This is a genomic window from Salmonella sp. GDC200615 (assembly GCF_050574145.1).
GTDB classification, from domain to species: domain Bacteria; phylum Pseudomonadota; class Gammaproteobacteria; order Enterobacterales; family Enterobacteriaceae; genus Salmonella; species Salmonella enterica.
This window is the reverse complement of sequence record NZ_CP192248.1, coordinates 110,915-166,593: the sequence shown is the minus strand read 5'-3', so window position 1 is coordinate 166,593 and position 55,679 is coordinate 110,915. Positions and strand designations below refer to the sequence as shown.

Genomic DNA, 55,679 nt, shown 5'->3' with positions numbered 1-55,679 from the left:
CCCGGGGCGAACCCACGCTGATGCTGTTCAGCGTAGTGGATGACCGGAGCGGTGTCGCATACCAGGAATACCGGTGTGTGTACGGTGAGGATGCGGAATCTGCGCTGCGTTTTCTCTTTAACGCCATGGCCCCAAAAACCAGGTCTGATTTTCCTTTTCAGGGCCGCCCGAAATTGCTGTACCTCGATAATGGACCGGTGGCCAAAAACCATGTATTCCAGAATGTGATGCAGTCCCTGAAGGTTGACTGGCTGACGCATACGCCGGCAGGCAAGGACGGCACCCGGACGACGGCACGGTCCAAAGGTAAAGTTGAACGTCCTTTCCGGACCGTCAAGGAGGCACATGAAACTCTGTACACCGGAAACGGAGCTGCAGGCCAACGAATAGCTCTGGAACTATCTGAGCCGTTATAACGCGCAGCGTCACCGCAGCGAGAAACACTCCCGACTGGAGGACTGGCTGGCAAATATCGGCCAGGAAGGTGTGAGGGATATGTGCAGCTGGGAACAATACTGTCGGTTCGCCCGGGAGCCGGAATCCCGCAAGGTGGGTGTTGATGCGCGGATAACGATAGACGGCACCGCATGGGAAGTTGAACCGGATATGGCGGGTGAAACCGTCATTCTGCTGTGGGGGCTGTTTGACGAAGAGATGTATGTGGAGTTTACCGGTGAAACATGGGGGCCTTATTATCCGGTGTCGGGGCCTGTGCCGCTGCACCGTTACCGGACGTTCAGACGCGGTAAAGCGGCTGAACGGGCCGATCGTATCCATGCTCTGGCCAGGCAGCTGAACATCCCCATCAGCGCATTGTCCGGCAGCGATCTCCGCGTGGTCAGTGATGACACTCAGCAGCGCATTGATGCGTTGCCACATCAGCCCTTTGATACCCGAAAATTTGAATACCACTTTCCCACCGTTATTGCGGCAAAACTGGCAATTGCCGACGATCTGGCCATACCGCTGGCCAGAATGTCGGATGAAGACCGGGCGTTTATCGACAGTATTCTGACTGAGACGCTTAACCGTAGTGAAGTACTCGCCCGCATCAGAGACTATTTTCGTAGCAGACAATCAGGAGAGGACCATGCGGGTTGAAGTGATGGAGCATTATGGACTGACGCAGTCTATTGAACAGGCCGGGTATTATGAAACTGCCCACCATAAGCAGCTGATGAAAGACATTAAGGGTGCGATACGCGAAGGACGACTGATAGCGGTCTGTGGCGTGGTGGGAAGCGGTAAAACCGTCACTCTGCGACGCCTGCAGCAGCAACTGCTGGATGAAAATAAAATCATTGTCGCCCGCTCCCTGTCGGTGGACAAACAGAGTGTCCGGCTCGCCACGCTGATTAATGCCCTGTTTTATGACCTGGCACAGGATAAACAGGTGCAGATCCACAAACAAGGTGAACGCCGCGAGCGTGAGCTGCAGGAACTGGTCAAAAAAGGCAAACGCCCGGTGGCGCTGTTTGTTGATGAAGCCCATGACCTGAACGGTAATACACTAACGGGGCTCAAACGGCTGATGGAAGTGGTTGAAGACGGCGGTGGTAGGCTGTCCGTCGTTCTGGCCGGTCACCCAAAACTGCGTAATGACCTGCGTCGTCCGACGATGGAGGAAATTGGCTATCGTACCGATATTTTTACACTGGACGGGATCACCGGCAGTCAGCGTGAATATATCCAGTGGCTGCTGAAGACCAGCACCGGTAAGGGTAAGCCGGAAGATATTCTAACGACCGAAGCCGTTGACCTGCTGGCGATGAAACTGCGAACACCGCTGCAGGTCCAGTTGCACCTGACGCTGGCGATGGAAGCAGGATACCAGACGGGCGAAAAACCGATTACTGCCACTCTGGTTGAATCCGTGCTGTCACGTCAGCTGGATGACCTGGAGCCGACGCTCACGCGACATGGTTACCGGCTGAAGGATATGGTGGAGCAGTTCGATGCAAAACCAGCTGAAATCAGGGCATTATTTAATAATCAGTTAGACCCTGCCCGCACGGCCGAACTACGCGACAGAATGCTGGCGGTCGGTCTGCCAATATGACGATGTTGATTTGCAGTTATTGTGAGCCCGGTGGAATGGATTGCGAGCCGGGCAGGATAAATGCGAGCCCATTATCACCTAATGTGAGCCGGTGGCGTTTTTCATTTGCAGTTAATGTGAGCCAAAATTGGCGCTGATTGCGAGTCGGGGGGATTTCGATTGCGAGCCGCTACAAATAGCTTCGCATATTACCGCTCCACTTTAGCCAGACCCTGTTGATTGCCGGGAAACAGTGAAGCGGCATTCATAAATTGTGCTACCTGTTTCAGTAACTGCCACATGTACCGACACTGATGATTTCTCGTTATGGTTTCGTGTAACGACAACCACAGTCGCTCTATCGGATTCAGCCACGGCGAATACATCGGCAGGAACAGCAACCGGAACTTCGGGTTTTCTTCCAGCCAGCGTTCCACTTTGCGGCTTTTATGGATGATGTAGTTATCCGCCACCAGTGTGATGGTTTTCGCCCGCCTGTATGTACGGCGTAACGTTTCTAACAGACTGATAAATAAATCAGAACTCTTGCTGCTGCCACTGACGTAGTGAACCCGTCCCGTACCTGAATGCAGTGCGCCTGCCAGATAATGCTTCTGGTTCTGTCCCGGCGTGGCGATGCGTTTCTGTTGCCCTTTGGGCATCCAGTCAGCGCCAATTTTTGGGTTCAGGTCGATGTCGACTTCATCCTGATAAAACACAGGATGTGCAGTCTGCTCCTGAGCCAGCGCCTGATCAATGACAAGCCGTTTTTCTTCATAGTGCGGATCTTTGATTTTCAGCGTTGGCGCTGCCCTGCGCCAGACCATATCTGCCTGCCTCAGATATCGGTGCAGGGTGGAGCGGTGCAGCGTCACATCAAAAAGTCGGTTGATGACGAGTGCCAGAAGCTCCGTGCTCCAGCGTGAGCGCAGCCAGCCAAAATCCTTCGGGGAACGCTGTACCAATAGTGGCAAGAGCTGAAGGATATCAGCGACCGGCCAGCGTGGAGCACGTCCGGGTCTGAGGCTTTTTAGTCCTTCAACACCATGTAAAGTAAACCAGTTTATCCATCGACCAACGGATGAACGGGCGGCACAGAGTAATCTGGCAACGTCAGTGACGGTCATTCCCTGATGCAGCATCAGCATGGCGATAAGCCGTCGCGCATGGTTTTTATCGTGGGTTTGTTGGGCCTCTTTGCGCATCAGTTGTCGTTCTTCATCAGGAATTGCTGCTATGATCGGCATCGCTCAGTCCGGTTGGTGATTTGTGATGTTTGGCGATTGATCAGATCGCACAATCCGGGCTGAGTTCCCTTTCAGTGATCTACTATTTTGCGAAGCTATTTAGTGCACACTAATCGATTTTTCAGACAACCTTTCTCGCCTGGCGTGAGTTTTCGTTCGACTGAACCTATAAAAAGGCTCTGCATTCTGTCCTGTAGTGCGCCAGGCCTAATAACGCCTCCCGTTTAATTCCGGCCCGGTCGTACATCGGTTCTGTTCATTTATGGGATCGCGACTTTTTCGTTGTAATGCTTCAAGAGCGATTTTTTGTTCTGCGGTCAACTCAACATTCATAGCCATCAGCATGATCCTGATTATTTTTGAAACCAAGCATCTTCATTGATCATGGGTATACATCGTTGTTATCCAGCTATACATCATAACAGGTCAATTAAATCCACTCAGAAATAAAGTCAGGGTATGCATAAAATCTATCGCCCATAATCCTATCCAGTAACACCATGATTAGTAAGAACTAATCAGTCTGTGCAAAAACAGGTCACCGCCATCCTGTTTTTGCACATCAAAACATTTTTTCAGGATTATTCTGAAAAAAAAAGGAGATATTATGGATTTCTTGATTAATAAAAAATTAAAAATTTTCATAACACTGATGGAAACAGGTTCCTTCAGTATCGCAACATCAGTACTGTATATCACCCGAACCCCGCTGAGCAGGGTTATTTCAGACCTGGAAAGAGAGCTGAAACAAAGACTCTTTATACGGAAGAATGGCACTCTTATCCCAACCGAATTTGCACAAACTATTTATCGAAAAGTAAAATCCCATTATATTTTCTTACATGCACTGGAGCAGGAAATCGGACCTACGGGTAAAACGAAACAACTAGAAATAATATTTGACGAAATTTATCCGGAAAGTTTAAAAAATCTGATCATTTCAGCACTGACCATTTCCGGCCAAAAAACAAATATAATGGGGAGAGCCGTTAACAGCCAAATAATAGAAGAACTGTGTCAGACAAACAACTGCATTGTTATTTCTGCCAGAAATTATTTTCATCGGGAATCGCTTGTCTGCCGGACATCAGTGGAGGGTGGGGTCATGTTATTTATTCCTAAAAAATTCTTTCTCTGCGGCAAACCTGATATCAACAGACTGGCCGGAACACCTGTACTTTTTCATGAGGGGGCTAAAAATTTTAATCTGGACACCATATACCATTTTTTTAAACAGACACTAGGTATTACCAACCCTGCATTCAGTTTTGATAACGTCGATTTGTTCAGTTCACTGTACCGGTTACAACAAGGGCTGGCGATGTTACTCATCCCCGTCAGAGTCTGTCGGGCTCTGGGATTATCAACAGATCACGCACTGCACATCAAAGGCGTAGCGCTCTGTACCTCCTTGTATTACCCGACCAAGAAACGGGAGACACCAGATTATCGTAAAGCTATAAAACTGATACAGCAGGAACTGAAACAGTCCACCTTCTGACCTTATGCAGCGTAAGGGCCGCAACACCTGTATTCACGGCATTTGCCAGATTCAGATTGTCAGCAATCCCCATCCTCCATAGCGGTAGTTCACCGCGGAGCATGGAGTAAACCGGCTGGTCGCCGTCAATCTGACACAGAATCAGTTTGATGCTCTGGTGGATTACCTAAAACATGGGCATTAACGCGCTGGCTCACGCCACTTTACTGAAGAAACTGAATAACGGTGACTATGACGGCGCAGCGAATGAATTCCTGAAATGGGACCACGCCAGCGGTCAGGTTGTTCCCGGCCTGACCCGACGCCGGAGCGCTGAACGTTGTTTATTCCTGAGTTAATTTGTTGTGCCATCTTTGCACACCGGGAACCGCGATTCCGCACAGCAGAAAAATAGCACATAAATAAACTCAATATAAGCTACTCATTTTCTGGCAATACAAAATAATTCCCCTGCAGACATTATCAGTCTTAAGGATTTCATTCTGTTTATTTTCAGGAGTCATCATTATTTATGAATATGAATCAGACCACCAGTCCGGCACTTTCACAGGTCGAAACCGCCATCCGGGTCCCGGCAGGGAATTTTGCAAAATATAATTATTATTCCGTGTTTGATATTGTCCGTCAGACCCGTAAACAGTTTATTAACGCCAATATGTCATGGCCGGGATCCCGCGGAGGTAAAGCCTGGGACCTGGCGATGGGCCAAGCGCAGTATATCCGCTGCATGTTCCGAGAAAATCAATTGACCCGCAGAGTTCGGGGGACCTTGCAGCAGACACCGGACAATGGCACGAACCTGAGCAGTTCCGCTGTCGGCGGTATTCAGGGACAGGCAGAGCGTCGGCCGGACCTGGCCACCCTGATGGTGGTTAATGATGCCATTAACCAGCAAATACCGACCCTGCTGCCGTATCATTTTCCACACGACCAGGTGGAGTTATCTCTGCTGAATACCGATGTGTCGCTGGAAGATATTATCAGCGAGAGCAGCATTGACTGGCCGTGGTTCCTGAGCAACTCGCTGACCGGCGATAACAGTAACTATGCCATGGAGCTCGCCAGCCGGCTGTCACCAGAGCAGCAGACACTGCCGACCGAGCCGGACAACAGTACCGCCACTGACCTGACCTCTTTTTACCAGACCAATCTGGGGCTGAAAACCGCCGACTATACGCCATTTGAAGCACTGAATACCTTTGCCCGACAGTTAGCGATTACCGTTCCCCCAGGTGGAACAGTTGATTGCGGGTACTCTGCGTGCCAGCCGGCAGTTTAGCTTCCCGCGCTACCAGAGTAGTGAGCAGCAGACCATTCTGCAGAATCTGAGCGACGTCATTGTTCAGGTGCATTCTACCGCGCTGTACGGCGGCAGCACTTTTGAACAGGCCGTAGAGCAGACGCTGTAAGCAGAAAATATACCTGTCCATCGTCAGACGGCCAGTTTCAGGAGATAGTGTATGTTGATACTAAATGGTTTTTCATCTGCCACTTTAGCGCTGATCACTCCCCCTTTCCTGCCAAAAGGGGGCAAGGCGCTGAGTCAGTCAGGCCCTGACGGCCTAGCCAGTATAACGCTGCCTCTGCCCATCAGCGCCGAACGCGGCTTTGCGCCTGCGCTGGCGCTGCACTACAGCAGCGGTGGCGGCAATGGCCCCTTCGGCGTGGGCTGGTCCTGCGCGACAATGAGCATTGCCCGCCGCACCAGCCATGGCGTGCCGCAGTATAACGACAGCGATGAGTTTCTGGGGCCGGACGGAGAAGTGCTGGTTCAAACGCTCAGCACCGGTGATGCCCCCAATCCCGTCACCTGCTTCTCGTACGGTGACGTATCGTTCCCGCAAAGCTACACGGTGACCCGCTATCAGCCCCGCACGGAGAGCAGTTTTTATCGCCTGGAGTACTGGGTGGGCAACAGCAACGGCGATGATTTCTGGTTACTGCATGACAGTAACGGCATCCTGCACCTGCTGGGGAAAACCGCCGCAGCACGCCTCAGCGATCCGCAGGCCGCCTCTCATACGGCGCAATGGCTGGTTGAGGAGTCGGTGACCCCTGCCGGCGAGCATATCTATTACTCCTACTTGGCGGAGAACGGTGACAATGTGGACCTCAATGGGGACGAGGCCGGACGCGATCGCAGCGCCATGCGCTATCTCAGCAAGGTACAGTATGGCAACGCGACCCCCGCCGCCGATCTGTACCTCTGGACTAGCGCCACACCCGCGGTACAGTGGCTGTTCACCCTAGTGTTTGACTACGGCGAACGTGGTGTAGATCCACAGGTACCGCCTGCATTCACTGCTCAGAACAGCTGGCTCGCCCGCCAGGATCCCTTCTCCCTGTATAACTACGGCTTTGAGATCCGCCTCCATCGCCTGTGCCGCCAAGTCCTGATGTTCCACCACTTTCCTGATGAACTGGGTGAAGCCGATACGCTGGTTTCCCGTCTGCTGCTGGAGTATGACGAAAATCCGATACTGACACAGCTTTGCGCTGCTCGGACGCTGGCCTATGAAGGCGACGGTTATAGAAGAGCTCCTGTCAACAATATGATGCCACCGCCACCGCCTCCTCCGATGATGGGAGGTAATTCATCTCGACCAAAATCAAAATGGGCGATTGTAGAGGAATCAAAGCAGATTCAAGCTCTGAGGTACTATTCAGCTCAAGGGTACAGTGTGATTAATAAATATTTACGTGGGGATGATTATCCTGAAACACAGGCAAAAGAAACTCTGCTCTCCAGAGACTATCTTTCCACAAATGAACCCAGTGATGAGGAGTTTAAAAATGCCATGTCAGTTTATATAAATGATATTGTGGAGGGATTAAGTTCACTTCCCGAAACAGATCACAGAGTCGTATACCGGGGCCTGAAGCTTGATAAGCCCGCATTATCGGATGTGCTGAAGGAATACACTACTATAGGTAATATAATAATAGAGAAAGCTTTTATGAGTACATCGCCAGATAAGGCATGGATAAATGACACTATTCTCAACATATACCTAGAAAAAGGACATAAAGGTAGAATACTCGGAGATGTTGCACATTTTAAGGGAGAGGCAGAGATGCTTTTCCCTCCAAATACTAAACTCAAAATCGAAAGCATTGTAAATTGTGGATCCCAAGACTTTGCAAGCCAGCTTAGTAAGCTGAGATTAAGTGATGATGCAACTGCTGACACAAACAGGATAAAAAGAATAATAAACATGAGGGTACTCAACTCATAGATACTAAGAATCTATTCCAGAAGTGGTATGAGCGGCCTAGCTCTATAAGGGGTTATACTCCGGAACCCCAGATTTTTCCGTCACCCTAGGCCCGCAAAGTAGTGCATCTAAACTTTTGCCATTACCCTTCTTTAACTTTCTGCTCGGAACGGACCGAAATATCATTTTTTCGCCTGATAAAAAATGAGGTTTTCTGGATAACTAATCGTTTTATTAAAAAAAACTGAGAATTTATATCTAATAATATGGCGATATATCCATATCGCAAAGGAGATTTCCCATGCCCATAAATAGGCCTAATCTAAATCTAAACATCCCTCCTTTGAATATTGTAGCTGCTTATGATGGGGCGGAAATACCATCTACAAGTAAGCACCTGAAAAATAATTTCAACTCCTTGCACAACCAAATGCGGAAGATGCCGGTACCCCACTTTAAAGAGGCGCTGGATGTGCCTGACTATTCAGGGATGCGCCAGAGTGGTTTCTTTGCTATGAGCCAAGGTTTTCAGCTGAATAACCATGGTTACGATGTTTTCATCCATGCTCGTCGAGAATCACCTCAGTCTCAGGGCAAATTTGCCGGTGACAAGTTCCACATCAGTGTGCTCAGGGATATGGTGCCACAAGCATTTCAAGCGCTGTCCGGATTGCTGTTTTCAGAGGACAGTCCGGTAGATAAGTGGAAAGTGACCGATATGGAGAAGGTCGTTCAACAAGACCGTGTTAGCCTGGGCGCTCAGTTCACGTTGTATATAAAACCAGACCAGGAAAATTCGCAGTACAGTGCGTCGTTTCTCCACAGGACACGGCAATTTATAGAGTGTCTGGAATCCAGACTATCCGAAAATGGGGTTATTTCAGGACAGTGTCCTGAGTCAGACGTTCATCCTGAAAATTGGAAATATCTCAGTTATCGTAATGAACTACGAAGTGGGCGTGATGGTGGCGAAATGCAGAGACAGGCTTTACGTGAGGAAGAGTTTTATCGTTTGATGACAGAGTAAGTATGGGTTTGAGGAGCAACGGAACAGTAAACGCCGTTAAACAGCTATTTTAAATGCTCATTAATTTATTAATCAATAAATTACAAATTTTCATTGAAGGCTCCCCCCTTACTGACGAATTCCGGCACCGTAAAGGAATAACGCTCATGCATATTGATATGTCCGCACTGTAATGGTGAAAATTACATAAGCAAGAGCGTTTTTTGAAAAATATTATATTTAATGTTTTGTAATATGCATTTTATTGAGGTAGTGTAACTATGAGAGTTTCTGGTAGTGCGTCATCCCAAAATATAATATCACGTATAAATTCAAAAAATATCAATAATAATGATTCAAATGAAGTCAAGAGAATTAAAGATGCGCTTTGTATTGAATCAAAAGAGAGAATTTTGTATCCACAAAATTTGAGTCGAGATAATTTAAAACAAATGGCTAGATATGTAAATAATACATACATCCATTACTCTGGGAACTGCGTTTTATTATCAGCGTGTTTACATTATAACATACATCACCGACAGGATATATTAAGTTCGAAGAACACTGCCTCTCCTACAGTGGGATTAGACAGCGCCATTGTTGATAAAATCATTTTTGGTCATGAGCTTAACCAATCATATTGTTTAAATTCCATCGATGAGGTGGAAAAAGAAATATTAAACCGTTATGACATTAAGAGGGAAAGTTCTTTTATCATTAGCGCAGAGAACTACATAGCTCCAATAATTGGCGAATGTAGACATGATTTCAACGCTGTGGTTATCTGTGAATATGATAAAAAACCATATGTACAATTCATTGATTCTTGGAAAACATCCAACATACTTCCTAGCTTACAAGAAATAAAAAAACACTTCTCATCATCAGGGGAATTTTATGTCAGGGCTTATGATGAAAAACACGATTGATAACTTTTTTAAATATTCATTTTATGAATGGTAAGTTAATAGAGAGCCTTAGCAAGATCCGCTGTAAACCCTCGCCCAATGCGGGCGGGGATATAAGGCGAAAAGCCCGAAGGGCTTTAGGGCAGGCTACTCCGGCGTATTCTGTCTGAGCACGTATGCTTTAAGCGTTTCTATCGTGGCACCACCGGCGCTACAGGCAAAGTAAGAACGAGACCACAGCAGCCCGGTTTTGCTCTGCATCCGCAAGTGGGTATTCTGCTGACGGAGAAGCCGCGACGATACCGACTTTAAATTATTTACCATCACGCTGACCCCCCCCAGTTTTAGCGGATACGCTATCAGCAGATGGACGTGATCTTGTTCACCATCCATCTCGATAATTTCGCACTCCAACTTTGCCGCAGCCGAACCAAAAGCATCACGTAACTGAGCGATAATCTGCCCGTCAAACAGCTTGCAGCGGTATTTTGTCGTAAAGATTAAATGCACAACCAGCTTACTTACACTATGCCGTTTACGAAGAAAGCCTTCCAGTGATTCGTGGTGATTACTCAATTGAATTTTTCACTTAACATGTTAAAATAAATACAATATATTAATGAGCGCTGAATGTGTTAAGAGCCACGAAAGTATGCATATATCCGACACCGGAACAGGCGGAGCACCTTAACGCCCAGTTCGGTGCAGTCCGTTTTGTGTACAGCAAATCTCTGCATATCAAGAAACACGCTTATCAACGACACGGCGTAAGTTTAACCCCGCGTAAAGACATTAAACCGCTTCTGGCTGTAGAGAAAAAATTCCGTAAATTCCGTAAATACGCATGGCTAAAGGAATATGACTCTATTGCGTTGCAACAGGCGGTGATCAATCTCGATGTTGCCTTTTCCAACTGCTTCAATCCGAAGCTAAAAGCCCGCTTCCCTATGTTCAAGCGCAAACACGGCAAGCTGTTGGGGTAAAAGTGCTGGATGGTGCGGTCAGAATCCCGAAAATCCCGGTGATTGAAGCACAATTGCATCGTGAAATTACTGGCACGTCACCTCCTGCTTACGGTACTCGAGGATAATGTCATTGTTACGGTCAGTCAGGTCGTAGCGGCTGCCCGCCAGGCTGCGCAGGGCGCCCACGGCATCCGGATCCAGCTGGCTGCGCAGGCTGTCACCAATGCGGTAACTCGCTTCTGCCCCGAAGCGGGTGTCATGCTCCCCGGCCTTGCCGGCGCGCTGCTCCGCGCTGAGCTTCAGCAGCGGCACCGGAGTCCAGCTGACCCCGGCGGTCAGGGCGTGCGGGTTCTTCTGCCGCTCATCCTTCCCGAACAGGCCCACTTCATTTCCGTAATACTGCTCATACACCATCTTCGCCCCGAGCTGCGGGTACGACGGCAGGTAGCCTTCAGCACGCAGGTCCCAGCCGCTGGCCGGACGCTCTTCGTAGTCCTCCACATCCGGGGAGGTTTTCCAGCCGGTCAGGCCGACATAGGCGTCGGCGGAAAGCTTAAGGAAGTCGCGCCAGTATTCTCCGCCGAAGCCGGCGCGGGCGTGGTCGCGGGAGAGGTCATAGTCGAGGAAGATGTTCGCCCCGAGCATGTCAGACGGCCGGAAGTGACGGTAACCATCCCGGCGGCGGCCTGACCGTCCGGATGGCTGGCGAGGAAGCTGCCGGCCTGTGAGGCCATGCCGGCCATCTGCTGCGCCTGCGCGTCCTCATTTTCCCGGTCAGCAGCAAACGGACCGCGGGCGTCATGGCGGTTATTGTCACCTTTCCCGCCGGTCAGCGGGACCGCCGGCACGTCAAGCTCGTCGCCGGCCTGCAGGTGGTCAAAGCCGCGGGCGAAAGTGCGGAGCCCGTTCAGTTTTTTCAGCTGTGGGACGGTCAGGCCGTGCGCCTGCGCCACCGTCTCCCCCTTTTTCAGGGTATAAGGCACGGTCCGGATCCCGGCGAGGGCGGCATCCCGGTCGGTAGAGAACGGGCTCTGCCCGATCCGGGACGCGATGTCCGCCCGGGCCGTCATGGCCGGCGTGAGCGTTAAAACCAGCGGTGTGGTGGCCTGCATCCACAATGTGGCCCAGGTACACCCCGTCCACGCCGGGGAGTACAGGAGGATAATTTCATAGTGTCATGTCCGTATAATGAGAACGGTGTGTTACCGGAAGGTGCACGGGGTGATGTGCAGAAACGTTGTGGCTACCGGCGCCGGTCGTCCGGCTGCTGAAAAAGGGCGGCGACCCCGGGTGGAGCATCATGCTGTAGTGCGCCGCAGGGTCAGGCAGGCCGATCACCGGATTGGCCAGCAGCTCCAGGCGGTTCAGCGCGCTGCGGCGATGGCCGTAAAAGGTTTTGGGGCTGATGCCGAGCCGGGCGCCGTGCGCGCGGAGAGGCCGGCGAGCGTGGCACACAGCGCCTGTCGCTCGCGCAGGGAGATACTCTCCGTCGTCGCCTGCCGCCAGCCCCGCGCACGGCGCAGCCAGCTGCTGACCGCGGCCTTCAGCTGAGTCGCGGAGGCGGTGCGCGGCAGCAGGCAGTCCGGCCTGAGACCGAGGGTGTTCAGGAAGACAGCCTGTCCTCCTGAGCCCAGCAGCGCCAGTTTCAGGGACAGTGATGTCCTGGCGTGATGGCAGGCCGGGACCAGCGATGCCAGCATGCCGGGAGAGGCCGCCAGCAGCACATGGCTGCCTGCCGGCGGCGCGGTCTGTAACCACCGGGCAACACTCATGTTCACGGGGTCCAGATGTGCGAGCAGGCGCGTCAGCGCCAGGCGGGTAAACTGACAGTCACTGACGATAATCAGCATGATGCCTCCCGGACCGGGCAGGCTGCCTGCCAGGCGGCTAGTTTTGCCGTATCACCGCCGGCCGGGCGGGACAGCAGCCAGTGCGCCATCTGGCGGTCATACTGCCGGTCACTCACCTTCCCGCCCGGCCGGTCTGTCCGCTGCCGGCGGATGGTGTCCGGGCGGGATTCCACTGCCCGGATACGCACCACGAGCTGGGCTCGGCCTCCCCGCACGGGGTGCAGGCGGGAATCAAAGCAAATGTCGTCGTCATTGTGACGGTTACAGATGTAATTGAGGATACCGCTGGCACGGCGGGGCTCAATGCTGAACGCCTCGCTGACGTCATCGCGGGTAAACTCCCGGCCCAGAAACAGCCCCCACCAGGCCACGGCCCGGTACAGGGACAGGGTGCCCAGATGGCGGATGCCCGGGGGCATGTAAAACCCTTCATGGTTGCTCTGCCTGCCGGCAACGGTCCGGAATAACAACGGCTGGTTCATAGAAATGACTCCTGTGCACATAACTTAACCAAAGGCCGGCTGGCTTTTTTGCGTCAGCCGGAAATGAAACAGCCCGAAGGGCATCGGGGCGCCGCAGTGCCAGCCCTGCAGGTAATCGCCCCCCGCGTCCCGCAGGCGCGCCGCCTGCGCCGGGGTCTCGATACCTTCGGCAATGACCCGGGCCCCCTAGCACCGGGCCAGACTGACGGTGCGCGCAATCATCCGATCAGCCACCGTGCTGGCGGGACCGGCATGACCGGTGCCGAAGTCGTCCACGGCGAACCGCAGCCCCCCGGCGGCAAGCTGGCGGAATACCGCCGCCTGAGGAAAGGCGCGGATATCTTCCCGCTCGGTGATTTCAAAGACGGGGGTCATGCCGGCCTGCTCCAGCCGGATGCTGAGGGCCAGCAGGTGCGGACGGAAAAGCGGCGTCATAACCAGGCTCAGGCTGAGATTCAGCGTCATCATCAGCCTGCGGCCGGCACTGCGGGCAAGGTCCTGCCCGTCCCCGCAGACCTCGTCGGCCAGTCCGCGCAGCAGCGCTCCGCCGAGGCCGGTGGCTTCAATGGCGGGAATAAAGTTCCCGGCGCTCAGCAGGCCCTTCTGCGGATGCAGCCAGCGGGCCAGCATTTCGCAGCCCACCACCTCCCCTCCTGTGGCGCAGACAATAGGCTGATAAAACGGCGTAAACTCCCGGTTCCAGATGGCCTGTTGCAGGCGAAAGGCTGAAAAATGCATACACGTCTCTATGAACCTCCTTTGAGCATAGCCACTGCATCAGCACCCGGCATCTGAAACTGCACCCGGTGTCGTGCGGCAACATCAAGCGCAAACACTTTCGTGTACACTTCCGTCGAGCTCACCGATTTGTGTCCCATCAGCGCCTGCAGCACCTTCAGCGGTATGCCGGCGTACAGCATGTGCATCGCATAGGAGTGGCGGAATGTATGGGGTGTCACCGGGACTGAGAACGTCACGTCGTCAGCCGCTGCGGCCTCAACCGCCTCCCCAATCCAGGTACGGACCGTCCGGTCGGTGATCTCCCAGAGGCGCGCCTTTTCCGTTCTGCCGGTACGTCTGTTACGACGCTCCAGCGGGATTTTCAGCGTGGCCACCATCATCTGCAGTTCGCTGACATACTGGTTATCAGAAAGCGGCACCAGGCGGTGGGGCTGGCTGCCGGACGGCATCCGTCCTGCCGTTCTGGCCGCCTTTTCCGCCCGCTGTTTCAGAGTGGCCAGCTGCACAAACGGATAAGGTGGTGCCAGCGAAAAGTCTCCCCGTGTCAGGGCCAGCGCCTCGTTAATCCGTGCGCCGGTATTCCATAGAGTGGCCAGCAGCATCCTGCGATGCAGATCAGGGACGTAGTGGAGCAGGGCACTTACCTCCGGTGCCAGCAGATATTTCGGGTAGTCGTCATGCTGCATTGCCATCTGGCGCAGTGCGAGGGCCGCCGGGTAATCAATGGCCACCGGCAGCAGGGCGGACGCTGCCTGCGTACAGACAGCAGGTAACGGTGGCTGACTCATGTCCTCTCTCCGTTAAGTGAAATATTCCGGGACATCATGTTTTTTCCCCGGAGTCATCTCTGGTTTCAGTCTGAACCCTGTATAAAGGATACCAGTCGCCGCTGTGACGGTTCTGCCGTTCGGCCACCGGTGTCATGGCCGCAATCGTGGCACGTGAGTAACCCGCTTTCAGCAGCGCCGTACGGGTCAGCAATTGTTTTCCCGGATCGGTCGCGGGCGTGGCGAGCCGTAGCGGATAGAGTGCGCGCAGCCGTTCCGCTTCTGAAGCGTGATACAGTGGCCAGCCCTGACGACGTCCGACATAGGCCGCGCAGGCGCGAAGTTCGTTACGAAACCAGGTGTCGGCCGGAAACCAGCTCGCCGGATGCAAATCCGCAGGTATATCCCGGGAGCCGGCGTACACCGTCGTGAACCGCTCTTCCGGCGTCAGCAGGGACACGGATTTTCCGAAAAAGACCTGTGCAAACTGTTCTGTCGTCTCCCTGACCGGCAGGGCATCCGATGCCGGACTGAGACCGGTGGATTCAGTATCCGGACAGATGCGTGACCGTGTCATGAGGTGGTGTTCTCCCTGTCAGTACGCAGTCGCCAGACCGTCCCGCCGAACTCCGTTCCCCCGAGGGTCTGTGTCCAGGTTTCCTCGCAGACCAGCCACTTCTGTACCACCGCAAAATCCACATGACAGAGTGGGGTATCCCCGCGTTCACCGGGGGTTTCCAGCACAAGCCCGTCCGGAACGATCGGAGAGGGCGTACCCGCCAGTCTGGCGGAGCGGCGCCAGAAACTCCGCACACAGCCGCCCTGACGTAGACTACTGAGCAGCACCTGTTCGCTGACACGCATATCAGATCCCCCGGAACATCAGGTTAATGGCGTTTTTGATATCGTTCTCCCGGAGGCTGAGATCGGCCACCTCTTCCCCGATGACGGTGGCCGGCACACTGGTCATATCCGTGGTCAGCAGGCGGTAAGGCTCATCCCCGATATGCATCACCGGGTAAAGATCGCGGGGAACCTTTTCCGACAGCAGACGGGCGCTGACCAGCGGGACAGCCATCCGCCGTCCGGGGGTGTCAATGATGTCGCTCTGCACGTCCACAAACAGCCGGTAGCGACTCTCCCTTTTACAGGTGTAAACCTTAAACTGCATATCACCAGTTCCTGTTGTCGTCAGCAAACGATCCGTTAGCCTCTATAAAGCTGGCCACCTCAGCCATACCTTCCCGATTTTCTTCCTGCCAGCGTTCGGCTCGCAGACGGCGGGCTTCGTTCTGCATGGTCGTACTGACCAGACCGGAGATATTCACGTCGTATGCCTTGAGCAGCTGATAGCTGTCGCTGTCCACTGTCACTGTAATTCGCTGCTTCATGATTCACCTCTTTTTTACATACTTCAGGTATGCAATTAAGTATACATTCCGATGAAGCAAAAATCTGCCACGCATTGTGAATACTGTTAACCAGCTTATAGTGACTGAGTTAACTGTTCGCCGCCATTATCTACATATCTCTTATATGTATTTTCTCGTGCATTTTACTGATGCATGTTTTCAATCCTTAAAACGCATACTGTTATCACACTATTAGTAAATCACTCATCTTTTTCATAATGAAACTTTAACCACATGCAATTACAATCCAACTTATAAAAACGTAACGGAATTACATGACGGCTATTTTCAGGTGATCCGATTTTTTGTCTATTCACGACTTTCCGGAAGTGTACCACGGTCAGGGAATAAGCAAAGCGGTCTTTTCTGCCCTGCGCGCCGGGTCACAGGGAAGGGGTATAACACAACATCTGGTAGCAACAGCAGATGACTGAGCCGCTACATCTTGTGTTACCGGGTCGCGGCGCACCGGTGAGGATAAAGAAGATCCGGGACCACCAGAAATCGGATCTGCGCGGGGAAAGAGAGAAAATAACATAGGCTGAACATATCCATATGCCTGACATCTGCATATCCGTGGCATACGCATATCCTAACCATCTGCATATGCTGAATCTATACATATGCCGAACATCTGCCTATACTGAACATATGCACACACCCGGTGCAATGAACATCATTCCGGATATGCATCACATATCCACACTTACCCGGGAGAGAATCATGAGAACCGTATCCATTTTTAAAAACGGCAACAACCGCGCCATCCGCCTTCCACGCGATCTGGATTTTGAGGGGGTGAGCGAGCTGGAAATCGTCCGGGAAGGGGACAGCATCATCCTGCGCCCTGTCCGGCCGACCTGGGGCTCGTTCGCGCAGCTCGAAAAAGCTGACCCGGACTTTATGGCGGAGCGCGAGGACGTTGTCAGCGACGAAGGACGCTTTGAGCTATGAAACAGCCACGTACGAAGACCTATATGCTCGATACCTGTATCTGTTCGTTCATCATGCGCGAGAAGTCGGAAGCGGTGCTGAAGCGCCTTGAGCAGGCGGTGCTGCGCGGCCACCGTATCGTGATCTCGGCCATCACCTACTCCGAGATGCGCTTCGGCGCCACCGGACCTAAGGCCTCGCCGCGTCTCGTCCAGCTGGTCGACGCGTTCTGCGCCCGCCTCGATGCCATCCTGCCCTGGGATCGCGCTGCGGTAGACGCCACCACGGAGATTAAGGTGGCACTGTGCCTCGCCGGGACGCCGATCGGTCCGAACGACACGGCGATTGCCGGGCATGCCATCGCCGCCGGTGCCGTGCTGGTGACGAATAATACGCGGGAATTTGAGCGGGTACCGGGCCTGGTACTGGAAGACTGGGTAAGTTAACGCTGTAAAACAAAATGTGCGGAGGCGTTTCCGCTCACGGCCTCCCGGTATGAGACTGACGTCGGCGACGCGCTGGACGCTCTGCTGGAACGCGCTAGATTCAGCGCCGCCCAGGCACAGGAGCTGCGGTGGCACCGCATACGCTGGCCGCTGACGGGTGATAAAGAATTTGAGCAGCGCTACGGGAAATTTTGATTAAACGCATCCGTGAAAAAAGGAATACTGAAAATGGCCAGAATTCAGTGCAACCGTGATCGGGGCAATAATTCATTCGACGGGGTGATTTGTCTGGCCCGGGGAAAATCGTTAACTGTGTACTACATGTTGCTTTTCGTTTTAAAAAACTTATATACAGCGAATGTTATTCAGAACGAAAGTACTTTCTCCAGCCGCAACCTGCTCATCTGGTATTCCTCATCTGTTACACTCCCCGCTTACAGTCTGTCCAGACCGTATCGAGTACTTCCGGGAGGAGCTCCTTCTCAGCCAAATTAAAGCCACACGGTCAGGATTATACCCAGAAGCCCGTTAATCGTGCTGCCCACAGGGGGGCGTATTTTTATCCGCACTCATGACGTCGTTGTCCGGCTGAAGCGGTAAAACCGGTCTGGCTCACTGACTATCCACAGCGAATTCCGGCCATCAGAAGCTATCCCTTCCGCCTGCGGAATGTCCCGCTCCAGACCACTGTGTCCCCGGCGCAGCGGCATCACCCACCAGCCGCCCTCGGGGTCTGACACCAGTACCAGGGCTGATTCATGGGAAAGCACATACAGCCGCCTGTTTTTCCTGTCGTAATGCAGGCCGGAGATATCCTTCAGGAACCACGGCAGGGACAACCGGTGCGTCAGTGAATCACTGACCGACAGAGAGTCATGGCTGTGGTCCGTTTCTAAAAAACGAAGCGGTTTCTTTTCCTGCGCCACTATCAGGGCATTCTCTCCCCGTCCACGGGCAAGGCCTTCAAAACCGGCATTGTCGCTTTTTCTGTCCACATCCAGGGTCAGGGTGTATGACGCCGGCGGCAGGACAGACGTATTCCTGTCAATGTGGTGGGTGGTGAGTATCCGCTCCCGTTCCCGGGACAGGACATAGCGGTTCCGGCCGAGATACTCAATGGCCTCAAAATCATGGTCGCCATCCGATGGTATCACCCGCAGCACGTTCCCGTCCGTGTCCAGCTCCACCACCGACGACGGATGGTCGGTCACGGCAAACAGCGTTCCGCTGTCCGGGTTCCACGTCAGGCCGGAGAGACCGCCCTGTATACCGGGAATGTATTTTTCTGTCGCAAGCTGCCACTGCGTTTCCTCCGGGTACCAGGTTTCCGGAAAATACAGTGTGGCCGCACCGGCCACCATCAGAAGAGCGCCAGCCAGCAGTGCCGGTTTTTGTTTAAGTAAACGTCTCAGAGTCATGGTTCCGGATGTTCAGTTCATCGCATTACATGCAGTCAATGACAAACCAGAGCATGGCCAGGGCTCCGGTCAGGAAGCCGGAGATGAAAGCGCTGGTCAGCAGCAGTAAAATCAGCGCCCGGAGCGAAAAGCGTCCCCCGCCATACCCGGCGCGTCTTTCGTCATCCGGCATGTTGTCCTTCTGCAAAAAAATTCTCCGGGGAATTACCGGTATGGAGATGTCCGGATAAAAAGAGCTTTATTCCCGTAAGGCCTGTCATGCAGCCCCGGATTATATTCATTCAATATTCAGTAACAGAAATACCGATACAAAAAACACCAGTGATATTATGACGACAAAAGAAATACAGATGTAATAAATCATCTTCAGAAAGTTCATCAGTCAGTTACCGCAATATCTGTTCCGGCCACTTGTTCTCTCCATGCCCCTGTTTTACCGGATATCCGTCAGACCAGCCGCCATCGGCCGGACACGCCTTTACCTGCATTCATTTTCTCCACCACGCCCGCTCCCTCAATCGTAACCAGATAAGCCCTGGCCTGGTATATTGTCAGCCCGGCCGCATCCGCAATACTCCGGGTTCTGACAGGTATATTTATCCTGCCGTTTGCCTGTGACTGCATAAAAGACAGAATTTTGTCGCAAGCGTCATTACTCATTTTGTTCTCCTGTGACTACGGGGAAGCAATGGTGTCCCGGAAGCTGAAATACCTGCCCCGGGTCTTCACATATCAGAACCGTTGTCCGGTTTCATCTGTAATCACCCCGGGTAACAGGCCGCTCGTGCACAGTACATGCAGGTTCTCCACCCCTGCATACTCCACCAGGCAGGCCCGGAGGTAATAATCCTTGCGTGATGCCGCCTTCAGTGAGGCATTCCTGTTTATGGCCGTACACAGGGATATCAGAGTCCGCTTTCGCAACTCAGTCAGTTCACCTGAGCTTTCCGGCCCGGCTCTTCCCTCAAGCGCCTGACGCAGCATGTCACGCAGCCGGAGGAGGCTGTCCCGGCCACTGATAACCTGCGCAGTTCCTCTCAGGAGCCGCATTTCCTGCAGCCGCGAAGGTACCAGAACAACCATGGGAACCGGACTGGCCGCGTGCAGCATTCTGATACCCTGCAGATGCCGCCCCCAGCCGGCCGGCGGCTCCGCACTCAGTGCCACCAGGGCCAGGTCATATGCCCCGGGAGGTGACATCTCCGGTCGCACCACGGCATACCCCATACCGGCAAGCAGATGTGACAGCCCCAGCAGTTCATATTCACAGTTCCCCGTCAGCAGTATGCGTTTCCGGCGGGACATGGCATTTTCCATTTATCTGCCCCCGCTAACTTAACGCCGGGCTTATCAGCTCTGCCAGCATGGCTGCCAGTCCCACAAGAACCAGCAGATAAACCGTGACCAGTACACGTACAGATATTTTCATTACGATCCCTGCTCAGAAATAGTTCACCACCGGCGTCAGGCTCCCCTGCCACCGGCTCACCGGCTCCTCTGCACCGGGAAAACGGACCCGGATACCCTCCAGGGACGTCAACCAAGCCCCGGCAATTTGATTTTTTGTGCCGTTATCCGGCAGGAAACTGCCGGGCATTACCGTAAAGGCGTCCGGCCGGGTCTTCAGACCCGAGTAAGACGGGTTCCACCGGTAATCTCTTACCTGCCACAGCAGGCGTTTTATCTCCTGTGCCGCATCCGGCGTGACGTTGCCGCTGACCACGCTCCAGCCCTTCTCTGCGGTGGTACTGTCCTGCCAGGCCAGTACATGGCTGGCAGTAAAGGTAATTTCGCCATACCGCACCTGCCCCTTCGCCAGTTTGCCCCGGGCCTCAAGGCGGACGACGCCATGTCCGGCATGCAGCAGGCTTACCGACGGCTGCAGCCCGGGACGGGCTGATGTCAGGGTCGTGGTATACCCTTTAAGAATGTAATAACGTCTCCCCGGACGGCTTTCACTCACCATGCCCTCCTGCCGGCTCATCTCCAGCGGGACGGGCTGCCACTTCCAGGCCGTATCCCGGATATACAGTGTGCCGCTGAGTTCAGTCACGCCCACGGCCATGCCTTCCTGCCAGTGGGCCTGTACGACTGTCAGCGGCTGGCTGCTCACGGATGCGGATGCCAGCATCAGCAACAGATAATAGTTTTTCATTACACTTCTCCCCCGGTTACCTTTCCTGCGGAACTGTCAAAAAAAGAGCGGCCACCGGCCTCATATAAAGCAGCAGAAAACTCAGAAAGCGACATTCTGGTCATGAATGTCGTGCCTTCCCCGAATACCAGCCTGACCCGGCCGTTATGTTCCTGCACCTGCCGGATATCCCGGACACTCACAAAGAAAAACACGCCGTCAGCCCGCTCCAGCCCCACAAAAACGGCGGGGCCCGGAACGGGTGACCGGGGGCCTGCAGCCTTACCGATATTCAATGCTCACCGCCAGGGAGGTATGCCAGCGGGACGGTACCGCCCCCTTAAAACGCAGCTCACCGCTGTCCGCCACCGTCTGTGCGCCGTATACCCCGTCAACCTGGCGCAGGGCGGCGTCACTGAACCGGCTCAGTCCGGACACGCTGCTGACCGTCATCTCCCGGAGCCAGACCGGGCCTTCACTGTCAAACAGGGTCTGCAGCACACCCGGCGTCTGCCCTGCCGGCATCACCTGCGTCTGTGGCGGCAAGCCGTTGCCCTGCAGGTCGCCATACAGCCCGGCATACTCCGCCCGGTCCCCCAGGACATGGCGCAGCACACCCGCCGCCTGCATCCGGAAGGTGAATGTCCCGGTACGGACATTTCCCTCCCCCGTCACCGGCAGTGTCACCGATGCCATACCCGGTGCCGTCCACGTCAGTGCAAAACCCTCTGTGTCCTTACCGTACGTCACCTGCGGCGCAAGCCCCTCCCGGCCGGCCGGGGTGGTCAGGATAGTTTTTCCCAGCAGGACCGTCATGGCCGGCAGGGGAACCGGTATTACCTGCTCCCCACTGCGCAGGACAGAGACAGCTTTCGTGTTTATCTGTGTGTTCCCTTCCCCGACCTTCCAGACCCAGGGATTACGGGTGCTGGTCACCGGCCCGCCCAGCTTCAGCTCTCCGCTGAAGTCTTCCCCCGGCGTGTTCCACGCCAGCACACAGGACGGCAGCAGACTGGCGGCCAGCAGTAAAATCGTCATTCGTTTCATTGTGTTCTTCCTCTCCCTGCCCGTTCTTTACTGGACCGTCACCGTCACACTTAGCCCGGCCTGCCACTGCGCCGGCGTGTTTTCTGCCGGCAGGCGCAGCTCAAAATCCGAGACGGCGGACGCATAGGCCGCCGCCAGCCGGGTCACCCGGCCGTCAGCCAGCACGCCCTGACTGATAACCTGACCGTTATCTGCCGTGCTCATTCCGTTACCGAAGCCCCGGTTCAGCATCAGCAGGGAAGGCAGACGGCTTTTGAGCCACTGCGGCAGGGTGCCGGCCTGCACACCGCTCACGCTCTGCCCGTTTACGAGCGACATGCCTGCCGGCAGAACCGCCCCGTCTTCCTGGTGTCCGGCGCTGACGGCCATTCCCTGGTCAAGGGTGAAAGAAAGCTGTCCCGCCACGTGACCGTTCTCCGGGTTACGTACCGGGACAGAGGCGCGGAAGTGTTGCGCCGTCGTGCTGCCGCCATCCGTCACGGAAAACGGCTGCCCGTTACTGCTGGAGGAGATAAAAGGGGTGAAGCCGGGACCACCGCGCTCTGCCACCTCATACAGATGGCCTTCCAGAAACGGCAGGGAGCCCTTGCCGCGTAAATCAAAAACCAGTTGTCCGTTCGCTGTACGGGCATCAGCGGTATCCACCGCCCATGTCTGGTCAGGGGAGCCCACCTGCCAGGTCCATTTCGGAGCCTCGTCAGTGACCAGACCGTGAAACTGTATTTCCCCGCCGTCAAGAATTCCGGCCCGGGGTGCTGCGGAATAAAACAGGGCCAGCGCGGCCAGGGCGGAAATAATAGATTTATAATGATGCGTTATTTTCATCGTTATTCACTCTGTTTTATCCGTTGGTCATAATTAATAAACAACGAGCATTCAGATAAGCCGAAAAGAATAAACCCGGCACCGGCGTACGCGGACATTTCCTGACTGACAGAGAAGCAGGAAATAACTATGCCGGAATACCGGGTTTATTACCGGTGAATGGCCGTAAAACGGCTCACCGGATTTTAGAGTCAGGCAAAAATCACATCCTGTTTATGCCTAGCTGCCTGCTGCATTACTGATAAGAAACAGTAACGCTCATCTGAGCATTCCAGTCACTTGGTACGCCGTCTTTAGGGAAAGATAGTTGGCCTGATTTAGCCACAATCTCAGAACCATATACCCCCTGAATAGTTTTAGCATCAGCGCGATTAAATACATTTGGACCAGTGTAAGAGCTTTCAACGGCATCCTGGGCAATGGTGATCATATCTGCACCCAAAATACGGGGTAGATGATCTTTGACTTGTGTAGAAGTCATTGATTTAACATAGGCAGCATTCTGCATGTAACCATTACCATTTGCTTTTGAAGTATCAGCTACCGTCTGATATATCACCCTATCGGTAGGGCGGTCAGCAGTTGCCCCCCTAGGTGATATTTGCTAAAGCGAACATATCCATGTTGAAGGTAAGTGTACCAGTTTTAAATGAAAAAAAATTCAACTACAGCCGGAGTCCATTTTACCGGTGGTAAGACAGGAATCAATTTTTTCACAGGGCTGAGGAAAACACATCCAAGCATTAAAAACAAATCATCCTTCAATATAAAAAGCGGGAGGGACATAGTGATGATAATATTTTCATAAGCATTAAAACTCTTAATTGCGATATATATTAAACATATTCCTGATGGTATATAAGTACTATATAAAACGTAGGGGTAATATCATTCTGTTTTATGATGAGTTAATATTCAGAAAGAATAAAATAATCTACAAAATATCATTCACTACTATAAAATTCAGGCCGGTTGTATTCCGGCCTGAGACGTAGGAAATAATTATTTGTAAGCCACCATATAGCTGATGGTGGACTGGTATGCACCAGCAACCTGGCCACCCACTAACTGAGTTTTGAACTGCAGACCTTCACCATCGGTTTTCAGTTTCTCCCCTTCAAACAGTACAGCGTTATTCGTGCTGTTAACCGGCTGGTTTGGCGTTTTACTGTTGACTGCAGTCAGAGTGGCATATGCCCCCGTGGCAGTGCCAGTAGATACAATCCCTTGCTACAGAAGCCATAATCATCTTTTTCATAAAGTCAACGTTTTATAATTAAGTTTTTTGACGAGTACAACGCATGAAAAAATTATGTGTATTGTTCACATTGCAATACCTAGAGGTTACTGAATTCTTTTCTAGGAAAAGACGTTATTCGCTCATCCCACATATTTATATTGTGCTAATGTTAAAAAATTCAATTTAGACAGAAAATAACGTTGTTATAACCCCGCGCATAATCAACTATGCTAAGTTTTTGAGAAAAAAAACACGCAAACAACGAACAGTGTGAACGCAAAATACGAATAACGATACTACTATTGCTCAAATAACGTGCTTACAAATTCAGTATGTCCTTTAGCCCCATCTAATAGTTATTACATTGTTATTTTTGTATGCATTTGTTACGTCCTGATATCGTGTAACTGCATACCCAGTGACGGCTACGCTATCCGCATTATTCTTCTCCGCCCTGATCGACGGGATTGTCCGCGCACTGGGTCAGAAACAATGGGTAAATATACTTTCCTCGATACACTGCATTGTTAGCGCAAACAATGAGATCCACTATCGGTTGAATATACGTAATTCTGGTACATTTGATTGATTGGTTCGCGTTTTGGCATTGGTATTTTCACAAATTGCCGTGCGGCGACATTTTTGAAAGCATATAATTGTGAGACTAATGTAAAGTTAAGAAACAATTACGATATTGTTTAATACGTGCTCATATCTTACCTGTACATGAAGACAAATAAGCAAGGCTGTTCATCAAGTAATAAAAATCCGGTGCTTGGTGTATCTGTAGCCGAAATAAAGGATATTGTCTGTGTTATGTCGTTCGGCGATGTCCGTCTGGGAGCATTAACCGTTATGCGATTCAATAAAATTAAGAACGCCGCAATAACTATTGGGTTTGCCCTGTTCGGGCTGACTTCATCAGTACATGCTGCTGATCCTGCAACAGCCTCGCTAATTATAGAAGCTATATTAACAAAACCAACTTGCATGATTACTGTTCCAACCACTTATGATTTGGGGCAGTTGATTCGTGGGCAAGTCAGAGAGCATGAACCATTACTTATTAATGTCAATTGCCCTGGAAAAGACTCACTGAAAACGGCGCTAAAGGCTAAGGTTCTAGCGGGAAGGTTAGAAGGAGATGATAAAGTGCAGATGCTAGTAAATGGCCAAGGTAATGGTACATTGTTATCATTAAAGCCTGTGAATGAATCTGGAGCAAGTTCTCCTGTTAAACTTACAGGAGCGGCATCAGGTACTTTTTGCGAAGTTGATACTGTTGGATATCGCCAGTGTCAGCTAATTCCTGTTACGGAGGTTCACTCAGAGGATACGCCGGGGCATGCTTCGGCAACATTATTGTTTGAGGTAGTTTATCCGTAAACACATTAAATTCTCTGAGGAATAGAGATATTTGTATGAATCGCCTGATATCAGCCTTCTGTATTACATTCTGTTGTCATGCTTACGCTATAACCCTAGATGCCAGTATTACTGATTTTACGGTACTATTTGGGCAACATATGGGGCACAGTGCTTGTGTAGGCAAATTTCCACAAGGTGCTCCACCCAGTACTTTTGTAGGATGCCGATCGAATGGTGATTTTTCAATGTATAATTCATTTACCTCAAAAGTCATCATTACTCGGTTGCCCGACAAAGTATCCGCTGCACATGGTGAGAGTCTGCCATGTACAGTTCCCTCGTTGAGGGTCCGGGGAGGGTTAGAATTCGCTAAGTCAACCTCCGATGCAGGAATAGTCGAAACTATTGATATTAGTGGAATGAATGTAGGTGAAAGCCGGACAGGGGAGATTAAAAATGCCAAATATATTGCCCTTACGCCCGGAACTGTTATCAGCCTAGAGGCGCTTCAGTGTGATTACAGTGCTGGTTCGCTTTTTGGCGATACATCTGCTCGAGTCTCTGCTAATTATTCAATAGAAATGCCTGATAGTAATTTCAGCACCTCGGTACTATATGAGGTACTGGCTAAAATTGACAAAATTGGGAGCAAACCCGACTTTACTTTGTCACCGACTTATGTCAGGTGTGTAGGTAACACTGCGTCCGGGTGCATGACTGAACCTGTGACAGTAAGCGTAAAAGATGTAACTAATGGTCACAGAATTCAAGTCACTGGTCTGGTAACTGGAGGGGATTTATCATATATATCAAATACTGGCCGTGTCGACCTGCCCGAGGGTAAGTTGACAAATCTTGTCAACACCGTCTCTTCTGGGGGAATACAGCAAGTGACATCAGGGCGTTTTGTTATCCCGGGAGGAGGAACTGAAGGGACCCGATTCTATACGGTGAACTACACTTTAACCGTAGAATAAGTGTTTCACCTCACTGGGGGATATAAGGTGCATCAGGGTTGCCCTTGACATCAGTTACATGTCTCACGTCCGGAGTAAACGTCCAGCGAGTGCCGTCTGGTCATAATCTGATTCATCCGACAAAGTGGTGTCCACCAAATAAGTAGTGGGAACTAAAGTGTCAGATATGCAGAAAAATGTGACTCCCGGCAGGCGTAAGGGCTGCCCTAATTATTCTCCTGAGTTTAAGCAGCAGCTTGTTGCGGCCTCCTGCGAACCCGGCTTATCCATCTCAAAACTGGCGCTTGAAAACGGCATTAACGCCAATCTGTTGTTTAAATGGCGCAAGGGAAAGCTGCTATTACCTTTCAGCTACTCCCTGTGACTCTCAATGCCACCTCCGTACAGCCAGAACTAACCGCTGAAGGCCCGGAGGTTCTCAGTATCAGCTGTGAGGCAACGTTCTGGCACGGGACGCTTCGCCTCAACGGCACTGTCAGCGAAAAGCTCCTGACTCTGCTGATACAGGAACTGAAGCGATGATCCCGTTACCTTCCGGGACCAAGATCTGGCTGGTTGCAAAAGTGCAGACGGTGCTGAAAGATGATCCGATGTCCGGCCACCTCTTCATCTTCCGGGGTCACAGTGGCAGTCAGGTCAAACTGCTGTGGTCTACCGGAGACAGCTGGAGCGCGGGCGCTTCGCTTGGCCGTCAGCCCGCGATAGCAAAGTGTTCCTGACACCGGCGCAGCTGGATAAGCTTCGGCAATCGTTCCGAAAAGGTCTCCCGCCGCATCGCACAGATGGAAGCCGACCTGAACCGGCTGCAGAAAGAAGGCGATGCGCTGCGTCAGACCCGCACCCGCAAACCGTTCCCCGCATCACTCCCCCGTGACGAAAAACAGCTGCAGCCGGCAGAGGCATGCTGCCCGGACTGCGGCGATGCGTTGAGTTATTTGGGCGAAGATGCCGCCGAATAGCTGGAGCTGATGCGCAGCGCCTTCCGGGTTATCCGGACCTGCGGGAAAAACACGTCTGTACAAAATGCGACGCCATCGAGCGAGGTATCGCCGGACCGGGGCTGCTGGCCCGAGTGCTGAGTTCAAAGTATGCAGAGTATACCCCGATGTATCGTCAGTCAGAAATATACAGTTGCCAAGTGTAGAGCGATTTCTTTCAGTTTGTCTTTGGTCTTGAATTGTCAACTGCTGAATCGCGGGGGCCCCTTCGGGGTTCCGATTCAGTGGTTGACAACTGCACAGAAAATACCCTGCTGGTGGGGTGATGGTTCACGCAGTGGGCCATCGCCCTGCAAAGCCAGACGGGGCATAACGCCACTCAGTAGTTTAGTTACATCATTCATTATTAAAAGCGACTCCATTCCGGCCCTTTGGGCCGGGGCGGCAGCGCTTTTCAGTGGTGGGAATGGGCTGGATATCAGGTTTTTGCTCCGGTTTCGTTGGTCAGGATTTTGGATGTTGTAACTATTTGTATGACCGGGGCCCGGCGCATCGCGACGGGAGGTACTGATGGTGTTTCCGAACCGGCGCGGACGTGAGTCCGCTGCAAGGGCGCGCATTCTCTGGAACCTGTCCACAGGGCAGGTGATGAACAGGTTATTTATTTATAAGAGAGAAAGATTATGTATTTAAAAGAAGTATAGATCTGGGGTTTAAAGGAAACCACGCACTTTGAAATCAGGTCGCCTGGCGCTTTGTCAGTATATCGGTTGTAACTTTATGGAAAGGTCCCTTGCAGTTATCTGTGAGTAACTGAATATTACGACCGGAAATGGCTCAGGCGGGAACATTTCTGGCCATTCTGGCAGCAGAATGAGAGATATTTTGGCAGGAAGAACGAGCGTTCCGCGCAGAAAACAGGCGGTGCCAGGCGACAGACGTACAAAATCCTCCGGCGTCAGCCGGATTTTCATAATCTGGTGGGTTATATGGGGACGGTGGCCATGGTCAGTCGCGTGTAGTTTTTGCCCCGCGACATCATCATGCGCTCTTTCACGCGCCGCTGCAGCTCCCGCTTCATGGCATCAAGCCCGCCGGTAAAGCGTCCGCTGGCGTATTCCCGCGTCAGCTGCAGTTTCACCAGTGTTTCGATGTCCTTACGGGTTCTGTCCGCGTCACGCCGCGCCCGGGCGCGTTTCAGTCCGTGCAGTTTACGTTCAGACTGGTAGCTGCGGAACCGTTCGCGCACAAATCGCCAGGCTTTCGCTATCAGTTCGTCCATCTCCAGCGGCTCCAGATTCTGCTTTTTGCGCTGCTGATTTTCCCATTCGACACGACTGCGGCGGGCGGCCACAACAGCCACGTCAGAGACGTCGAGCGCGGAGAACAGTGCCGGCGTGAAGGTGATATCGGTCGGGATGTTGCAGCCAATCTGCGGATCATACTCGGTCTGGTAGGTAATCAGCCCCAGCTCTGCCATAAACTTCAGCGCCCGTGTGGCGCGGGTGATGGACAGATTGCCACTTTTTGACTCGGTGGCCAGACCGCACTCTATAGCCAGATTGGTGATGGATCTCTGTACACGGTTGGCCAGTGGATCATAATGGAAGCACAACCCCTGAAGCAGCGCATCGATGGCACGACGGCGCAGCAAAGGCGGCATCCGGTGACGCTTTCCCAGCGAACGAACGAACGCCACATGGACGGAAAAATCAAAACGGGACGTGAACCCTTCGGCTTTCGCCATCAGCTTACGACAGAACGGCAGGGTCTTTTTCCCTTCTCGCGGCGTGAATTCCGGATTTGGATTTTTGACCTGTCGGTAATGAGTGAACAGTGTTCGGGTGTCAGTCACTTCTGCCTGCACTTACAATGCACGGAAGGAGTAAATGCCACAGAAACAAGTATTGAAATTTTCTGAGCATAAAACTATACTCCCTGCATAGCCTGATTGGTGGCTATACAGTTTAAGTAGGCCCCGTTAATCTTCTGTCCCGCCAAGAATAGAAAGATTATCGGGGTTTTTGCTTTTCTGGTCCCGGGTAGACACCTCATCAGAACCAGTTCCCTGCCACCTTACGGCGTGGCCAGCCATCAAAATTCTTTAGACGATCAGCAATCTAACACTCACTGACGAGACGATCAAGAAAGTTACTCATTCACCTTCTTATCTCAGGCTCTTTTGGCCATTTCCCGTTCAATTAGTAACTCAATCATTTGAGCCTGAGTAGTTCCAGTCTCTTCACAAAGCTGCTGCAAGCTTTCTTTATGCATGTTTTGTATGAAAACATTGAGCTCTTTATGCGTCGTCTTTTTTCGTGAAATAGATAATCTCTTCTTCTCAGCGGAAGATAAGGGATTACCCTTTCTGTAAATGCGTTTCGATGAGGAAGTTACTGCATTTTCAATCTGCGACATCTCGGCCTCCTCAAGGATCAAACCTGGATCGTTTGCAGAGAATACTACAGATTTCTAAAATCAGCGACTTACTTTATGAACGTAACCTGTGTTGGCGCACGGTTTACGTTTCAGGATCGTTTCCTGGGATGTCAGTACGTCTGTTTCCAGTCCGTTCCCTGCGCCCAGCGGGATGTCCAGTGGTTCAGGTAGCTGCGGGCTAAGACTGGGTCATCCCAGACGACAAGCACGTTCTCCGAATTCGAACGGTCTGCTGCACGGGAATAGTTAAACGATCCCACTTCAGTGTGGCGACCGTCGCTGACGATAACTTTGTCATGAAGAATTTTGTACACACTGACAGTACGAACCGGAATGCCGGCACTGGTCAGCAGGTTCATTGTCACCCTGCTGGCGTTATTGTTTTTCCCGGTATTGGCTTTCCAGTCCAGTACCCCCCTGACATCCACTCCCCGACGTTTTGCACTAATAAGAGCGCCAGCCACCTCCGGAGAGGTGAAGGAATACCCCATCAGCCGGATATTATGTTGCGCAGCCTCAATAGTCTTAAGAACCAGCTGCTCTGCGCTGCCCTCCGGTGAAAAACCGGCCTAAACGGACGGTGCCGCAATAGCTGGCAGGGAGCCCAGCAGGGATAAACACGCAAGTGTGAGCAACGTCAATCCATGACCTTTCCTGAGTCTCATTATGTACCTCATATGAACTTGATTAGAGTAGTGATTTTATTACTTCAGAAACGCCGGAATCGGGGGAAACTTGTTTTTCCCGGATTGCCAGGGTTGGACAACGACGCCAGCGGCGGAGGCATCAGGATAAATTGTTATTGCCTTCCCTGGTGGTGGCACGATCATTACGCTCCATCCCGGCCAGAATCAGCACGGCCGCGTTTTCCAGGGTTTCCTGTCCCGCGCCGCCCGGTATCACTGTCACGTTCTTCTCCGTGGCCTCCTTAACCGGCATCATTATCATCGCCGGCGAGCCCTGCAGCGCAAGCGTATGTGCCAGTCGGTTACTGGCATCCAGTATGCTTTTCGTGTTCACGTTTCCCCCCCTGATTTTATGCCCTTTCAGGGCGGCGGCCGCCGCACTACTGATATCTTCACTGGTGAGCGCGCCTTCATAATGACTGGTGGCAAAAATACCGTTGTGATACGCAAGCCAGGCATCCGCCCTCGCTGATTTCCAGATTTCCAGCCCCTTCTGTGCGGCTTTCAGCGAGTTTTCCCACTGCTGTACAAATGTGGGCCAGTACTTAAACACATAGCGGACCTGCGGCCTAGCTTCACAGCCTGCAGCATCGGGGTAAGGCCGGTGCCACGCCGTACAGACGGTCTTTCTGTTTCATCCGTTCACTCATTATACTGGGCTTCTCCGGTTCAGACCGTCTGCGCCAGCACCGCGCGGAGTTCCGCTTTTCTGGCGTTCTGCGCCCGGACCTTTGCCAGCCGCGCCAGCGCGTACTGTTCTTCCTCCACCGTAATATGATCCGTCACATACCCTTCCGTGTCATACCGGCAGGCCCCGGCTTTCATCGCGCCGAGATACGCTTCAGAACGGGCAATCGCTTTCAGCGCACGGATTATTTTTTTGTGTGACAGCGGGATACCGCGCCTGGCGGCATCCTCAAATAGGGCCTCACGCACGCCACAGGCGAAAAGGCGGGGCGTGTCGCCGTCAAACAGCCCCGGCCACCAGGGCTTCAGGGTGCTGACGGCCTCATTCAGCGGCGTCAGCTTCAGGTAAACCGCCAGCTCCTGTCCGGCCTGCGCTTTCTTCGCCGCCAGCTCCGCCTCCCGGGCCGCCTTTTCCGACAGTTTCTGCTTTTTCACCTTCCACTTCGGCGGCGTGGTGACGTTAATCACGGTCTTCCGGCTGCGGACGGGCGCGTCGCCCTCCGTCCTGCGTTTCAGCGTCAGTACCGGTCGTTTCTCGTCTGTCATAGTCATTCCTGCCTTACCACATCATCCTGTCCGGATAAAAGATATCACACCCGGCTACAGTGCCAGAATGCCCAGGGCAGCCAGATGGCAGGTGTAGAATACCGGGAAAAAATCAGTCGGCCAGAACCGGGGCCGTGATTTGCCTGTCAGCGAAACAAGCCATACCGTCAGCCCGGTCACCAGAAGTCCTGCCACCGCCGCGGCATCACTGGTGACCAGATTCAGCGCGGGGACGGCCACCACCAGGCAGGCCGCAAGCGCCAGATGTTCTTCAGTATCTGCGGTCCGGTACAGCCGGTAACAGATGACCAGCACCAGCACGCCGGCAACGCCGTAGCTGGTTCCGGACAGGGGTATCCACGCCGTCAGCAGTAACAGCGCGGCCGCAGAGTGAAACAGGCAGCGCAGCTCACACCACTTCAGCGCCTGCGCGGCCACCGCAAAGGCAAACAGAATATTCCCTTCATACCACGGAAATCCCGCCAGAAAATATCCGGACTGTGCGATAACCGCCCATCCCCACAGCCGGTTAATCGCAGACTGGCGGATATACGTATGCCGGGACAGGTTCAGCCCCCACACCAGGGCAAACAGCGGAAACGCCCCGCGCCCGGCCAGAAACAGCCACGTCAGATCCAGGTGCAGGATACGGTTAATATGGTCAGCCACCATCAGCAGCAGCGCCACGGTTTTGATGAGATCCCTCTGTCCAGGCGACCAGGCCAGCAGTCGCTGCAGCCGGGTATCCACCTGGGCTGCCCGCGAATCGTTACGTGTGGCGTTATCCATCGTCATCGTGGTTTATCTTCCCGTATCAGTCCCCGTCCGGGGTTCTCTCTTTCTGCAGGTCACGCACCATCTCCTGCTCCGTCTGCTGCAGCCGCTCTCGAACCCGGTTTTCCCGCGCCACTTCCCGGATGGTCTCCCGCTCCCGTACCGGTTCGCGCAGCACACTCTCCGGCAGCGGGGTTTCCCGTTCAGGCGGGGTCATTCTGTCCTGCTCCTGGCCGGCAATCTCTCTGACCGCCTGCGCGGTTTTCTCCTCCGGCAGGTCAGGTTTATCCTCAGCCATTTTACGGACAATCTCTGCGGCACGCTGCTCTGTTTCACGGCGGACTGCCTCTTCTGCCTGCCGCTGTGCCAGAATCTCTGCCGTGACCGGCTCCCCGTTGACCGCGCCGGGTTGCACACTGCTGTCAGGAATATCGCCCCACACCCTGCCGCCGGTAATGGCGCCGGGATTCCACGGACGCCCGTCACCGGCAATTCTCACCACCACGCCGCTGTCAGGGTTATCGCGGGCAATCCGGACGCCCTCCTGCATGTTATCAGCCAGCAGGCTTTCGCCGTTACGACTGCCCTGCAGGGCCACAAACTGCGCCTCTTCGCTGCCTTTCACCCGTCCTTCACCGCTGAAGCCCCGCAGCCCGGCACCGTCATCCGTTGTCAGTGGGTTCAGCCAGATACCGGCGGATTTACCGTTACGGTCAAACGCCGGCAGCGCCACATACGGCTGCGGATATTTGCGCCCCGGTGCAATAAAACGCGCCCGGCTGTCTCCCAGCGCCAGTCCGGCGTTTCGCAGCACGGCACGGCCGGCGGCCACGTCCCGCAGTTCCCGGGCGGTGCTGAACAGCCGCTCTGCATTCATGGCCTCCCGGTCTGCTTTCGGCTCCAGCACATCGTGGGCAGTACCTTTCTGTGCGGCTCTGTTGATGGCATCAGTCCAGCCCTGACGATCGTCGGTGTACACCTGCACATGCTGTTTCATACGCGACAGGGCCACATACGCCGACTCAAAACCGGCCATCTGTTTCCGGCCCCCTTCGGTTCCCTCCAGCGCAATGGCAAACGTCTCACTGGCCCCCTGCGCACCGTGGGCGGTGATGGCATACGCCAGGTCAATATGCTGCTCTGCCCTGTCCTGCCCGGGACGCACCACGCGGGTCTGTTTCCCGTCTGACAGCGTGACACCGTCACCGGAAACCGCGGTCACCGGCCAGACGCTGTTGGCCACATACCCGCGTTCCCTGTCACTCTTCGTGAAACGCATCCGGTCACCGGCCCCCACCCGGATAGTTTCCGGATTGTACAGTGTGACGCCCTCTGCCGCTGCTTCCCGAGGGGAAATCAGGCGCGTGTTGCCGTCGGCATCCTGCAGGGTTATCAGCCCGTCCTCCTTACTGATACCGGCAATCCGGTGATACACTTTATCCACCAGGGCAAGCGCGCACTGATGATTCTCCCAGGTGGACAGACGGCGCAGCTCCCCGTCACGGATATTCGCGGTGGTCAGTACAGGGACAGTGACCTGCTGCTCACCCGGTTTCGCCAGTGCATCCTGAATCATGCTGTTCAGCACCCGACGATCCTCATTCAGATGCGTGACAATCAGCGTCTGCTCCCGGGCGTCCGGCGTTCTGCCGGTATAGTCGCGGACAATGGCCTCATACAGCGTCACGGGCACATCCGGAAAGGCTTCGCCCTTTTTCTCCGCCTCCTGTGCGGCTTTCACCAGTTCCCGCTCCTGCAGACGGCTGAACTCCGTCACCGAGTTTTCCGGCACCCATGCACCCTTCAGGCGGGGAACCTGAACCGGCTTCACGTTTTCAAGCCCGGACAGTGCCTTATTCACATCCCGGTTAATCAGGCTGTACACGGCGTCCCGCAGTTCCGGTGTCTGGCGCACAATCTCTTTCATGATGGCCACATCGGCGGCACTGCGTGTCTGCTGCAGACGGAAAGGCTGACCGGGTGCGATGGCCTGCAGCTGGTCCGTGTCACCACTAGCCACGGCACGACCACCACCGGCCGCAATCAGGGCGTATGCCCGCGCCATATCGGTGTTGCCCACCATCGAACTCTCATCAAGGAGGAACAGCGTGTTGCTGAAATCCGGTGTTTCACCGCTGCGCTGCTGCAGCTGCGTGTCATGCAGAAAGGACGCCAGCGTCTGTGCCTCCACGCCGGCACTGCGCATCTCCCCGACCGCCCTGTGGGTCGGCCCCAGCCCCACGACTCGGGGACGCTCACTCCCAGGCAGTAGGTTCACGGCAGACATCACCGCCCGGAACTGGGTGGTCTTGCTCACCCCGGCGTAGCCCTGTACCACGGTGAAACGGTCTTTCGTTTCGAGTATCATACGGGTGGCGGCACGCTGTCCGGATGTCAGAGTCTCCATGAGTTCGCCGGATACCCTCTCCATCAGTGGCGTGACCGCCTCCTTTCCCTCAAGGATATGATGCAGAATACTCTTTTCAGCGTCATACGATGCACGGGAAATCAGCAGGTCTGTACCATAACCTTTTGCCACATCCACATGCAGTAAATCGCCCCGTTTTATCTGCGCATCAATTTCCCGTCCCAGTTCAGCAAAACCGGTTACCTCTGCAGCAAACGACTTCGCCTCCGTCAGCAGCTCCACCTGACTGAATGCCAGGTTTTTACTTTCCACCACCGGAAGGGCAAGGTGAATGGCCTGCTGTGCCGGCGTGTGAAGCCCGGCTTTCTGGCGGCTGATGGCGGTTTCCAGCGATACCTCACCGGCACGCGCCTTTATCTGCTCAGAAACGACCGTAAAAGACGGGTGACGGGAGAGTTTTTCAGCAGTGCGGGTCTCATCCAGTGAGGAATACAGCCGGACATCCCGGCCGCTGCGGGCCAGACCGTTCAGGGTGGCGTTGTCCATCGCCATCTGTGTGACGGAAACAAAAACTTTCGCACTGTCACTGACGGAATGCCCGGGTGTTTCCACCCAGCCGTTTTCCAGCTTCAGCGCCGTGAACGGGGAATCCCCCACAGGCAGGGAAGCCGGCTCAGCCCGTCCCGGAACGATGACCGTCATCATGCCATCGTTCACCGCTGATACCTGCAGCCGGTCGCCGCCGGAGACGCGAAGCCCGGGAATTTTTCCCGTCACCATAAGACGCTCGCCGTCTGCCACCGGTATCTTCTCCGGCCGGAAGAGTGACCAGCTGCTGTCCAGGGCTGAAATCCGCACCATCTGCTTCTCTCCCTGCGCATCCCGCAGGGTCAGACTGTGACTTTGTGCGGTCACCCGGTCAATCACATACCGGTCATGGGACCGTTTCTCCGGGTTCCACTGCTCCATCACCATCCCTTCACGGTACATGTCGCGCAGGTAACGGTTCCGGCTGTCCAGCCAGACCGGTGACAGCGCGGTCATCATGGTGTCCTGCTGCCCGAGTACCCCCTGCGTCTTCAGCTCACTGCGTATCATCCCCGCCAGTATGGCCTGCTCACGCACGCCGCTGACCTGCGCCACGCTCTCTTCCCCGGCTTTCACCGCGGCCACAAAATCCCCGGCCAGCCGGGCATAGCGGACATTCCGGTCCGGCTCGCTGATAACGGTCGCCGGGGTCTGCTGCCCGCCCTGCCAGCGGTAACTGTTCACGCCGGCCTCCTTCATGGCCATCAGCGCGCTGCCGGTACCGGTGCGCTGACCGCTGTCGGTAATGAGCACCTGGATGTTATGACGCGCCGCGCCATCCAGCAGGGTCAGAGTCTCCTTCAGGGACAGCTTTTCGCCCTGGTCGACAATAACGGTACTGCCCGGGGAAAATGACATGCCCTCCTGCAACTGACGACGCCCGGTTATCAGCTCACCGGACAGACGTTCATCCTGCTTCAGGTTCGTCTGCGAACGGCGGTCGGCGGCAATAATCTGCACCTCACGCCCCTGCTCCCGGGCCATCATCGTCAGATCCGCTACCCGCTCCCGCTGACCGGCAGCACTGCCCTGACCACTGATAATGGCCAGTGACGGGCGATCCTGAGCCAAGACACTCACCGCGTCGCTGTAACTTCCCGTGCGGGGCACGCTCTTCTCCGGATGGACGGTCACCCGGTTCTGCTTCATGATATCGCTGCTGAGTGCCCGGACAGACAGCTCATCGAGCACATGAATACCGGAGGTGAACAGTACTTTCTCCCGGTCGAGGGGGATAAGCCGCTCGCGGCTGATGGCCTCATCAATCCCGGCCCGGGCTTTCTCAATCACGCCGGCTTCCGGCGGCAGCATGCCAACCGTTCTGGCCAGCACGTCGGTATACGTAAACTGAACCTTCCGGTCGCTTAATCCGGCAATGGCCTGCGTCACCGCCTGCTGAATATCCGGCTGCTCCTGTGACGGAACAGGCTGTGCTGCCTGTATTTCCGCCCGCCTGTCCGCAGCCTCACGGTATGCGCTGATATCAAACCCGGTATCTTTCAGGGTCTGCATCCACTCAGCCATTTTCACTTCCGGATCGACATGCTGTTTGGATTTACGCGTATCCAGCGCCGCCACATCCCGGGATTTCAGCGAGGCATCCTCCCCGACCGCCTCCCGGATGGCCTGCGAACGGCTGGAAAAGGCCTCCACCGGGACACCGGGCATCTCCCACATACCGTGCTTACCGACCACTTCCGTTTCATAGCCCAGCGCTTCAACCTTCTCTTTCAGCACCGCGCGGTAAATCTTCCCGAAGGCTATCTGGTTAGCATAGACATTCTCGATAAATCCCGTTTTTCCCACCTTATCACTGCTCAGGGTCTTCCATTCCCCGTCATGCAGCGTGACGTTGGCCACCACGGCATGGGTATGCAGCTGCGGCTCCTGGTCACGACTGGTGTCATGATTGAACAGCGCCATCACCAGGTTCCCGGTGAGCACGGTTTCTGACTGCCCGTCCGTCATCACTCTGGTGGAGGCCAGCGCCTCAACCTGACGGACAGCGATATCCACCGCCTGGTTGTGTGCCTCAGTCAGGCGTTTATCGCCGGCCAGCATGGCTATCAGGGAAACACTTTTGGGGGCAGAGAAGGTCAGATCATAGCCGGGGCGGTGTTTGTTGCCGCCGTCCTGCTGTCGGCTCAGATCAGCCCCGTCGGGCAGTCGGCCTTCCAGTACCCGGGTGAACACCTCCTTATCGACGGTGCCCTGCACCCCCAGTTGCTCCGCGCCTTTTCCGGCCCAGCGTTCCTCCAGACTGCCCAGCACGTAGTAGTTATCCCTGTCGCTGTAATAACCGGCGGCACTCCCCGCTGACCGGACCTGTGCAATGCTCATCATCAGAAATGATCTCCCGGTTCCGGTTCATCCTTTCCGTGCCCATGGTGAACGTTGATATTCACTTCCTCCCGCCGTTGCATCTGCTGCTGAGTATTCACCTCCTGCTCCTGCCGCCAGCGCTCATACGCCGCCATGTCCACCACTTCACCGGCCGCATTAATGCCGGGGGGCAGCGGCTGCTCTTCGTCTTCCTGCTTCATTTTCAGTTCCTGTCCGACACCGCCTGCGGACGTATTCGCGGCGGTACCCGCCGCTGCTGATTTTTTATCGCTGACAACCGTGGGCTGTGGCTGTTGCGGCTGTTGCGGCTGTTGCGGCTGTTGCGGCTGTTGCGGCTGTTGCGGCTGTTGCGGCTGTTGCGGCTGTTGCGGCTGTTGCGGCTGTTGCGGCTGTTGCGGCTGTTGCGGCTGTTGCGGCTGTTGCGGCTGTTGCGGCTGTTGCGGCTGTTGCGGCTGTTCAGCCTGCGCTTCTGCTGCTGCCGGCGCAACCGCTTCTGTATCCGGTTCAAACAGGCTGGACATCTGACGTCCCTCAGCTTCCCTTGCAGCCAGAACGGCGCTCAGACGGGCTTCCGCCTCAGGATTCATTTCCCGGGGAATAAACTCCGGCGCCACTTTGGGACGTTCCTGGTATTTCAGGGCCAGCTTCACTGCCGGATAGGGTCCGGGCAGCGTGACATAACAGGTCAGGTCGGGCAGTGACTGAATATCGGAGTAGCTGACCAGTGTGACACGCTCCATCTCCTTACCGGTTGACACCCCGTCACGAACGGGATCGGCACCATAGGAATACTGCTCACTGGCTTTCAGGATCTCTTTTTCACCAATCTCATGGGCGACATAGTCGGCAATCTTATAGCTGGGTGAGCGGAAAAAGGCCCTTGTGTTCATAACATCCAGCAGGGTTGCCGCCGCTTTCTCGCCATAGATATCCTCCATCTGTGTACTGGACTGAATACCAAAGACATAGCAGCCCCCGAATTTACGGGCTTCCGGGACAATTTCCACGAGGTCGGGCAGCTTGTGCAGCGTGGGCAACTCATCACAGAAGAACCACACCCGACGGTTACGGTTCTCTCCCATCGCCAGCAGGCCCCGGATGGCAATGGACAGCCACATGGAAATCACCGGCTTCAGGGAAGAATGTGTGTCAGCGTTTGAAGAAATAAACAGCCAGCCGTTTTTTTGATCCTCCCGGACGCCGCGCATCCAGTCACGGATGGTGAACGGTTCACCGTTACGCTCGATCCCCTGAAGATAGCGGACGGCTTTTACATAGTTGGTCAGCACGGCCCGGATGGAAATGGCCGTCTTCTCGATTTTTTCTTCCACCAGGTTGGCCGCCGGGGAATCACGCAGGTAGGTTCGCAGTTTTTCAATTTTGATTGAGAGCAGCGTGTCAACCAGCTTACTGTAGCTGCGATCGCTGTCATTACGCATCAGGTATGCCGCTTCAGCAAAAATGGTTCGTCCGGAACCCTGCCAGAACGGATCCTCCTTCGTGCCCATCGGGATCAGGGTATTCGCCGCATTATCAAAATCCGGCAGGGTGAGGCATTCCCGCCATAAATCCCATGCGGCACACCGCGCGTCACAGGGGGTGAGAATTTTATCGATGGACGGGTCGTAGTAGCTTTTGACAAACTCACAGGAACGATCGTACATCACCACCATGTCGCCGCGCTGACGGGCATAGTTAGCCAGCCGGCGAATGATTTCAGACTTACCGGTACTGACTGTCCCGTGGAGCAAAAAGTTCTGAATCTCTGAATCCTTAATGATTGGCAAATCGCCAATCAGGATATCGGACGCTTTTCCGTCTTTTTTCAGCATTCTGGCAACGTCTTTCGGATTGTCGGTAAGTTGGCGTCCTCCGGTAACATCATCCTCACTCTGCTGTTTTCCCTGACGTCCCAGAATCCATGTGGTCATAAAAAATGTAATCAGGCAGATAACCAGCGCCACACAGGCGGCCAGAACAAAGGCCGACCACAGTTGCTCCCCACACCAGACCGTGTATTTGTCCTGCAGAACCTGAGCGGCGTTCATCCGGAACGTCTGGCCGTAATACCGGATCTCATAGACAGGCTGGGATTTAATTAAATCCCGCATTCCTTCAAGCGTGGTACACCACCAGTAGATACACCCATTCACAAACGTCTGCCAGCTGAGTTTCACCCATAACACCAGGCCGACGAGTATCCAGAAGAAAATAAACAGGCAGTAAAATATAATGTTGGCGATCTGGCTGAACATGCGAATACGCATGGACGCAATCTGACCGCCCTGGGTCATATCCTTCGCATTAAAGCTCATAGATGTTATTCCAAAGGGCACTGTTGCAAAGTTAGCGATGAGGCAGCCTTTTGTCTTATTCAAAGGCCTTACATTTCAAAAACTCTGCTTACCAGGCGCATTTCGCCCAGGGGATCACCATAATAAAATGCTGAGGCCTGGCCTTTGCGTAGTGCACGCATCACCTCAATACCTTTGATGGTGGCGTAAGCCGTCTTCATGGATTTAAATCCCAGCGTGGCGCCGATTATCCGTTTCAGTTTGCCATGATCGCATTCAATCACGTTGTTCCGGTACTTAATCTGTCGGTGTTCAACGTCAGACGGGCACCGGCCTTCGCGTTTGAGCAGAGCAAGCGCGCGACCATAGGCGGGCGCTTTATCCGTGTTGATGAATCGCGGGATCTGCCACTTCTTCACGTTGTTGAGGATTTTACCCAGAAACCGGTATGCAGCTTTGCTGTTACGACGGGAGGAGAGATAAAAATCGACAGTGCGGCCCCGGCTGTCGACGGCCCGGTACAGATACGCCCAGCGGCCATTGACCTTCACGTAGGTTTCATCCATGTGCCACGGGCAAAGATCGGAAGGGTTACGCCAGTACCAGCGCAGCCGTTTTTCCATTTCAGGCGCATAACGCTGAACCCAGCGGTAAATCGTGGAGTGATCGACATTCACTCCGCGTTCAGCCAGCATCTCCTGCAGCTCACGGTAACTGATGCCGTATTTGCAGTACCAGCGTACGGCCCACAGAATGATGTCACGCTGAAAATGCCGGCCTTTGAATGGGTTCATGTGCAGCTCCATCAGCAAAAGGGGATGATAAGTTTATCACCACCGACTATTTGCAACAGTGCCCTTCGAGGACTACCTGGTACCGCCCGAGAAGTTCACCAGCCTCAAGCAGTCCAGCGAATTGCCGCTGGCCGTGGCCACCGACTGCGAACAATATCTGCATGAGCGGCTGACGCTGCTGGAAGCACAACTTGCCACCGTCAACCGCATGGCGGCAGCCAACGACCTGCCGGATGCCATCATCACCGAGTCGGGCTTGAAGATCACGCCGCTGGATGCGGCGGTGCCCGACACCGCGCAGGCGCTGATAGACCAGACAGCCATGGTCCTGCCGCACGTCAAGATCACCGAACTGCTGCTCGAAGTCGATGAGTGGACGGGCTTCACCCGGCACTTCACGCACTTGAAATCGGGCGATCTGGCCAAGGACAAGAACCTGTTGTTGACCACGATCCTGGCCGACGCGATCAACCTGGGCCTGACCAAGATGGCCGAGTCCTGCCCCGGCACGACCTACGCGAAGCTCGCTTGGCTGCAAGCCTGGCATACCCGCGACGAAACGTACTCGACAGCGTTGGCTGAACTGGTCAACGCTCAGTTTCGGCATCCCTTTGCCGGGCACTGGGGCGATGGCACCACATCATCATCGGACGGACAGAATTTCCGAACCGCTAGCAAGGCAAAGAGCACGGGGCACATCAACCCAAAATATGGCAGCAGCCCAGGACGGACTTTCTACACCCACATCTCCGACCAATACGCGCCATTCCACACCAAGGTGGTCAATGTCGGCCTGCGCGACTCAACCTACGTGCTCGACGGCCTGCTGTACCACGAATCCGACCTGCGGATCGAGGAGCACTACACCGACACGGCGGGCTTCACCGATCACGTCTTCGCCCTGATGCACCTCTTGGGCTTCCGCTTCGCGCCGCGCATCCGCGACCTGGGCGACACCAAGCTCTACATCCCGAAGGGCGATGCCGCCTATGACGCGCTCAAGCCGATGATCGGCGGCACGCTCAACATCAAGCACGTCCGCGCCCATTGGGACGAAATCCTGCGGCTGGCCACCTCGATCAAGCAGGGCACGGTGACGGCCTCGCTGATGCTCAGGAAACTCGGCAGCTACCCGCGCCAGAACGGCTTGGCCGTCGCGCTGCGCGAGTTGGGCCGCATCGAGCGCACGCTGTTCATCCTCGACTGGCTGCAAAGCGTCGAGCTACGCCGCCGCGTGCATGCCGGGCTGAACAAGGGCGAGGCGCGCAATGCGCTGGCCCGTGCCGTGTTCTTCAACCGCCTTGGTGAAATCCGTGACCGCAGTTTCGAGCAGCAGCGCTACCGGGCCAGCGGCCTCAACCTGGTGACGGCGGCCATCGTGCTGTGGAACACGGTCTACCTGGAGCGTGCGGCGCATGCGTTGCGCGGCAATGGTCATGCCGTCGATGACTCGCTATTGCAGTACCTGTCGCCACTCGGCTGGGAGCACATCAACCTGACCGGTGATTACCTATGGCGCAGCAGCGCCAAGATCGGCGCGGGGAAGTTCAGGCCGCTACGGCCTCTGCAACCGGCTTAGCGTGCTTTATTTAATGAGATGGTCACTCCCTCCTTCCCGGTACTATGCTGAGGACAGGCTTTCATTCGGAGAACCATCATGGAAAACATTGCGCTTATTGGTATCGATCTGGGTAAGAACTCTTTCCATATTCATTGTCAGGATCATCGTGGGAAGGCCGTTTACCGTAAAAAATTCACCCGACCAAAGCTAATCGAATTTCTGGCGACATGCCCGGCAACAACCATCGCGATGGAAGCCTGTGGCGGTTCTCACTTTATGGCACGCAAGCTGGAAGAGTTAGGGCATTTTCCAAAGCTGATATCACCGCAATTTGTCCGCCCATTCGTTAAAAGCAACAAAAATGACTTCGTTGATGCTGAAGCTATCTGTGAAGCAGCATCACGTCCATCTATGCGTTTCGTGCAGCCCAGAACCGAATCTCAGCAGGCAATGCGAGCTCTGCATCGTGTCCGTGAATCCCTGGTTCAGGATAAGGTGAAAACAACTAATCAGATGCATGCTTTTCTGCTGGAATTTGGTATCAGCGTTCCGCGAGGTGCTGCCGTTATTAGTCGACTGAGTACCCTTCTTGAGGACAGTAGTTTGCCTCTTTATCTCAGCCAGTTACTGCTGAAATTACAACAGCATTATCACTATCTTGTTGAGCAGATTAAAGATCTGGAATCTCAGTTGAAACGAAAGTTGGACGAAGATGAGGTTGGACAGCGCTTGCTGAGTATTCCCTGCGTTGGAACGCTGACTGCCAGTACTATTTCAACTGAGATTGGCGACGGGAAGCAGTACGCCAGCAGCCGTGACTTTGCGGCGGCAACAGGGCTGGTACCCCGACAGTACAGCACGGGAGGTCGGACGACATTGTTAGGGATTAGCAAGCGGGGCAACAAAAAGATCCGAACTTTGTTGGTTCAGTGTGCCAGGGTATTCATACAAAAACTGGAACACCAGTCTGGCAAGTTGGCCGACTGGGTCAGGGAGTTGTTGTGTCGGAAAAGCAACTTTGTCGTCACCTGTGCTCTGGCAAACAAGCTGGCCAGAATAGCCTGGGCACTGACGGCGCGACAGCAAACTTACGAAGCATAAAGGCAGAAATACACCAGTTTAAACAATCATTCATCTGGTTTTGCGAATACTGATATTGATGATACTAACGGCCCACCGGCCTGTTGAGGAACCTGTAAAACGGAAAGGCTCATTGAAGCCGTATATTTTCTGGAGGTTCATCAGGCGCGGAACTCATCGAGGCGCGGGAATAAAATCCCATTCAGACGCCGGATAGATTCAAGCAAGCCAACTTGTCGTCAAAATCGGTGTTGCAAAAACGGGAGTGACCATAGATTCCGTTTTCTGAGACGACCCCTAGTTGTTTGCGGTCTTGCGTGGCAGGGAGCAGGCATCTTTAACTTGCCTTTCACAGTGATGCTATGGACTATCATTAGATTAATTATCGTGGTATCGCTTGTATTTATTACTGGAAAATTCGGTCTATCAAGAGAGTTTACTTTCCCCGCAGCAGCAGTAGGTTTAGCTTTTAGTTTATTCCCTGTCCTTGATCATATTGCGTTAGGTTATTCTGCTAAAAATTTCTATGAAACCACTAATTTTATGGGGCAAACGGTTCGGGAATTTGGTGCCAGTAAAATTACGGTCTGGTGGGGTTCGATTTATGCCAAAATAGCCTATGCTAGCCTTGCAGGTTTAATTGGATATGGTGTTAAGGTCGCCACTGATGATTAAAAAAGAAAAACCAACTTGAAGTTGGTTTTTTTGGCACTGTTGCAAATAGAGATTTGAGTCGATGATGTTCCCTTTAAAAAGTACTTAGAGACCGAAAACCCTGTTGATTAGACACACTTCACCCTGAGGCTGACCATAATAAAATGACGATGCTTGTCCTTTACGTAGTGCACGCATGACTTCAATACCTTTAATTGTGGCATAAGCCGTCTTCATAGATTTGAATCCTAATGTGGCCCTGATGATCCGCTTTAGCTTGCCATGATCACATTCAATCACGTTATTTTTATACTTAATCTGCCTGTGCTCAAGGTCTGGTGGACATTTACCTTCCCGTTTTAACCGTGATAAAGCACGTCCATATGTGGGTGCTTTATCCGTGTTGATCACTTGTGGAATTTGCCACTTCTTCACATTATTTAAAATTTTTCCAAGAAAACAATATGCTGATTTGGTATTACGTCTAGAAGAAAGATAAAAATCAATGGTATCGCCACGTTGATCGACTGCACGATACAGATAAGACCATCGTCCATTCACTTTTACATAGGTTTCATCAATATGCCACGAGCTCAGATCTGTAGGATTACGCCAATACCAGCGTAAACGTTTTTCTATTTCAGGAGCATAACGTTGAACCCAACGGTAAATAGTCGTGTGATCAACATTCACACCCCGTTCGGCCAGCATTTCCTGCAGTTCACGATAGCTAATGCCATATTTACAATACCAGCGCACAGCCCAAAGAATGATTTCGCCCTGAAAATGCCGACCATGGAAAGGATTCATATGCTGCACCTTTAGCTAAAACAGTCTTCAGCTTACCATTCGTGGTTATTTGCAACAGTGCCGCTGACGCACACCATCGCCCACCGGGTGGGTCGCTATCTGGAACGGCAAGGCCTGCTGGAACGGGATGTCGAAAACAGCTATCTGGCCTCGGATGCGGTGGATGACGACCCGATGACACCCCTGCTGGGGCACTCGATCACTTACCGTATCGCTGTCGGTTCACAGGCGGGGCGAAAGGTGTTCACTTTGCAAACTCTGCCGACCAGTGGTGATCCGTTCGGTGACGGGATTGGCAAGGTAGCCGGGTCCAGCCTGCACGCCGGCGTGGCGGCCAGGGCCGATGAACGCAAGAAGCTCGAACGGCTGTGCCGGTACATCAGCCGCCCGGCGGTATCCGAGAAGCGGCTGTCGTTAACACGAGGCGGCAACGTGCGCTACCAGCTCAAGACGCCGTACCGGGACGGCACCACGCACGTCATTTTCGAACCATTGGATTTCATTGCAAGGCTGGCCGCCCTGGTACCGAAGCCCAGAGTCAACCTAACCCGCTTCCACGGGGTGTTCGCACCCAACAGTCGGCACCGGGCGTTGGTCACGCCGGCAAAACGGGGCAGGGGCAACAAGGTCAGGGTGGCTGATGAACCGGCAACACCAGCACAACGGCGAGCGTCGATGACATGGGCGCAACGGCTCAAGCGTGTTTTCAATATCGACATCGAGACCTGCAGCGGCTGCGGCGGCGCCATGAAAGTCATCGCCTGCATTGAAGACCCTATAGTGATCAAGCAGATCCTTGATCACCTGAAGCACAAAGCCGAAACCAGCGGGACCAGGGCGTTACCCGAAAGCCGGGCGCCACCGGCTGAGCTGCTCCTGGGTCTGTTTGACTGACGAGCCTGAAGGCCAACGATACCAATCAAAATGCTGCGTTCACAGCGCCGCGGCAGGGATCCGCCGTGCTGGTTGTCGGAAAAGGAGCCGCTAGTGGGAAAGAGGAGGGTAAATTTTCAGCGTTGCTGGCTCCCCGTCAGCCGGATTGGGTTGCATCGCAGGGGTGTCGAAAGAGTCAACTGCGGTCCAAAGCTGTTGGACTTGGGTGAAAAGGGCGTTTATTCTTCCTATACGTGCCGCGTTCCAGGCGGCGACTATGAGGGCTATGTCGATGCCCATGTGCGCCGGCTGGAGGCGCTACGCCGGGCCGGTATCGTCGAGCGGATCGACGCCGACCAATGGCGCATCCCCGATGATCTGGTCAGCCGTGCCGCCGCCCATGACGCCGGCCGAGACAGTCAGGCCAGCGTTCGCGTCCTTTCCCCGGTCGATCTGAACAAACAGATCGGATCGGACGGCGCGACCTGGCTGGACCGGCGGCTGATCCACGGCGAGACGGCCGACCTTGCGCCAACCGGCTTCGGGCAACAAGTCCGCGAAGCCATGGACCAGCGCCGCGAGCACCATATCGAACAGGGCGACGCCACCCGCAGCCGGGACAGCCGCGTCTTCTACCGGCGCAACCTTCTCGCCATCCTGCGGGAGCGCGAGGTAGCCGGCGTCGGATCGGATATGGCTTTGAGTAAGGGCCTGCCGTTCCGCGCCGCCACGGACGGCGAGAGCGTCAGCGGCAAGTTTACCGGAACCGTGCATCTATCGAGCGGCAAGTTCGCCGTGGTCGAGAAATCCCATGAGTTCACCCTTGTCCCGTGGCGGCCGATCATCGACCGCCAACTCGGCCGCGAGGTTATGGGCATCGTGCAGGGCGGGTCGGTGTCGTGGCAGTTAGGGCGGCAGAGGGGGCTGGAACGCTGAGTGCGCCCATGCCGCATTGCGAAGCAAAAGATAATCGGATAAAATGTAGCAATTCATATTCGTAAGCGTGGAGTAATCAGATGGGAAATTCCAAGTCAGCAGACAAGTAAGCCGCAACAACCAGTATTGTTGTTGCGGCGCTCTGTAAGGCTAGTCTCATCTGATTGCTGACGAGCAGACGTCGCCCGGTATTCCTTAATCGAGGGTTGATTCGTCATGACCACCACACGCCCCGCGTGGGCCTATACGCTGCCGGCAGCACTGCTGCTGATGGCTCCTTTCGACATCCTCGCTTCACTGGCGATGGATATTTATCTCCCTGTCGTTCCAGCGATGCCCGGCATCCTGAACACGACGCCCGCTATGATCCAACTCACGTTGAGCCTCTATATGGTGATGCTCGGCGTGGGCCAGGTGATTTTTGGTCCGCTCTCAGACAGAATCGGGCGACGGCCAATTCTACTTGCGGGCGCAACGGCTTTCGTCATTGCGTCTCTGGGAGCAGCTTGGTCTTCAACTGCACCGGCCTTTGTCGCTTTCCGTCTACTTCAAGCAGTGGGCGCGTCGGCCATGCTGGTGGCGACGTTCGCGACGGTTCGCGACGTTTATGCCAACCGTCCTGAGGGTGTCGTCATCTACGGCCTTTTCAGTTCGATGCTGGCGTTCGTGCCTGCGCTCGGCCCTATCGCCGGAGTATTGATCGGCGAGTTCTTGGGATGGCAGGCGATATTCATTACTTTGGCTATACTGGCGATGCTCGCACTCCTAAATGCGGGTTTCAGGTGGCACGAAACCCGCCCTCTGGATCAAGTCAAGACGCGCCGATCTGTCTTGCCGATCTTCGCGAGTCCGGCTTTTTGGGTTTACACTGTCGGCTTTAGCGCCGGTATGGGCACCTACTTCGTCTTCTTCTCGACGGCTCCCCGTGTGCTCATAGGCCAAGCGGAATATTCCGAGATCGGATTCAGCTTTGCCTTCGCCACTGTCGCGCTTGTAATGATCGTGACAACCCGTTTCGCGAAGTCCTTTGTCGCCAGATGGGGCATCGCAGGATGCGTGGCGCGTGGGATGGCGTTGCTTGTTTGCGGAGCGGTCCTGTTGGGGATCGGCGAACTTTACGGCTCGCCGTCATTCCTCACCTTCATCCTACCGATGTGGGTTGTCGCGGTCGGTATTGTCTTCACGGTGTCCGTTACCGCGAACGGCGCTTTGGCAGAGTTCGACGACATCGCGGGATCAGCGGTCGCGTTCTACTTCTGCGTTCAAAGCCTGATAGTCAGCATTGTCGGGACATTGGCGGTGGCACTTTTAAACGGTGACACAGCGTGGCCCGTGATCTGTTACGCCACGGCGATGGCGGTACTGGTTTCGTTGGGGCTGGTGCTCCTTCGGCTCCGTGGGGCTGCCACCGAGAAGTCGCCAGTCGTCTAACCGACGACTGGTAGCAGGCCCGCTCCGATGCGGCGCACTAACCATCGAAACCTCGTGAATGTCGGTATCCTGTCTGGCAGGATACCGCTCATTTCCCTTGTTCAGTTCATCGCCGTCGCCGAGCATCTGAATTTTCGGCATGCGGCCAAGGCACTTGGTATCAGCCAGTCGAGCGTCAGCGCGCGTGTGAAAGCGCTGGAGGATAACCTTGGTGTCCTGCTATTTGAGCGCCATGCGCGGGGCGTTCGGCTAACAGACGCAGGCAGGCACTTCATGGAGCGTGTCACGGCGGGTGTCGATCAACTCGATCACGCAGTGAAGACCGCGGAGTGACGGGCACTGGCTGGCAATGTCTAGCAACGGCAGGCATTTCGGCTGAGGGTAAAAGAACTTTCCGCTAAGCGATAGACTGTATGTAAACACAGTATTGCAAGGACGCGGAACATGCCTCATGTGGCGGCCAGGACGGCCAGCCGGGATCGGGATACTGGTCGTTACCAGAGCCACCGACCCGAGCAAACCCTTCTCTATCAGATCGTTGACGAGTATTACCCGGCATTCGCTGCGCTTATGGCAGAGCAGGGAAAGGAATTGCCGGGCTATGTGCAACGGGAATTTGAAGAATTTCTCCAAAGCCCGCGACGCAGCGCCGGCAGGCAGAGCAAGTAGAGGGCAGCGCCTGCAATCCATGCCCACCCGTTCCACGTTGTTATAGAAGCCGCATAGATCGCCGTGAAGAGGAGGGGTCCGACGATCGAGGTCAGGCTGGTGAGCGCCGCCAGTGAGCCTTGCAGCTGCCCCTGACGTTCCTCATCCACCTGCCTGGACAACATTGCTTGCAGCGCCGGCATTCCGATGCCACCCGAAGCAAGCAGGACCATGATCGGGAACGCCATCCATCCCCGTGTCGCGAAGGCAAGCAGGATGTAGCCTGTGCCGTCGGCAATCATTCCGAGCATGAGTGCCCGCCTTTCGCCGAGCCGGGCGGCTACAGGGCCGGTGATCATTGCCTGGGCGAGTGAATGCAGAATGCCAAATGCGGCAAGCGAAATGCCGATCGTGGTCGCGTCCCAGTGAAAGCGATCCTCGCCGAAAATGACCCAAAGCGCGGCCGGCACCTGTCCGACAAGTTGCATGATGAAGAAGACCGCCATCAGGGCGGCGACGACGGTCATGCCCCGGGCCCACCGGAACGAAGCGAGCGGGTTGAGAGCCTCCCGGCGTAACGGCCGGCGTTCGCCTTTGTGCGACTCCGGCAAAAGGAAACAGCCCGTCAGGAAATTGAGGCCGTTCAAGGCTGCCGCGGCGAAGAACGGAGCGTGGGGGGAGAAACCGCCCATCAGCCCACCGAGCACAGGTCCCGCGACCATCCCGAACCCGAAACAGGCGCTCATGAAGCCGAAGTGCCGCGCGCGCTCATCGCCATCAGTGATATCGGCAATATAAGCGCCGGCTACCGCCCCAGTCGCCCCGGTGATGCCGGCCACGATCCGCCCGATATAGAGAACCCAAAGGAAAGGCGCCGTCGCCATGATGGCGTAGTCGACAGCAGCGCCGGCCAGCGAGACGAGCAAGACCGGCCGCCGCCCGAAACGATCCGACAGCGCGCCCAGCACAGGTGCGCAGGCAAATTGCATCAACGCATACAGCGCCAGCAGAATGCCATAGTGGGCGGTGACGTCGTTCGAGTGAACCAGATCGCGCAGGAGGCCCGGCAGCACCGGCATAATCAGGCCGATGCCGACAGCGTCGAGCGCGACAGTGCTCAGAATTACGATCAGGGGTCTGTTGGGTTTCACGTCTGGCCTCCGGACCAGCCTCCGCTGGTCCGATTGAACGCGCGGATTCTTTATCACTGATAAGTTGGTGGACATATTATGTTTATCAGTGATAAAGTGTCAAGCATGACAAAGTTGCAGCCGAATACAGTGATCCGTGCCGCCCTGGACCTGTTGAACGAGGTCGGCGTAGACGGTCTGACGACACGCAAACTGGCGGAACGGTTGGGGGTTCAGCAGCCGGCGCTTTACTGGCACTTCAGGAACAAGCGGGCGCTGCTCGACGCACTGGCCGAAGCCATGCTGGCGGAGAATCATACGCATTCGGTGCCGAGAGCCGACGACGACTGGCGCTCATTTCTGATCGGGAATGCCCGCAGCTTCAGGCAGGCGCTGCTCGCCTACCGCGATGGCGCGCGCATCCATGCCGGCACGCGACCGGGCGCACCGCAGATGGAAACGGCCGACGCGCAGCTTCGCTTCCTCTGCGAGGCGGGTTTTTCGGCCGGGGACGCCGTCAATGCGCTGATGACAATCAGCTACTTCACTGTTGGGGCCGTGCTTGAGGAGCAGGCCGGCGACAGCGATGCCGGCGAGCGCGGCGGCACCGTTGAACAGGCTCCGCTCTCGCCGCTGTTGCGGGCCGCGATAGACGCCTTCGACGAAGCCCGTCCGGACGCAGCGTTCGAGCAGGGACTCGCGGTGATTGTCGATGGATTGGCGAAAAGGAGGCTCGTTGTCAGGAACGTTGAAGGACCGAGAAAGGGTGACGATTGATCAGGACCGCTGCCGGAGCGCAACCCACTCACTACAGCAGAGCCATGTAGACAACATCCCCTCCCCCTTTCCACCGCGTCAGACGCCCGTAGCAGCCCGCTACGGGCTTTTTCATGCCCTGCCCTAGCGTCCAAGCCTCACGGCCGCGCTCGGCCTCTCTGGCGGCCTTCTGGCGCTCCTGCTGCGGCGTCCGCTCGTGGGCCGTGGCGCGGGTCCGCGCGCCGGCCTCGTGCGCCTGGCGCTCGCGGGCGAGGTCCAGGGCGGCCGTCTTCACGTTCTGCCTTGCGCAGATGAGATAGATCTAGCGTGGACTCAAGGCTCTCGCGAATGGCTCGCGTTGGAAACTTTCATTGACACTTGAGGGGCACCGCAGGGAAATTCTCGTCCTTGCGAGAACCGGCTATGTCGTGCTGCGCATCGAGCCTGCGCCCTTGGCTTGTCTCGCCCCTCTCCGCGTCGCTACGGGGCTTCCAGGGGTCGTTTGCGGGAAGGGGCGGAATCCTACGCTAAGGCTTTGGCCAGCGATATTCTCCGGTGAGATTGATGTGTTCCCAGGGGATAGGAGAAGTCGCTTGATATCTAGTATGACGTCTGTCGCACCTGCTTGATCGCGGCCGCGATAGCTAGATCGCGTTGCTCCTCTTCTCCATCCGCGTTCCAAGCTGCGGAAAGGCACCCATAAGCGTACGCCTGGTCGAGCAGGCGACGCGGATCGACGTCCAGCGCACGAGAGAATGCGTCCGCCATCTGTGCAATGCGTCTAGGATCGAGACAAAGGTCGTCTCTGTCAGCCGGATCGTAGAACATATTGGCGGCGCCAAAGCCCACTTCACCGACCAGACCGACGGGATCTATCACCAGCCAGCCGCGACTGGAGAACATGATGTTTTCATGATGCAGATCGCCATGTAGCCCACGCAGTTCCGAGGCATTGCTCATCATTTGATCGGCTATAATCGCCGCGTGGACGTAGTCAGTTTGACAACCTGCGTTTTGATCATCGCGCGCCCGCTGAAACAAAGCTGCAAAGCGATCCCGGATCGGGAGAAGGGCAGAAGGCAGGGGTTCCTCAGATGCGGCATACAGCTTCGCCATTAGTTCCGCTGCAATTTCGGTCGCCTGGTAGTCGCCGTGCTCGGCAACGATGTGAGAGAGCATTCGCTCCCCGGCATATTCGAGCAACATCAGATTGTTCTCACGACCGAGCAACCGGACTGCTCCCCTCCCATTGCGCCATACCAGATAGTCGGCCCCGCGCAGTTCATCAGCAATGTCTTCTATAGGTTTCAATCCCTTGACGATTGCAGGAGTCCCGTCTGGCAATGAAACTTTCCAAACGAGGCTGGAAAAGGTGTCCGCAATGAGAACAGGTTGCGAAACGTGCCAATGAGCAGGAAAAACAGGCGGCATGAACATCAACCCCAAGTCAGAGGGTCCAATCGCAGATAGAAGGCAAGGCGTTCGCGGTCGGGGGCTTCGATCCCCAATACATTGAATAGGACAGCGAAGGCGCGCTCTGCTTCATCTGGCGCTGCCCAGTTCTCTTCGGCGTTAGCAATCATGAGTGCCAAATCGGCATAGCGATCTGCTGTTCCGAGCCGCCCAAGGTCGATCAGACCCGTGCATTGAAGAGTTTTAGGGTCCACCATGAAGTTCGGCATGCAGGGATCACCATGGCAAACAACCATATCGGTGCGCTCTTGGTCGAGCCGCACCGGTAGCTCTCGTTCGACACGAGCCAAAAGATCGAGCTGCGGCGTACTCTTGTCCTCGTCCGGTAAGAAGTCGGGATTGACGGCATTGCGGGACACCACATCAACGGCGCGTCCGAACATTCGCGACAGCCTGCGCTCAAACGGACATTGATCAACCGATAGGCTGTGAACAGCGCCAAGTTGCTGCCCCATTGACGGCCACGCTTTGAGCAAATCCGCTCCAGACAGATCAGCCGCCGGTACTCCCGGAATTGCCGTTATCACCAAGCATGCACCCTCCTGTTCCTCCTGCCAGTTGATGACCTCGGGGCAAGCCACACCTCGACCTTTGAGCCAAATGAGGCGGTCACGCTCTCCAGCGAGCTCACCGCGGCGGGAAGCAGGTGCGATTTTCGCGAAGGCATGCCCGTCACCACGTCGAAAAACAAAATCACCAGATTCTCCGCCTCTGACAGGCAACCAGTCAGAATGCGATTCACCAAAAAAAATATTAGTTCGATTCAATGGAGGTTCCTTCAGTTTTCTGATGAAGCGCGAATATAGAGAAATATCCCGAATGTGCAGTTAACGAATTCTTGCGGTTTCTTTCAGCGCCGCCAATACCGCCAGCCCGTCGCGCAAGGGGCGCGGCTCGTGTGTGCGGATGAAGTCAGCTCCACCTGCGGCGGCGGCAAGCTCTGCAGCGAGTGTCGCGGCCCCGACATCCCCCGGACCACGGCCTGTGAGCGCGCGCAGAAAGGATTTGCGCGAAACAGACAGAAGCACCGGCAAATCGAAGCGCAGCCGCAATTCATCGAACCGCGCCAGCACCGAGAGCGAGGTTTCGGGAGCAGCCCCCAGAAAAAACCCCATGCCGGGATCAAGGACAAGGCGGTTGCGTTTGATACCGGCACCCGTCAGCGCCGCGATGCGCGCGTCAAAGAACGCCGCAATGTGATCCATGATGTCGCCAGCGGGTGCCTCGCGCCGATCTGCCTGCCCGTCTTGCACCGAATGCATAACGACGAGTTTGGCAGATGATTTCGCCAATTGCGGATAGAACGCAGCGTCTGGAAAACCGCGAATATCATTGAGATAGGCCACACCACGCGACAAGGCATAGGCTTGCGTCGCGGGTTGATAACTGTCGAGCGAGACGGGAATGCCATCTGCCTTGAGCGCGTCCAGCACCGGCGCGATACGCGCGATTTCTGTGTCGGACGAAACAGGCGCGGCGTCGGGATTGCTGGATGCCGGACCGAGGTCGATCACATCTGCCCCCTCGGCCATCAGCTTACGCGCCTGCGCAATGGCTGCGTCTGGCGCCAGATACCGGCCTCCATCGGAGAAACTGTCCGAGGTTATGTTGACGATGCCGAAAATGATGAGCGATTTATTCATGGGGGCTTCTATAATAATAATAATCGAGCATGAGTCTCATACGGATGCTCGGGTCGAAAGGGAATCCCCAGGCGAGTAACCTGTTTGCGGTGATCCATTAGCTGCAGGAGCAGAATAGCATACATCTGGAAGCAAAGCCAGGAAAGCGGCCTATGGAGCTGTGCGGCAGCGCTCAGTAGGCAATTTTTCAAAATATTGTTAAGCCTTTTCTGAGCATGGTATTTTTCATGGTATTACCAATTAGCAGGAAAATAAGCCATTGAATATAAAAGATAAAAATGTCTTGTTTACAATAGAGTGGGATAAATGGACGCTAAAGAACTGAACCACATGATAGCTGAGGCCTACAGCCGGGATTTGCAAAAGCCTGAGCTGGTATCGTTCAAAGAGGTGAGTCGCTGGGGGCGTAAGTACGGTTTCCCCGTCGTATGCACTCTGGCCGATGAAAGTGAAGAAAAGCAGATCCACTGGGCTGCCAGTTTGCTCATTCAAGTAGCCGGTACTTGGCCGCGAGAAGATATGCCGGAATTGCTCACACCGGAACGGGGCTCCGCGCTGTTCAACGATGCGATGCAGTTATTGGCGAATGGGCTTGGAGCAGCAAATCAATTGCGCTGACAGCACAAACCTTGTCAATAAGCGGCCTTCATGGCCGTTTTTTTGTTTAAAGTTTGTTTTAACAGAACCATAATTAGATATTGCAGTATCATTTTATGATCGCTACAATCTTTCACATGTGAAAGTTTGGGGGTGGTCTTGATCACCTGCGAGAAACCAAAATAGAGGTGGGTATGGCAAAAGTAATCAGCTTCGCCAACCAGAAAGGCGGAGTGGGTAAGAGTACCCTCTGTATCCAGCAGGCCTTTTATCTGGCGTTACAGAAGAAAAAGAAAGTGCTGGTCTTGGATATGGATGGTCAGGGGAACACGTCCTCTCGACTGGCCCCCAGACGAGAGCTTGAGGATGGTGACTACGAGCCCATCCTCACAGGAACCAAAACCGCAGAGCTGTTCGCTTACGAGCTGGACGGCATTGAGGTCATGCACTGCCCTTGCGGTGCAGACCTCATTCATACGCCGAAAAACGACCCGGATCTGTTTGAGATGGAGGCTGTGCCTCTTGACCAGGCCATGAATCCGGCTCGCCATTTGGCTGAGCTGTTTGAGAACTACGACTACGTGCTGATTGATTGTCCGCCTAGCCTCGGCAGAAAGCTGGTGGCAGCGTTGGTGATGTCTACCCATGTGGCATGTCCAGTAAAGCTCTCTGGCTTCGCTGTGGACGGCGTAGAAGGTCTCCTGAACACGATTATTGGTGTGCGCGAGGCGTACAACCAAGATTTGGAGATCCTGGGCATCGTGATCAACGACATGGACCGCTCTGTCAATCACGACAAAGCCCTCAAGTCGCTGGAGAACACAGTTCCGGATCTGTTGTTTGAGAACAAAATTATGCACCGGCCTCCGCTCGATACGGCGACGACTGATGGCATCCCTGTCTGGGAGCTTCGCTATGGACATGTCGCGGCCAAAGAAGTTGAGGCGGTGTTGGAAGAACTATTAGAGAAGGTGGGCTAAGCGATGGCATTGAACAATTTAAAAGGCCTGTCCGAACTTGCTAAAGCCGCCAAAGGCAAGAAAGGCAAAGAGGTTCTTACCGTACCTGTTGACGACGTTGTATCCAAGGTCCAGGTTCGTAAGCGCT

57 protein-coding genes and 10 pseudogenes (2 of these 67 running past the window's edge) are annotated in these 55,679 nt (G+C 54.6%); 30 read left to right on the top strand and 37 right to left on the bottom strand.

Going from position 1 to position 55,679, the window contains the following annotated elements; all coding sequences use genetic code 11:
- Window positions 1-1,101, top strand: a pseudogene (locus tag ACQ29O_RS23650) (IS481 family transposase) (it extends 553 nt beyond the left edge of the window).
- Window positions 1,034-2,059 (top strand): ExeA family protein, encoded by a 1,026-nt coding sequence (locus ACQ29O_RS23645; protein WP_001576625.1) that lies wholly within the window; start codon window positions 1,034-1,036, stop codon window positions 2,057-2,059. The pseudogene ACQ29O_RS23650 and the gene ACQ29O_RS23645 overlap by 68 nt, the downstream one beginning before the upstream one ends.
- 188 nt (window positions 2,060-2,247) lie before the next feature.
- Here ACQ29O_RS23645 and ACQ29O_RS23640 read toward each other — a convergent pair whose 3' ends face one another.
- On the bottom strand, window positions 2,248-3,285 hold the full coding sequence (locus ACQ29O_RS23640; RefSeq protein WP_001121399.1) for an IS630 family transposase: 1,038 nt from the start codon (window positions 3,283-3,285) through the stop codon (window positions 2,248-2,250).
- A 607-nt stretch (window positions 3,286-3,892) separates the two neighbouring features.
- On the opposite strand from ACQ29O_RS23640, the gene spvR reads away from it, so the two are divergent.
- The 7 genes and pseudogenes from spvR (at window position 3,893) to spvD (ending at window position 9,939) form a co-directional block, all read left to right on the top strand.
- Window positions 3,893-4,786 (top strand): virulence genes transcriptional activator SpvR, encoded by an 894-nt coding sequence (spvR, locus tag ACQ29O_RS23635; RefSeq protein WP_000346690.1) that lies wholly within the window; start codon window positions 3,893-3,895, stop codon window positions 4,784-4,786.
- A gap of 97 nt (window positions 4,787-4,883) precedes the next feature.
- A pseudogene (locus ACQ29O_RS23630) lies at window positions 4,884-5,124 on the top strand (lysozyme); the annotation flags it as partial.
- 173 nt (window positions 5,125-5,297) lie between these two features.
- The gene (spvA, locus tag ACQ29O_RS23625; RefSeq protein WP_001541537.1) at window positions 5,298-6,065 is read left to right on the top strand and encodes a virulence protein SpvA; all 768 of its coding nucleotides are present in this window, start codon (window positions 5,298-5,300) and stop codon (window positions 6,063-6,065) included.
- Window positions 6,028-6,195, top strand: coding sequence for a hypothetical protein (locus ACQ29O_RS23620; RefSeq protein WP_001526987.1), 168 nt, complete (start codon window positions 6,028-6,030; stop codon window positions 6,193-6,195). Before spvA ends, ACQ29O_RS23620 begins: the two co-directional genes overlap by 38 nt.
- A gap of 51 nt (window positions 6,196-6,246) precedes the next feature.
- Window positions 6,247-8,022 (top strand): SPI-2 type III secretion system effector NAD(+)--protein-arginine ADP-ribosyltransferase SpvB, encoded by a 1,776-nt coding sequence (spvB, locus tag ACQ29O_RS23615; RefSeq protein WP_001746580.1) that lies wholly within the window; start codon window positions 6,247-6,249, stop codon window positions 8,020-8,022.
- A gap of 280 nt (window positions 8,023-8,302) precedes the next feature.
- Entirely contained in the window at window positions 8,303-9,028 is a 726-nt protein-coding gene (gene spvC, locus ACQ29O_RS23610; RefSeq protein WP_061710410.1) for a type III secretion system effector phosphothreonine lyase SpvC, read from the top strand.
- 260 nt (window positions 9,029-9,288) lie between these two features.
- Window positions 9,289-9,939, top strand: coding sequence for an SPI-2 type III secretion system effector cysteine hydrolase SpvD (gene spvD / locus ACQ29O_RS23605; protein WP_001746582.1), 651 nt, complete (start codon window positions 9,289-9,291; stop codon window positions 9,937-9,939).
- A gap of 126 nt (window positions 9,940-10,065) precedes the next feature.
- Here spvD and tnpA read toward each other — a convergent pair whose 3' ends face one another.
- Window positions 10,066-10,494 (bottom strand): IS200/IS605 family transposase, encoded by a 429-nt coding sequence (gene tnpA / locus ACQ29O_RS23600; protein ID WP_039563782.1) that lies wholly within the window; start codon window positions 10,492-10,494, stop codon window positions 10,066-10,068.
- Between the two features lie 56 nt (window positions 10,495-10,550).
- On the opposite strand from tnpA, the gene ACQ29O_RS23595 reads away from it, so the two are divergent.
- Window positions 10,551-10,901 carry a helix-turn-helix domain-containing protein gene (locus tag ACQ29O_RS23595; RefSeq protein WP_001746584.1) on the top strand — a complete coding sequence of 117 codons (351 nt, stop codon included), beginning with the start codon at window positions 10,551-10,553 and terminating at the stop codon, window positions 10,899-10,901.
- Between the two features lie 66 nt (window positions 10,902-10,967).
- On the opposite strand, the gene ACQ29O_RS23590 is transcribed toward ACQ29O_RS23595, so the two are convergent.
- The 10 genes from ACQ29O_RS23590 to ccdA form a co-directional block, all read right to left on the bottom strand.
- Entirely contained in the window at window positions 10,968-11,513 is a 546-nt protein-coding gene (locus ACQ29O_RS23590) for an inverse autotransporter beta domain-containing protein (RefSeq protein ID WP_223557487.1), read from the bottom strand.
- On the bottom strand, window positions 11,408-11,995 hold the full coding sequence (locus ACQ29O_RS23585) for a LysM peptidoglycan-binding domain-containing protein (RefSeq protein ID WP_001746585.1): 588 nt from the start codon (window positions 11,993-11,995) through the stop codon (window positions 11,408-11,410). Before ACQ29O_RS23585 ends, ACQ29O_RS23590 begins: the two co-directional genes overlap by 106 nt.
- 252 nt (window positions 11,996-12,247) lie before the next feature.
- Entirely contained in the window at window positions 12,248-12,733 is a 486-nt protein-coding gene (locus ACQ29O_RS23580; protein WP_253336260.1) for a hypothetical protein, read from the bottom strand.
- Window positions 12,727-13,236 carry a CaiF/GrlA family transcriptional regulator gene (locus tag ACQ29O_RS23575; protein ID WP_001576634.1) on the bottom strand — a complete coding sequence of 170 codons (510 nt, stop codon included), beginning with the start codon at window positions 13,234-13,236 and terminating at the stop codon, window positions 12,727-12,729. The genes ACQ29O_RS23580 and ACQ29O_RS23575 overlap by 7 nt, the downstream gene beginning before the upstream one ends.
- Before the next feature lie 165 nt (window positions 13,237-13,401).
- A complete protein-coding gene (locus tag ACQ29O_RS23570; RefSeq protein ID WP_015059439.1) occupies window positions 13,402-13,953 on the bottom strand; it encodes an EAL domain-containing protein in 552 nt (183 codons plus the stop codon).
- An 8-nt stretch (window positions 13,954-13,961) separates the two neighbouring features.
- The gene (locus ACQ29O_RS23565) at window positions 13,962-14,744 is read right to left on the bottom strand and encodes a site-specific integrase (RefSeq protein WP_000082169.1); all 783 of its coding nucleotides are present in this window, start codon (window positions 14,742-14,744) and stop codon (window positions 13,962-13,964) included.
- 34 nt (window positions 14,745-14,778) lie between these two features.
- Window positions 14,779-15,300 (bottom strand): hypothetical protein, encoded by a 522-nt coding sequence (locus tag ACQ29O_RS23560; RefSeq protein ID WP_000198608.1) that lies wholly within the window; start codon window positions 15,298-15,300, stop codon window positions 14,779-14,781.
- Window positions 15,297-15,587: a hypothetical protein gene (locus ACQ29O_RS23555; RefSeq protein WP_001266176.1), complete on the bottom strand. Its 291-nt coding sequence runs from the start codon at window positions 15,585-15,587 to the stop codon at window positions 15,297-15,299. Before ACQ29O_RS23555 ends, ACQ29O_RS23560 begins: the two co-directional genes overlap by 4 nt.
- Window position 15,588: 1 nt before the next feature.
- Window positions 15,589-15,894 carry a type II toxin-antitoxin system toxin CcdB gene (gene ccdB, locus ACQ29O_RS23550; protein ID WP_001159863.1) on the bottom strand — a complete coding sequence of 102 codons (306 nt, stop codon included), beginning with the start codon at window positions 15,892-15,894 and terminating at the stop codon, window positions 15,589-15,591.
- A gap of 1 nt (window position 15,895) precedes the next feature.
- Complete coding sequence (ccdA, locus tag ACQ29O_RS23545) at window positions 15,896-16,114, bottom strand: type II toxin-antitoxin system antitoxin CcdA (RefSeq protein ID WP_000813641.1); 219 nt, start codon at window positions 16,112-16,114, stop codon at window positions 15,896-15,898.
- A 744-nt stretch (window positions 16,115-16,858) separates the two neighbouring features.
- Between ccdA and vapB the strand changes: the two genes are divergently transcribed.
- Both vapB and ACQ29O_RS23535 read left to right on the top strand, forming a co-directional pair.
- Window positions 16,859-17,089, top strand: a complete 231-nt coding sequence (gene vapB, locus ACQ29O_RS23540) for a type II toxin-antitoxin system VapB family antitoxin (protein WP_001261283.1) — start codon at window positions 16,859-16,861, stop codon at window positions 17,087-17,089.
- The gene (locus ACQ29O_RS23535) at window positions 17,086-17,514 is read left to right on the top strand and encodes a type II toxin-antitoxin system VapC family toxin (RefSeq protein ID WP_001746752.1); all 429 of its coding nucleotides are present in this window, start codon (window positions 17,086-17,088) and stop codon (window positions 17,512-17,514) included. The genes vapB and ACQ29O_RS23535 overlap by 4 nt, the downstream gene beginning before the upstream one ends.
- 569 nt (window positions 17,515-18,083) lie before the next feature.
- On the opposite strand, the gene ACQ29O_RS23530 is transcribed toward ACQ29O_RS23535, so the two are convergent.
- The 9 genes from ACQ29O_RS23530 to ACQ29O_RS23490 form a co-directional block, all read right to left on the bottom strand.
- Window positions 18,084-18,932 (bottom strand): SdiA-regulated domain-containing protein, encoded by an 849-nt coding sequence (locus tag ACQ29O_RS23530; RefSeq protein ID WP_000175397.1) that lies wholly within the window; start codon window positions 18,930-18,932, stop codon window positions 18,084-18,086.
- A gap of 25 nt (window positions 18,933-18,957) precedes the next feature.
- Window positions 18,958-19,119, bottom strand: a complete 162-nt coding sequence (locus tag ACQ29O_RS23525; protein WP_001816720.1) for a hypothetical protein — start codon at window positions 19,117-19,119, stop codon at window positions 18,958-18,960.
- A gap of 260 nt (window positions 19,120-19,379) precedes the next feature.
- The gene (locus tag ACQ29O_RS23520) at window positions 19,380-19,592 is read right to left on the bottom strand and encodes a FaeA/PapI family transcriptional regulator (RefSeq protein ID WP_000063791.1); all 213 of its coding nucleotides are present in this window, start codon (window positions 19,590-19,592) and stop codon (window positions 19,380-19,382) included.
- 72 nt (window positions 19,593-19,664) lie between these two features.
- A complete protein-coding gene (locus ACQ29O_RS23515) occupies window positions 19,665-20,249 on the bottom strand; it encodes a hypothetical protein (protein ID WP_024138406.1) in 585 nt (194 codons plus the stop codon).
- Window positions 20,250-20,373: 124 nt separating this feature from the next.
- Window positions 20,374-21,087 (bottom strand): hypothetical protein, encoded by a 714-nt coding sequence (locus ACQ29O_RS23510; protein ID WP_000801114.1) that lies wholly within the window; start codon window positions 21,085-21,087, stop codon window positions 20,374-20,376.
- The gene (locus ACQ29O_RS23505) at window positions 21,087-21,362 is read right to left on the bottom strand and encodes a hypothetical protein (protein WP_001020576.1); all 276 of its coding nucleotides are present in this window, start codon (window positions 21,360-21,362) and stop codon (window positions 21,087-21,089) included. Before ACQ29O_RS23505 ends, ACQ29O_RS23510 begins: the two co-directional genes overlap by 1 nt.
- The gene (locus ACQ29O_RS23500) at window positions 21,349-22,113 is read right to left on the bottom strand and encodes a minor fimbrial protein (RefSeq protein ID WP_001746754.1); all 765 of its coding nucleotides are present in this window, start codon (window positions 22,111-22,113) and stop codon (window positions 21,349-21,351) included. Before ACQ29O_RS23500 ends, ACQ29O_RS23505 begins: the two co-directional genes overlap by 14 nt.
- Window positions 22,114-22,140: 27 nt before the next feature.
- Entirely contained in the window at window positions 22,141-22,938 is a 798-nt protein-coding gene (gene faeH / locus ACQ29O_RS23495) for a F4 (K88) fimbria minor subunit FaeH (protein WP_000704722.1), read from the bottom strand.
- A 235-nt stretch (window positions 22,939-23,173) separates the two neighbouring features.
- Window positions 23,174-23,446, bottom strand: a complete 273-nt coding sequence (locus ACQ29O_RS23490) for a hypothetical protein (protein WP_001178538.1) — start codon at window positions 23,444-23,446, stop codon at window positions 23,174-23,176.
- 1,458 nt (window positions 23,447-24,904) lie between these two features.
- Here ACQ29O_RS23490 and ACQ29O_RS23485 point away from each other — a divergent pair.
- From ACQ29O_RS23485 to ACQ29O_RS23465, 5 genes and pseudogenes are all read left to right on the top strand, one after another.
- Window positions 24,905-25,564: a hypothetical protein gene (locus tag ACQ29O_RS23485; RefSeq protein ID WP_001575507.1), complete on the top strand. Its 660-nt coding sequence runs from the start codon at window positions 24,905-24,907 to the stop codon at window positions 25,562-25,564.
- Between the two features lie 227 nt (window positions 25,565-25,791).
- Window positions 25,792-26,523, top strand: coding sequence for a hypothetical protein (locus ACQ29O_RS23480; RefSeq protein ID WP_001746755.1), 732 nt, complete (start codon window positions 25,792-25,794; stop codon window positions 26,521-26,523).
- Between the two features lie 166 nt (window positions 26,524-26,689).
- The gene (locus ACQ29O_RS23475) at window positions 26,690-26,887 is read left to right on the top strand and encodes a transposase (protein ID WP_001675602.1); all 198 of its coding nucleotides are present in this window, start codon (window positions 26,690-26,692) and stop codon (window positions 26,885-26,887) included.
- 154 nt (window positions 26,888-27,041) lie between these two features.
- A pseudogene (gene tnpB / locus ACQ29O_RS23470) lies at window positions 27,042-27,265 on the top strand (IS66 family insertion sequence element accessory protein TnpB); the annotation flags it as partial.
- Window positions 27,258-27,661 (top strand): annotated as a pseudogene (locus tag ACQ29O_RS23465) (IS66 family transposase zinc-finger binding domain-containing protein); the annotation flags it as partial. The pseudogenes tnpB and ACQ29O_RS23465, both read left to right, overlap by 8 nt.
- A gap of 785 nt (window positions 27,662-28,446) precedes the next feature.
- On the opposite strand, the gene repA reads toward ACQ29O_RS23465, so the two are convergent.
- Together repA and tap are read right to left on the bottom strand one after the other, a co-directional pair.
- Entirely contained in the window at window positions 28,447-29,328 is an 882-nt protein-coding gene (gene repA / locus ACQ29O_RS23460; RefSeq protein WP_001746973.1) for an incFII family plasmid replication initiator RepA, read from the bottom strand.
- On the bottom strand, window positions 29,309-29,386 hold the full coding sequence (gene tap, locus ACQ29O_RS23455; RefSeq protein WP_001541552.1) for a RepA leader peptide Tap: 78 nt from the start codon (window positions 29,384-29,386) through the stop codon (window positions 29,309-29,311). The genes repA and tap overlap by 20 nt, the downstream gene beginning before the upstream one ends.
- A 59-nt stretch (window positions 29,387-29,445) precedes the next feature.
- On the opposite strand from tap, the pseudogene ACQ29O_RS23450 reads away from it, so the two are divergent.
- Window positions 29,446-29,595, top strand: a pseudogene (locus tag ACQ29O_RS23450) (replication protein RepA).
- A gap of 38 nt (window positions 29,596-29,633) precedes the next feature.
- Here the strand turns inward: ACQ29O_RS23450 and ACQ29O_RS23445 are convergent.
- From ACQ29O_RS23445 to ACQ29O_RS23410, 8 genes and pseudogenes are all read right to left on the bottom strand, one after another.
- On the bottom strand, window positions 29,634-29,879 hold the full coding sequence (locus ACQ29O_RS23445) for a replication regulatory protein RepA (RefSeq protein ID WP_000078116.1): 246 nt from the start codon (window positions 29,877-29,879) through the stop codon (window positions 29,634-29,636).
- A 131-nt stretch (window positions 29,880-30,010) separates the two neighbouring features.
- Window positions 30,011-30,565 (bottom strand): annotated as a pseudogene (locus ACQ29O_RS23440) (phospholipase D family protein).
- A gap of 292 nt (window positions 30,566-30,857) precedes the next feature.
- Window positions 30,858-31,139: pseudogene (locus tag ACQ29O_RS23435) on the bottom strand (disulfide bond formation protein DsbA); the annotation flags it as partial.
- 116 nt (window positions 31,140-31,255) lie between these two features.
- Complete coding sequence (locus ACQ29O_RS23430) at window positions 31,256-31,819, bottom strand: fertility inhibition protein FinO (RefSeq protein ID WP_000129019.1); 564 nt, start codon at window positions 31,817-31,819, stop codon at window positions 31,256-31,258.
- A 54-nt stretch (window positions 31,820-31,873) separates the two neighbouring features.
- Window positions 31,874-32,614 carry a conjugal transfer pilus acetylase TraX gene (gene traX / locus ACQ29O_RS23425; protein ID WP_000177627.1) on the bottom strand — a complete coding sequence of 247 codons (741 nt, stop codon included), beginning with the start codon at window positions 32,612-32,614 and terminating at the stop codon, window positions 31,874-31,876.
- A gap of 19 nt (window positions 32,615-32,633) precedes the next feature.
- On the bottom strand, window positions 32,634-37,892 hold the full coding sequence (traI, locus tag ACQ29O_RS23420) for a conjugative transfer relaxase/helicase TraI (RefSeq protein ID WP_253336259.1): 5,259 nt from the start codon (window positions 37,890-37,892) through the stop codon (window positions 32,634-32,636).
- Window positions 37,892-40,207, bottom strand: a complete 2,316-nt coding sequence (gene traD / locus ACQ29O_RS23415) for a type IV conjugative transfer system coupling protein TraD (RefSeq protein ID WP_430761452.1) — start codon at window positions 40,205-40,207, stop codon at window positions 37,892-37,894. Before traD ends, traI begins: the two co-directional genes overlap by 1 nt.
- Window positions 40,208-40,275: 68 nt before the next feature.
- The gene (locus ACQ29O_RS23410) at window positions 40,276-40,980 is read right to left on the bottom strand and encodes an IS6-like element IS26 family transposase (RefSeq protein WP_001067855.1); all 705 of its coding nucleotides are present in this window, start codon (window positions 40,978-40,980) and stop codon (window positions 40,276-40,278) included.
- 64 nt (window positions 40,981-41,044) lie between these two features.
- Between ACQ29O_RS23410 and ACQ29O_RS23405 the strand changes: the two are divergent.
- The 3 genes and pseudogenes from ACQ29O_RS23405 to ACQ29O_RS23395 all read left to right on the top strand — a co-directional run.
- Window positions 41,045-42,559: pseudogene (locus tag ACQ29O_RS23405) on the top strand (Tn3-like element TnAs3 family transposase); the annotation flags it as partial.
- Window positions 42,560-42,637: 78 nt separating this feature from the next.
- A complete protein-coding gene (locus ACQ29O_RS23400) occupies window positions 42,638-43,642 on the top strand; it encodes an IS110-like element IS5075 family transposase (RefSeq protein WP_000427619.1) in 1,005 nt (334 codons plus the stop codon).
- A gap of 321 nt (window positions 43,643-43,963) precedes the next feature.
- A complete protein-coding gene (locus ACQ29O_RS23395; protein ID WP_223366082.1) occupies window positions 43,964-44,296 on the top strand; it encodes a hypothetical protein in 333 nt (110 codons plus the stop codon).
- A gap of 84 nt (window positions 44,297-44,380) precedes the next feature.
- Here ACQ29O_RS23395 and ACQ29O_RS23390 read toward each other — a convergent pair whose 3' ends face one another.
- Window positions 44,381-45,085, bottom strand: coding sequence for an IS6-like element IS1006 family transposase (locus ACQ29O_RS23390; protein ID WP_001067784.1), 705 nt, complete (start codon window positions 45,083-45,085; stop codon window positions 44,381-44,383).
- 63 nt (window positions 45,086-45,148) lie between these two features.
- On the opposite strand from ACQ29O_RS23390, the pseudogene ACQ29O_RS23385 reads away from it, so the two are divergent.
- The 5 genes and pseudogenes from ACQ29O_RS23385 to ACQ29O_RS23365 form a co-directional block, all read left to right on the top strand.
- A pseudogene (locus tag ACQ29O_RS23385) lies at window positions 45,149-45,979 on the top strand (IS91-like element ISCR2 family transposase); the annotation flags it as partial.
- A gap of 30 nt (window positions 45,980-46,009) precedes the next feature.
- Window positions 46,010-46,894, top strand: coding sequence for a DUF3363 domain-containing protein (locus tag ACQ29O_RS23380; protein ID WP_001447541.1), 885 nt, complete (start codon window positions 46,010-46,012; stop codon window positions 46,892-46,894).
- A 216-nt stretch (window positions 46,895-47,110) separates the two neighbouring features.
- Window positions 47,111-48,325 (top strand): chloramphenicol/florfenicol efflux MFS transporter FloR, encoded by a 1,215-nt coding sequence (gene floR, locus ACQ29O_RS23375; protein WP_000214122.1) that lies wholly within the window; start codon window positions 47,111-47,113, stop codon window positions 48,323-48,325.
- Between the two features lie 27 nt (window positions 48,326-48,352).
- Window positions 48,353-48,658, top strand: coding sequence for a LysR family transcriptional regulator (locus ACQ29O_RS23370; RefSeq protein ID WP_001255015.1), 306 nt, complete (start codon window positions 48,353-48,355; stop codon window positions 48,656-48,658).
- A gap of 111 nt (window positions 48,659-48,769) precedes the next feature.
- Window positions 48,770-48,979: pseudogene (locus tag ACQ29O_RS23365) on the top strand (IS91 family transposase); the annotation flags it as partial.
- On the opposite strand, the gene tet(A) reads toward ACQ29O_RS23365, so the two are convergent.
- Entirely contained in the window at window positions 48,925-50,124 is a 1,200-nt protein-coding gene (tet(A), locus tag ACQ29O_RS23360) for a tetracycline efflux MFS transporter Tet(A) (RefSeq protein WP_000804063.1), read from the bottom strand. The pseudogene ACQ29O_RS23365 and the gene tet(A) sit on opposite strands and share 55 nt — an antisense overlap.
- 105 nt (window positions 50,125-50,229) lie before the next feature.
- Between tet(A) and tetR(A) the strand changes: the two genes are divergently transcribed.
- Complete coding sequence (tetR(A), locus tag ACQ29O_RS23355; RefSeq protein WP_038989485.1) at window positions 50,230-50,880, top strand: tetracycline resistance transcriptional repressor TetR(A); 651 nt, start codon at window positions 50,230-50,232, stop codon at window positions 50,878-50,880.
- A 31-nt stretch (window positions 50,881-50,911) separates the two neighbouring features.
- On the opposite strand, the gene ACQ29O_RS23350 is transcribed toward tetR(A), so the two are convergent.
- From ACQ29O_RS23350 to sul2, 4 genes are all read right to left on the bottom strand, one after another.
- Window positions 50,912-51,154: a transposase gene (locus ACQ29O_RS23350; RefSeq protein WP_000844627.1), complete on the bottom strand. Its 243-nt coding sequence runs from the start codon at window positions 51,152-51,154 to the stop codon at window positions 50,912-50,914.
- A 305-nt stretch (window positions 51,155-51,459) separates the two neighbouring features.
- A complete protein-coding gene (locus ACQ29O_RS23345) occupies window positions 51,460-52,296 on the bottom strand; it encodes an aminoglycoside O-phosphotransferase APH(6)-Id (protein ID WP_000480968.1) in 837 nt (278 codons plus the stop codon).
- Entirely contained in the window at window positions 52,296-53,099 is an 804-nt protein-coding gene (aph(3'')-Ib, locus tag ACQ29O_RS23340) for an aminoglycoside O-phosphotransferase APH(3'')-Ib (RefSeq protein ID WP_001082319.1), read from the bottom strand. The genes ACQ29O_RS23345 and aph(3'')-Ib overlap by 1 nt, the downstream gene beginning before the upstream one ends.
- Before the next feature lie 60 nt (window positions 53,100-53,159).
- Window positions 53,160-53,975, bottom strand: a complete 816-nt coding sequence (gene sul2, locus ACQ29O_RS23335; protein ID WP_001043260.1) for a sulfonamide-resistant dihydropteroate synthase Sul2 — start codon at window positions 53,973-53,975, stop codon at window positions 53,160-53,162.
- 306 nt (window positions 53,976-54,281) lie between these two features.
- Between sul2 and ACQ29O_RS23330 the strand changes: the two genes are divergently transcribed.
- From ACQ29O_RS23330 to ACQ29O_RS23320, 3 genes are all read left to right on the top strand, one after another.
- On the top strand, window positions 54,282-54,593 hold the full coding sequence (locus ACQ29O_RS23330; protein WP_000338945.1) for a hypothetical protein: 312 nt from the start codon (window positions 54,282-54,284) through the stop codon (window positions 54,591-54,593).
- 173 nt (window positions 54,594-54,766) lie between these two features.
- Window positions 54,767-55,552, top strand: coding sequence for a ParA family protein (locus ACQ29O_RS23325; protein WP_001151304.1), 786 nt, complete (start codon window positions 54,767-54,769; stop codon window positions 55,550-55,552).
- A 3-nt stretch (window positions 55,553-55,555) separates the two neighbouring features.
- Window positions 55,556-55,679, top strand: partial view of a ParB/RepB/Spo0J family partition protein gene (locus ACQ29O_RS23320; protein WP_001207227.1) — the start only. 1,058 nt of this gene lie beyond the right edge of the window; only the first 124 of its 1,182 coding nucleotides appear in the window; its start codon is at window positions 55,556-55,558; its stop codon lies beyond the right edge, outside the window.

Bases quoted from the DNA above. Each gene is read 5' to 3' on its own strand.
- ACQ29O_RS23640 (WP_001121399.1), bottom strand. From the start codon at position 3,285: ATGCCGATCATAGCAGCAATTCCTGATGAAGAACGACAACTGATGCGC.
- spvR (WP_000346690.1), top strand. From the start codon at position 3,893: ATGGATTTCTTGATTAATAAAAAATTAAAAATTTTCATAACACTGATG.
- spvA (WP_001541537.1), top strand. From the start codon at position 5,298: ATGAATATGAATCAGACCACCAGTCCGGCACTTTCACAGGTCGAAACC.
- spvB (WP_001746580.1), top strand. From the start codon at position 6,247: ATGTTGATACTAAATGGTTTTTCATCTGCCACTTTAGCGCTGATCACT.
- spvC (WP_061710410.1), top strand. From the start codon at position 8,303: ATGCCCATAAATAGGCCTAATCTAAATCTAAACATCCCTCCTTTGAAT.
- spvD (WP_001746582.1), top strand. From the start codon at position 9,289: ATGAGAGTTTCTGGTAGTGCGTCATCCCAAAATATAATATCACGTATA.
- ACQ29O_RS23585 (WP_001746585.1), bottom strand. From the start codon at position 11,995: ATGCAGGCCACCACACCGCTGGTTTTAACGCTCACGCCGGCCATGACG.
- ACQ29O_RS23580 (WP_253336260.1), bottom strand. From the start codon at position 12,733: ATGCTGATTATCGTCAGTGACTGTCAGTTTACCCGCCTGGCGCTGACG.
- ACQ29O_RS23575 (WP_001576634.1), bottom strand. From the start codon at position 13,236: ATGTGCACAGGAGTCATTTCTATGAACCAGCCGTTGTTATTCCGGACC.
- ACQ29O_RS23570 (WP_015059439.1), bottom strand. From the start codon at position 13,953: ATGCATTTTTCAGCCTTTCGCCTGCAACAGGCCATCTGGAACCGGGAG.
- ACQ29O_RS23565 (WP_000082169.1), bottom strand. From the start codon at position 14,744: ATGAGTCAGCCACCGTTACCTGCTGTCTGTACGCAGGCAGCGTCCGCC.
- ACQ29O_RS23560 (WP_000198608.1), bottom strand. From the start codon at position 15,300: ATGACACGGTCACGCATCTGTCCGGATACTGAATCCACCGGTCTCAGT.
- ACQ29O_RS23555 (WP_001266176.1), bottom strand. From the start codon at position 15,587: ATGCGTGTCAGCGAACAGGTGCTGCTCAGTAGTCTACGTCAGGGCGGC.
- ccdB (WP_001159863.1), bottom strand. From the start codon at position 15,894: ATGCAGTTTAAGGTTTACACCTGTAAAAGGGAGAGTCGCTACCGGCTG.
- ccdA (WP_000813641.1), bottom strand. From the start codon at position 16,114: ATGAAGCAGCGAATTACAGTGACAGTGGACAGCGACAGCTATCAGCTG.
- vapB (WP_001261283.1), top strand. From the start codon at position 16,859: ATGAGAACCGTATCCATTTTTAAAAACGGCAACAACCGCGCCATCCGC.
- ACQ29O_RS23535 (WP_001746752.1), top strand. From the start codon at position 17,086: ATGAAACAGCCACGTACGAAGACCTATATGCTCGATACCTGTATCTGT.
- ACQ29O_RS23530 (WP_000175397.1), bottom strand. From the start codon at position 18,932: ATGACTCTGAGACGTTTACTTAAACAAAAACCGGCACTGCTGGCTGGC.
- ACQ29O_RS23520 (WP_000063791.1), bottom strand. From the start codon at position 19,592: ATGAGTAATGACGCTTGCGACAAAATTCTGTCTTTTATGCAGTCACAG.
- ACQ29O_RS23515 (WP_024138406.1), bottom strand. From the start codon at position 20,249: ATGGAAAATGCCATGTCCCGCCGGAAACGCATACTGCTGACGGGGAAC.
- ACQ29O_RS23510 (WP_000801114.1), bottom strand. From the start codon at position 21,087: ATGAAAAACTATTATCTGTTGCTGATGCTGGCATCCGCATCCGTGAGC.
- ACQ29O_RS23500 (WP_001746754.1), bottom strand. From the start codon at position 22,113: ATGAAACGAATGACGATTTTACTGCTGGCCGCCAGTCTGCTGCCGTCC.
- faeH (WP_000704722.1), bottom strand. From the start codon at position 22,938: ATGAAAATAACGCATCATTATAAATCTATTATTTCCGCCCTGGCCGCG.
- ACQ29O_RS23490 (WP_001178538.1), bottom strand. From the start codon at position 23,446: ATGCAGAATGCTGCCTATGTTAAATCAATGACTTCTACACAAGTCAAA.
- ACQ29O_RS23485 (WP_001575507.1), top strand. From the start codon at position 24,905: ATGAAGACAAATAAGCAAGGCTGTTCATCAAGTAATAAAAATCCGGTG.
- ACQ29O_RS23480 (WP_001746755.1), top strand. From the start codon at position 25,792: ATGTATAATTCATTTACCTCAAAAGTCATCATTACTCGGTTGCCCGAC.
- ACQ29O_RS23475 (WP_001675602.1), top strand. From the start codon at position 26,690: ATGCAGAAAAATGTGACTCCCGGCAGGCGTAAGGGCTGCCCTAATTAT.
- tap (WP_001541552.1), bottom strand. From the start codon at position 29,386: ATGCTCAGAAAATTTCAATACTTGTTTCTGTGGCATTTACTCCTTCCG.
- ACQ29O_RS23445 (WP_000078116.1), bottom strand. From the start codon at position 29,879: ATGTCGCAGATTGAAAATGCAGTAACTTCCTCATCGAAACGCATTTAC.
- ACQ29O_RS23430 (WP_000129019.1), bottom strand. From the start codon at position 31,819: ATGACAGACGAGAAACGACCGGTACTGACGCTGAAACGCAGGACGGAG.
- traX (WP_000177627.1), bottom strand. From the start codon at position 32,614: ATGACGATGGATAACGCCACACGTAACGATTCGCGGGCAGCCCAGGTG.
- traI (WP_253336259.1), bottom strand. From the start codon at position 37,892: ATGATGAGCATTGCACAGGTCCGGTCAGCGGGGAGTGCCGCCGGTTAT.
- traD (WP_430761452.1), bottom strand. From the start codon at position 40,207: ATGAGCTTTAATGCGAAGGATATGACCCAGGGCGGTCAGATTGCGTCC.
- ACQ29O_RS23410 (WP_001067855.1), bottom strand. From the start codon at position 40,980: ATGAACCCATTCAAAGGCCGGCATTTTCAGCGTGACATCATTCTGTGG.
- ACQ29O_RS23400 (WP_000427619.1), top strand. From the start codon at position 42,638: ATGGAAAACATTGCGCTTATTGGTATCGATCTGGGTAAGAACTCTTTC.
- ACQ29O_RS23390 (WP_001067784.1), bottom strand. From the start codon at position 45,085: ATGAATCCTTTCCATGGTCGGCATTTTCAGGGCGAAATCATTCTTTGG.
- ACQ29O_RS23380 (WP_001447541.1), top strand. From the start codon at position 46,010: ATGCTGCGTTCACAGCGCCGCGGCAGGGATCCGCCGTGCTGGTTGTCG.
- floR (WP_000214122.1), top strand. From the start codon at position 47,111: ATGACCACCACACGCCCCGCGTGGGCCTATACGCTGCCGGCAGCACTG.
- ACQ29O_RS23370 (WP_001255015.1), top strand. From the start codon at position 48,353: ATGCGGCGCACTAACCATCGAAACCTCGTGAATGTCGGTATCCTGTCT.
- ACQ29O_RS23345 (WP_000480968.1), bottom strand. From the start codon at position 52,296: ATGTTCATGCCGCCTGTTTTTCCTGCTCATTGGCACGTTTCGCAACCT.
- sul2 (WP_001043260.1), bottom strand. From the start codon at position 53,975: ATGAATAAATCGCTCATCATTTTCGGCATCGTCAACATAACCTCGGAC.
- ACQ29O_RS23330 (WP_000338945.1), top strand. From the start codon at position 54,282: ATGGACGCTAAAGAACTGAACCACATGATAGCTGAGGCCTACAGCCGG.
- ACQ29O_RS23325 (WP_001151304.1), top strand. From the start codon at position 54,767: ATGGCAAAAGTAATCAGCTTCGCCAACCAGAAAGGCGGAGTGGGTAAG.